This window comes from Tsukamurella serpentis (assembly GCF_054780975.1).
The window spans coordinates 1,079,690-1,136,641 of sequence record NZ_BAAGVH010000002.1 but is presented as its reverse complement, the minus strand read 5'-3'; the positions used below and the strand labels follow the sequence as shown (position 1 = coordinate 1,136,641).

Annotated in this window: 52 protein-coding genes and 1 tRNA gene (2 of these 53 only partly in view); 32 read left to right on the top strand and 21 right to left on the bottom strand. The window is 69.2% G+C overall.

Annotation, left to right across the window (positions count from 1 at the left end; translation table 11 throughout):
- Positions 1-597: the 3' portion of a pseudouridine synthase gene (locus tag ACYVHG_RS07860; protein WP_461166841.1), read on the top strand. 306 nt of this gene lie to the left of the window's left edge; 597 of the gene's 903 nt are visible here — the last part of the coding sequence; its start codon lies off the left edge, out of view; it ends in the stop codon at positions 595-597.
- A 9-nt stretch (positions 598-606) separates the two neighbouring features.
- Here the strand turns inward: ACYVHG_RS07860 and ACYVHG_RS07855 are convergent, their stop codons facing one another.
- Complete coding sequence (locus ACYVHG_RS07855; RefSeq protein ID WP_461166840.1) at positions 607-1,437, bottom strand: N-acetylmuramoyl-L-alanine amidase; 831 nt, start codon at positions 1,435-1,437, stop codon at positions 607-609.
- Positions 1,438-1,529: 92 nt separating this feature from the next.
- On the opposite strand from ACYVHG_RS07855, the gene ACYVHG_RS07850 reads away from it, so the two are divergent.
- From ACYVHG_RS07850 to ACYVHG_RS07835, 4 genes are read left to right on the top strand one after another with little or no spacing between them, the layout of a single operon-like run.
- The gene (locus ACYVHG_RS07850) at positions 1,530-1,838 is read left to right on the top strand and encodes a YbaB/EbfC family nucleoid-associated protein (protein WP_461166839.1); all 309 of its coding nucleotides are present in this window, start codon (positions 1,530-1,532) and stop codon (positions 1,836-1,838) included.
- Between the two features lie 10 nt (positions 1,839-1,848).
- Positions 1,849-2,496 carry a recombination mediator RecR gene (gene recR, locus ACYVHG_RS07845; protein WP_461166838.1) on the top strand — a complete coding sequence of 216 codons (648 nt, stop codon included), beginning with the start codon at positions 1,849-1,851 and terminating at the stop codon, positions 2,494-2,496.
- Between the two features lie 3 nt (positions 2,497-2,499).
- Positions 2,500-3,048, top strand: coding sequence for a uridine kinase family protein (locus ACYVHG_RS07840; RefSeq protein WP_461166837.1), 549 nt, complete (start codon positions 2,500-2,502; stop codon positions 3,046-3,048).
- A gap of 19 nt (positions 3,049-3,067) precedes the next feature.
- Entirely contained in the window at positions 3,068-3,559 is a 492-nt protein-coding gene (locus ACYVHG_RS07835; protein ID WP_461166836.1) for an SRPBCC family protein, read from the top strand.
- A gap of 71 nt (positions 3,560-3,630) precedes the next feature.
- Here the strand turns inward: ACYVHG_RS07835 and ACYVHG_RS07830 are convergent, their stop codons facing one another.
- Together ACYVHG_RS07830 and ACYVHG_RS07825 are read right to left on the bottom strand one after the other, a co-directional pair.
- A complete protein-coding gene (locus tag ACYVHG_RS07830) occupies positions 3,631-4,338 on the bottom strand; it encodes a type 1 glutamine amidotransferase (RefSeq protein WP_461166949.1) in 708 nt (235 codons plus the stop codon).
- Between the two features lie 26 nt (positions 4,339-4,364).
- A complete protein-coding gene (locus tag ACYVHG_RS07825) occupies positions 4,365-5,612 on the bottom strand; it encodes a MurT ligase domain-containing protein (RefSeq protein WP_461166835.1) in 1,248 nt (415 codons plus the stop codon).
- Positions 5,613-5,650: 38 nt separating this feature from the next.
- Here ACYVHG_RS07825 and ACYVHG_RS07820 point away from each other — a divergent pair, with 38 nt between their 5' ends.
- Positions 5,651-6,394, top strand: coding sequence for a class I SAM-dependent methyltransferase (locus ACYVHG_RS07820; RefSeq protein WP_461166834.1), 744 nt, complete (start codon positions 5,651-5,653; stop codon positions 6,392-6,394).
- Here ACYVHG_RS07820 and ACYVHG_RS07815 read toward each other — a convergent pair.
- Positions 6,281-7,273: an EamA family transporter gene (locus ACYVHG_RS07815; RefSeq protein WP_461166833.1), complete on the bottom strand. Its 993-nt coding sequence runs from the start codon at positions 7,271-7,273 to the stop codon at positions 6,281-6,283. The genes ACYVHG_RS07820 and ACYVHG_RS07815 overlap by 114 nt on opposite strands.
- A gap of 72 nt (positions 7,274-7,345) precedes the next feature.
- Here ACYVHG_RS07815 and ACYVHG_RS07810 point away from each other — a divergent pair, with 72 nt between their 5' ends.
- The 4 genes from ACYVHG_RS07810 (at position 7,346) to ACYVHG_RS07795 (ending at position 12,111) form a co-directional block, all read left to right on the top strand.
- A complete protein-coding gene (locus ACYVHG_RS07810) occupies positions 7,346-8,239 on the top strand; it encodes a LysR family transcriptional regulator (protein WP_461166832.1) in 894 nt (297 codons plus the stop codon).
- Positions 8,240-8,328: 89 nt separating this feature from the next.
- Positions 8,329-10,029, top strand: coding sequence for an FAD-binding dehydrogenase (locus ACYVHG_RS07805; protein WP_461166831.1), 1,701 nt, complete (start codon positions 8,329-8,331; stop codon positions 10,027-10,029).
- 10 nt (positions 10,030-10,039) lie between these two features.
- Complete coding sequence (locus ACYVHG_RS07800; protein WP_461166830.1) at positions 10,040-10,846, top strand: SDR family oxidoreductase; 807 nt, start codon at positions 10,040-10,042, stop codon at positions 10,844-10,846.
- A 98-nt stretch (positions 10,847-10,944) separates the two neighbouring features.
- Positions 10,945-12,111 carry a globin domain-containing protein gene (locus ACYVHG_RS07795; RefSeq protein ID WP_461166829.1) on the top strand — a complete coding sequence of 389 codons (1,167 nt, stop codon included), beginning with the start codon at positions 10,945-10,947 and terminating at the stop codon, positions 12,109-12,111.
- Positions 12,112-12,186: 75 nt separating this feature from the next.
- Here the strand turns inward: ACYVHG_RS07795 and leuA are convergent, their stop codons facing one another.
- A complete protein-coding gene (leuA, locus tag ACYVHG_RS07790; RefSeq protein ID WP_461166828.1) occupies positions 12,187-14,055 on the bottom strand; it encodes a 2-isopropylmalate synthase in 1,869 nt (622 codons plus the stop codon).
- Positions 14,056-14,321: 266 nt separating this feature from the next.
- Here leuA and ACYVHG_RS07785 point away from each other — a divergent pair, with 266 nt between their 5' ends.
- From ACYVHG_RS07785 to ACYVHG_RS07775, 3 genes are all read left to right on the top strand, one after another.
- Entirely contained in the window at positions 14,322-25,640 is an 11,319-nt protein-coding gene (locus ACYVHG_RS07785) for an amino acid adenylation domain-containing protein (RefSeq protein WP_461166827.1), read from the top strand.
- Positions 25,637-26,476 carry an ABC transporter permease gene (locus ACYVHG_RS07780; protein WP_461166826.1) on the top strand — a complete coding sequence of 280 codons (840 nt, stop codon included), beginning with the start codon at positions 25,637-25,639 and terminating at the stop codon, positions 26,474-26,476. Before ACYVHG_RS07785 ends, ACYVHG_RS07780 begins: the two co-directional genes overlap by 4 nt.
- A 134-nt stretch (positions 26,477-26,610) precedes the next feature.
- Positions 26,611-26,814, top strand: coding sequence for an MbtH family protein (locus tag ACYVHG_RS07775; RefSeq protein ID WP_461166825.1), 204 nt, complete (start codon positions 26,611-26,613; stop codon positions 26,812-26,814).
- A gap of 42 nt (positions 26,815-26,856) precedes the next feature.
- On the opposite strand, the gene ACYVHG_RS07770 is transcribed toward ACYVHG_RS07775, so the two are convergent.
- Together ACYVHG_RS07770 and ACYVHG_RS07765 are read right to left on the bottom strand one after the other, a co-directional pair.
- A complete protein-coding gene (locus ACYVHG_RS07770; RefSeq protein ID WP_461166824.1) occupies positions 26,857-28,074 on the bottom strand; it encodes a hypothetical protein in 1,218 nt (405 codons plus the stop codon).
- A gap of 47 nt (positions 28,075-28,121) precedes the next feature.
- Positions 28,122-28,853, bottom strand: coding sequence for a hypothetical protein (locus ACYVHG_RS07765; protein WP_461166823.1), 732 nt, complete (start codon positions 28,851-28,853; stop codon positions 28,122-28,124).
- 191 nt (positions 28,854-29,044) lie between these two features.
- Between ACYVHG_RS07765 and ACYVHG_RS07760 the strand changes: the two genes are divergently transcribed.
- Both ACYVHG_RS07760 and ACYVHG_RS07755 read left to right on the top strand, forming a co-directional pair.
- Positions 29,045-30,310 carry an aspartate kinase gene (locus tag ACYVHG_RS07760; RefSeq protein WP_461166822.1) on the top strand — a complete coding sequence of 422 codons (1,266 nt, stop codon included), beginning with the start codon at positions 29,045-29,047 and terminating at the stop codon, positions 30,308-30,310.
- A gap of 3 nt (positions 30,311-30,313) precedes the next feature.
- Positions 30,314-31,348 carry an aspartate-semialdehyde dehydrogenase gene (locus tag ACYVHG_RS07755; RefSeq protein ID WP_461166821.1) on the top strand — a complete coding sequence of 345 codons (1,035 nt, stop codon included), beginning with the start codon at positions 30,314-30,316 and terminating at the stop codon, positions 31,346-31,348.
- Positions 31,349-31,405: 57 nt separating this feature from the next.
- On the opposite strand, the gene ACYVHG_RS07750 is transcribed toward ACYVHG_RS07755, so the two are convergent.
- From ACYVHG_RS07750 to ACYVHG_RS07725, 6 genes are all read right to left on the bottom strand, one after another.
- Positions 31,406-32,932, bottom strand: a complete 1,527-nt coding sequence (locus ACYVHG_RS07750; protein ID WP_461166820.1) for an ArnT family glycosyltransferase — start codon at positions 32,930-32,932, stop codon at positions 31,406-31,408.
- The gene (locus ACYVHG_RS07745) at positions 32,929-33,582 is read right to left on the bottom strand and encodes a TetR/AcrR family transcriptional regulator (protein WP_461166819.1); all 654 of its coding nucleotides are present in this window, start codon (positions 33,580-33,582) and stop codon (positions 32,929-32,931) included. Before ACYVHG_RS07745 ends, ACYVHG_RS07750 begins: the two co-directional genes overlap by 4 nt.
- A gap of 138 nt (positions 33,583-33,720) precedes the next feature.
- A complete protein-coding gene (locus tag ACYVHG_RS07740; protein WP_461166818.1) occupies positions 33,721-34,212 on the bottom strand; it encodes a ferritin in 492 nt (163 codons plus the stop codon).
- A 63-nt stretch (positions 34,213-34,275) separates the two neighbouring features.
- On the bottom strand, positions 34,276-35,745 hold the full coding sequence (locus ACYVHG_RS07735) for a PepSY-associated TM helix domain-containing protein (protein ID WP_461166817.1): 1,470 nt from the start codon (positions 35,743-35,745) through the stop codon (positions 34,276-34,278).
- A gap of 112 nt (positions 35,746-35,857) precedes the next feature.
- Entirely contained in the window at positions 35,858-36,448 is a 591-nt protein-coding gene (locus tag ACYVHG_RS07730) for a phosphoribosylanthranilate isomerase (protein ID WP_461166816.1), read from the bottom strand.
- Positions 36,449-36,462: 14 nt separating this feature from the next.
- The gene (locus tag ACYVHG_RS07725; RefSeq protein ID WP_461166815.1) at positions 36,463-38,247 is read right to left on the bottom strand and encodes a penicillin-binding transpeptidase domain-containing protein; all 1,785 of its coding nucleotides are present in this window, start codon (positions 38,245-38,247) and stop codon (positions 36,463-36,465) included.
- A gap of 128 nt (positions 38,248-38,375) precedes the next feature.
- Between ACYVHG_RS07725 and ACYVHG_RS07720 the strand changes: the two genes are divergently transcribed.
- The 4 genes from ACYVHG_RS07720 to ACYVHG_RS07705 all read left to right on the top strand — a co-directional run bounded on the left by ACYVHG_RS07720 (position 38,376) and on the right by ACYVHG_RS07705 (position 40,105).
- Positions 38,376-38,804 carry a Fur family transcriptional regulator gene (locus ACYVHG_RS07720; protein WP_461166814.1) on the top strand — a complete coding sequence of 143 codons (429 nt, stop codon included), beginning with the start codon at positions 38,376-38,378 and terminating at the stop codon, positions 38,802-38,804.
- A gap of 134 nt (positions 38,805-38,938) precedes the next feature.
- Entirely contained in the window at positions 38,939-39,364 is a 426-nt protein-coding gene (locus ACYVHG_RS07715; protein WP_461166813.1) for an organic hydroperoxide resistance protein, read from the top strand.
- A 49-nt stretch (positions 39,365-39,413) separates the two neighbouring features.
- Positions 39,414-39,746, top strand: coding sequence for a fluoride efflux transporter FluC (locus tag ACYVHG_RS07710; RefSeq protein WP_461166812.1), 333 nt, complete (start codon positions 39,414-39,416; stop codon positions 39,744-39,746).
- Complete coding sequence (locus ACYVHG_RS07705) at positions 39,743-40,105, top strand: fluoride efflux transporter FluC (RefSeq protein ID WP_461166811.1); 363 nt, start codon at positions 39,743-39,745, stop codon at positions 40,103-40,105. The genes ACYVHG_RS07710 and ACYVHG_RS07705 overlap by 4 nt, the downstream gene beginning before the upstream one ends.
- 13 nt (positions 40,106-40,118) lie before the next feature.
- Here the strand turns inward: ACYVHG_RS07705 and ACYVHG_RS07700 are convergent, their stop codons facing one another.
- A complete protein-coding gene (locus ACYVHG_RS07700) occupies positions 40,119-40,655 on the bottom strand; it encodes a hypothetical protein (protein WP_461166810.1) in 537 nt (178 codons plus the stop codon).
- A 3-nt stretch (positions 40,656-40,658) separates the two neighbouring features.
- Positions 40,659-41,123, bottom strand: a complete 465-nt coding sequence (locus ACYVHG_RS07695) for a GatB/YqeY domain-containing protein (RefSeq protein WP_461166809.1) — start codon at positions 41,121-41,123, stop codon at positions 40,659-40,661.
- 53 nt (positions 41,124-41,176) lie between these two features.
- Here ACYVHG_RS07695 and ACYVHG_RS07690 point away from each other — a divergent pair, with 53 nt between their 5' ends.
- From ACYVHG_RS07690 to ACYVHG_RS07670, 5 genes are all read left to right on the top strand, one after another.
- Entirely contained in the window at positions 41,177-42,127 is a 951-nt protein-coding gene (locus ACYVHG_RS07690; protein WP_461166808.1) for a metallophosphoesterase, read from the top strand.
- A gap of 73 nt (positions 42,128-42,200) precedes the next feature.
- Positions 42,201-42,274 (top strand) — tRNA-Pro (locus tag ACYVHG_RS07685).
- Between the two features lie 144 nt (positions 42,275-42,418).
- The gene (locus ACYVHG_RS07680; RefSeq protein ID WP_461166807.1) at positions 42,419-42,862 is read left to right on the top strand and encodes an SRPBCC family protein; all 444 of its coding nucleotides are present in this window, start codon (positions 42,419-42,421) and stop codon (positions 42,860-42,862) included.
- Between the two features lie 167 nt (positions 42,863-43,029).
- On the top strand, positions 43,030-43,599 hold the full coding sequence (locus ACYVHG_RS07675; protein WP_461166806.1) for a uracil-DNA glycosylase: 570 nt from the start codon (positions 43,030-43,032) through the stop codon (positions 43,597-43,599).
- A gap of 49 nt (positions 43,600-43,648) precedes the next feature.
- Positions 43,649-44,281 (top strand): hypothetical protein, encoded by a 633-nt coding sequence (locus ACYVHG_RS07670; RefSeq protein ID WP_461166805.1) that lies wholly within the window; start codon positions 43,649-43,651, stop codon positions 44,279-44,281.
- A 24-nt stretch (positions 44,282-44,305) separates the two neighbouring features.
- Here the strand turns inward: ACYVHG_RS07670 and ACYVHG_RS07665 are convergent, their stop codons facing one another.
- Positions 44,306-44,797 (bottom strand): hypothetical protein, encoded by a 492-nt coding sequence (locus tag ACYVHG_RS07665; RefSeq protein WP_461166804.1) that lies wholly within the window; start codon positions 44,795-44,797, stop codon positions 44,306-44,308.
- 143 nt (positions 44,798-44,940) lie between these two features.
- Between ACYVHG_RS07665 and ACYVHG_RS07660 the strand changes: the two genes are divergently transcribed.
- Together ACYVHG_RS07660 and ACYVHG_RS07655 are read left to right on the top strand one after the other, a co-directional pair.
- The gene (locus ACYVHG_RS07660) at positions 44,941-45,717 is read left to right on the top strand and encodes a class I SAM-dependent methyltransferase (RefSeq protein WP_461166803.1); all 777 of its coding nucleotides are present in this window, start codon (positions 44,941-44,943) and stop codon (positions 45,715-45,717) included.
- Positions 45,718-45,732: 15 nt separating this feature from the next.
- Entirely contained in the window at positions 45,733-46,008 is a 276-nt protein-coding gene (locus tag ACYVHG_RS07655) for a hypothetical protein (protein ID WP_461166802.1), read from the top strand.
- Here the strand turns inward: ACYVHG_RS07655 and ACYVHG_RS07650 are convergent.
- Positions 45,995-48,238: a heavy metal translocating P-type ATPase gene (locus ACYVHG_RS07650; protein WP_461166801.1), complete on the bottom strand. Its 2,244-nt coding sequence runs from the start codon at positions 48,236-48,238 to the stop codon at positions 45,995-45,997. The genes ACYVHG_RS07655 and ACYVHG_RS07650 overlap by 14 nt on opposite strands.
- Positions 48,239-48,341: 103 nt before the next feature.
- Complete coding sequence (locus ACYVHG_RS07645; RefSeq protein ID WP_461166800.1) at positions 48,342-48,950, bottom strand: class I SAM-dependent methyltransferase; 609 nt, start codon at positions 48,948-48,950, stop codon at positions 48,342-48,344.
- Positions 48,951-49,065: 115 nt separating this feature from the next.
- Here ACYVHG_RS07645 and ACYVHG_RS07640 point away from each other — a divergent pair, with 115 nt between their 5' ends.
- Positions 49,066-49,854 carry an acyl-CoA thioesterase domain-containing protein gene (locus ACYVHG_RS07640; RefSeq protein WP_461166799.1) on the top strand — a complete coding sequence of 263 codons (789 nt, stop codon included), beginning with the start codon at positions 49,066-49,068 and terminating at the stop codon, positions 49,852-49,854.
- A gap of 161 nt (positions 49,855-50,015) precedes the next feature.
- Positions 50,016-50,249: a hypothetical protein gene (locus ACYVHG_RS07635; RefSeq protein ID WP_461166798.1), complete on the top strand. Its 234-nt coding sequence runs from the start codon at positions 50,016-50,018 to the stop codon at positions 50,247-50,249.
- Between the two features lie 70 nt (positions 50,250-50,319).
- Here ACYVHG_RS07635 and ACYVHG_RS07630 read toward each other — a convergent pair whose 3' ends face one another.
- Complete coding sequence (locus tag ACYVHG_RS07630) at positions 50,320-52,812, bottom strand: transglycosylase domain-containing protein (RefSeq protein ID WP_461166797.1); 2,493 nt, start codon at positions 52,810-52,812, stop codon at positions 50,320-50,322.
- A 250-nt stretch (positions 52,813-53,062) separates the two neighbouring features.
- On the opposite strand from ACYVHG_RS07630, the gene ACYVHG_RS07625 reads away from it, so the two are divergent.
- Positions 53,063-53,377 carry a WhiB family transcriptional regulator gene (locus tag ACYVHG_RS07625; RefSeq protein ID WP_168545043.1) on the top strand — a complete coding sequence of 105 codons (315 nt, stop codon included), beginning with the start codon at positions 53,063-53,065 and terminating at the stop codon, positions 53,375-53,377.
- Positions 53,378-53,386: 9 nt separating this feature from the next.
- On the opposite strand, the gene ACYVHG_RS07620 is transcribed toward ACYVHG_RS07625, so the two are convergent.
- Both ACYVHG_RS07620 and ACYVHG_RS07615 read right to left on the bottom strand, forming a co-directional pair.
- The gene (locus ACYVHG_RS07620) at positions 53,387-54,487 is read right to left on the bottom strand and encodes an ArsA family ATPase (protein WP_461166796.1); all 1,101 of its coding nucleotides are present in this window, start codon (positions 54,485-54,487) and stop codon (positions 53,387-53,389) included.
- On the bottom strand, positions 54,484-55,524 hold the full coding sequence (locus tag ACYVHG_RS07615) for an ArsA family ATPase (RefSeq protein WP_461166795.1): 1,041 nt from the start codon (positions 55,522-55,524) through the stop codon (positions 54,484-54,486). The genes ACYVHG_RS07620 and ACYVHG_RS07615 overlap by 4 nt, the downstream gene beginning before the upstream one ends.
- Before the next feature lie 140 nt (positions 55,525-55,664).
- Here ACYVHG_RS07615 and ACYVHG_RS07610 point away from each other — a divergent pair, with 140 nt between their 5' ends.
- The 3 genes in view from ACYVHG_RS07610 to ACYVHG_RS07600 are tightly spaced (each overlapping or abutting the next) and all read left to right on the top strand, a layout consistent with a single transcriptional unit that may run on beyond the window.
- Positions 55,665-55,829, top strand: coding sequence for a DUF4177 domain-containing protein (locus ACYVHG_RS07610; RefSeq protein ID WP_461166794.1), 165 nt, complete (start codon positions 55,665-55,667; stop codon positions 55,827-55,829).
- Complete coding sequence (locus ACYVHG_RS07605) at positions 55,826-56,293, top strand: RidA family protein (RefSeq protein ID WP_461166793.1); 468 nt, start codon at positions 55,826-55,828, stop codon at positions 56,291-56,293. Before ACYVHG_RS07610 ends, ACYVHG_RS07605 begins: the two co-directional genes overlap by 4 nt.
- A protein-coding gene (locus ACYVHG_RS07600) for an MBL fold metallo-hydrolase (protein ID WP_461166792.1) crosses the window boundary here: on the top strand, positions 56,290-56,952 show its 5' portion. 183 nt of this gene lie beyond the right edge of the window; the window shows 663 of its 846 coding nt (coding positions 1-663); the start codon lies at positions 56,290-56,292; its stop codon lies beyond the right edge, outside the window. Before ACYVHG_RS07605 ends, ACYVHG_RS07600 begins: the two co-directional genes overlap by 4 nt.

The following is a 56,952-nucleotide window of genomic DNA, read 5'->3' as shown; positions in this document are numbered from 1 at the left end:
TTCTTGGCCACGATGCCGCGCGGTGCGCGGGTGGTGCAGAGTGCGCTGGTGCGGTTGCGCCGGGAACTGGGGGAGCCGCGGCTCTCGCCCGCACACCGGCTGGACCGGCTCACGGCCGGCGTACTGCTGCTGACCCGCGATCCTGCCGCGCGCGGGCACTACCAGCAGTTGTTCGCGACCGGTGCGGCCCGGAAGGAGTACTGCGCCCTGGCTCCGTTACGGGAGGATCTGGTGTTGCCCGCGGTGGTGGAGTCGCGGATCGAGAAGACGCCCGGAATCATGCGCGCCTACGAGGTGCCCGGTCCGGTGAACGCTCGCTCGCACGTCGAACTGGAGGCGGAGTCGACCGGCCCGGACGGCGTCACCGTGGGCCGGTACCGGCTGCGACCGGAGACCGGCAAGACGCACCAATTGCGGCTGCACATGGCGCGGCTCGGTGTGCCGATCCTCGGTGACCCGCTCTACCCGGAGCAGCGCGAGGTGGTCGACGGCGACTTCTCCGATCCGCTACGTCTGCTGGCCCGCAGTCTCGCCTTCAGCGACCCCTTCGACGGTGCCGAGCGGGTGTTCGTCAGCGGCCGCGATCTGGTGGTGTAGGGGTACGCGCTACCGGGTCGGGGTGGCGGTCGTCGTCAGGTAGGTGGCTATCCCGGCGGCGATGGCCTCCGCCATCTTCTGCTGCCCGGCCGCCGACTCCAGCACCGTCGCCTCGGTGGCATCGCGCAGGTTACCGGCTTCGACCAGCGCTGAGGGCACGGTCGCCAGGTTCAATCCCGCCAGGTCGGAGCGCCCGAAGATGCCGCCGGACCCGATGTAGGTGGCCGGGGTGAAGCCGCCCGCGACCAGGGCGTCGCGCAGTGCGGCCGCGTACGCCGGGCTCGCGGTCTGCTGCGAGGGGTTCAGCGGCGGAGCCGAGTGATTCACGTGAAACCCGCGGTTACCGGGGGCGGAACCGTCGGCGTGGATGCTCACCGCGGCGTCCGCGCCCCACTTGTTCGCGGCCTCGGCACGCGCGTCGATGCACGAGGCGACGGAGGTGTCGTCGCCCCGGGAGAGCATCACCTGGGCGCCCGCGGCGGTGAGCACCTGGTAGAGCTTGTAGGCGATGCCGTAGTTCACGGTGTGTTCGGGTACGCCGTTGACGCTGGTGGTGCCGGTGGTCTGGCACGGTTTGGTGCCGCCCCGGCCGTTCGGGACCTGCTTGTTGATGGTGGCGTCGTTGCTGCCGTTGTGGCCGGGATCGACGAAGACCTTCCGTCCGGTGAGCGAGCCCGCCGCCAGGGGCGCCGCGTTGTTGACGAGGGCCGGCTCGGTGGGCGATAGGCTGGGCAGTGCAGTCGAGTCCTGTCGCTGTCCGGCGTCACCGATGGTGCAGCCGGCGAGAACCAGTGTGGGGACCACGACGGCGGCCAGAAGGGCGAAACGACGGTTATTCACAGCCGTATCGTACCGCCACAACGGCCGCAGTGGTATCACAAGTAACACGAATCGGACATGAGCGGGTCATCTGACCGGCGGAGGGAGACGGCATGCAGCCCGGAGGCTCGATGGAAGACCTGATGGCACAGGTCGGCGCGATGCAGCAGCAGTTGATGGTGGCGCAGCAGGAGCTCGCGGTGACCACCGTCGAGGGCCAGGCCGGCGGTGGCCTGGTCACGGTGACCGGCACCGGCGACGGCCAGGTGAAGTCCGTGGTCATCGACCCCAAGGTGGTCGACCCGGAGGATGTGGAGACCCTGCAGGACCTGGTTCTGGGGGCGCTCTCGGATCTCGCCGAGAACACCGCCGCGATCGCGCAGCAGAAGATGGGGCCGCTGGCCGGCGGCCTGCCGTTCTGACGGGCGGCGCGTGTACGAAGGACCCGTTCAGGAACTGATCGACGAGCTGGCGAAGCTCCCCGGGGTGGGACCGCGCGGCGCCCAGCGCATCGCGTTCCACCTGCTCGGGGTGCAACCCACCGACATCGATCGGCTCACCAACGCCCTCACCCGGGTGCGCAACGACGTGCGCTACTGCGAGGTGTGCGGCAACGTCGCCGCCGAGGTCCGGTGCCGGATCTGCTCGGATCCACGGCGCGACACCTCCAAGATCTGCGTGGTCGAGGAGGCCAAGGACGTGCAGGCGGTGGAGCGCACGCGCGAGTACCGCGGCCTGTACCACGTGCTCGGCGGCGCGCTCAATCCGATCAAGTCGATCGGCCCGGACAAGCTGCGGATCCGCGAGCTGCTGGTTCGGCTGGGAACCGCCGTCGACGGGGTCGACGTGGACGAGGTCATCCTCGCCACCGACCCGAACACCGAAGGTGAGGCCACCGCAGCCTTCCTGGTGCGGATGCTCAAGGATTTCCCGGGCCTGACGGTGACCCGCCCGGCAGCAGGTCTGCCGATGGGCGCCGAGCTGGAGTTCGCCGACGAGCTGACGCTCGGGCGTGCCATGAGTGGGCGCCGGTCACTGTCCGAGCCGCCGCGCGTGCTCGAAGAACTGCCCCCGAGCTGATCGGTGGACGCAGCACAGGTGTTGGCACACCTCGGTGGGCCGGACGGGATCATCGCCGTCGACGGGCCTTCGGGCTCGGGGAAGTCGACCTACGCGCATCGTCTGGTCGACGATCTGCGCGCCGACGGTGTCCGCGTGGCGCTGGTCCGCACCGATCACTACGCCACCTGGGAGGACCCGGTGTCGTGGTGGCCGCGGCTGGTCTCCGAGGTGATCGACCCGCTGGTGCGTGGCCGCGATGCCCATTACCGGCCGCTGGTCTGGCGTGCGGGCGTGCCCTCGCCGGGGGAGCAGCTGCGGTTGCCCCGGGCCCAGCTGATCGTGGTCGAAGGGGTCTCCAGCGCCAGACGCTCCTTCGCCGACCGTCTTTCGCTGGCGCTGTGGATCGACGGCGGCACCGCTGCCCAGCGGTTGGAGCGCGCCGTCGCTCGCGACGGGGAGGAATCGCGCGCCGATCTGGTCCGTTGGCAGGAGTTCGAGCGCGGCTGGTTCGCCGTCGACGGCACCCGCGAGCGCTGTATCCCCGTCGACGACTGGAGTCGTGGCGCGTGATCGGGCCTATCATCCGATCATGCGCCTACGCGACAATCCGACCGTCGAGGTCACCCGGACGCTGAACTGCTCCCCGGCGCGGGCGTGGGATCTCGTCACGGACATCACGCTCCCGACCGGGGTGGACGGTGAGCTCCGGCGGGTCGAATGGCTCGACGGCGCAACCGGCGTGGTCGAGGGCGCTCGGTTCCGGGGGTACAACCGGAACGAGCAGTTGGGGGAGTGGACCACCGACTCCGTCGTCGTCGAGGTCGAGGACGGTCGCCGCTGGGTGTGGGCGGTCGGGCCGCGGGACTCGGAGCCGTGGGCGACCTGGGGTTTCGAAGTCGATCCCTCCCGGCAGGGCGCGGTCGTGCGGCAGTGGGCCCGGTTCGGCGACGGTGCGTCGCCGTTCGCCGCCGCCGTCGCCACGCAGCCGGAGCAGGAAGGGCGCATCGTCGCCTATCGCCTCGGCGTGTGGAGGGCGGGGATGGAGGCGAACCTGGCCGAGCTCGCGCGTCGTACTTCCTGAACGTCGGCCCTGCGCCAGGTGCATGGGCGCGGGGGATTGGTTGTGTCCTCCTGGCCCCGGTGGCCTTCGCGCTACTTCCGGAGGCGTTCGCGGCGCAGCAGATCCACATCCGGCAGATCCAGCGGCGCCAGAGTGGCACCTGTGGCGCGTGCGAGCAGATGGTCGGCCAGTTCCGGGTTGCGGGCGAGCGCCGGACCGTGCATGTAGGTGCCGATCGCGCTGCCCTGCACCACCCCGTCGACGGCTTCACCGGCACCGTTGCCGGTTCCGCGCACCACCCGCTGCAGCGGTGCTGCGGCCGGCCCTAGAGCGGAACCGCCGCGGTGGTTCTCGAACCCGGTGAGCGGCTGCGTGAGCCCGTCGATCAGTGGGCGGCCCTCGATCTCACCGATCGACCGCGTGGCCTGAGGCGTGGTGGTCAGGTCGAACAGCGAGATGCCGTCCACCCGTTCCCCCTCGGAGGTCTCGTACCAGTGCCCGAGCACCTGTATCGCGGCGCAGATCGCCAGCACCGGTGCTCCACCGGCCGCCGCCTGCTGCATACCCGGGTACCGGGTCAGGTGTCGGGTTGCCAGTCGCTGCGCGTAGTCCTCCGCGCCGCCGAGGGTGTAGATGTCGCACGAGGCCGGCACCGGATCGGCCAGCGTGATCGGGAGCACCTCCGCCTCGATCCCACGCAGCCGTGCCCGCTGCCGCAACACCAGCGCATTGCCGCCGTCGCCGTAGGTGCCCATCACATCGGGCAGCACCAGGCCGATCACCAGCGTCGAATCGGTGATCCGCGTCTCGGATCCGGAGAAGTCGATCATGCGCGGCCTCCGCGGGTCTCGAGTGCGGTGTTCAGGTCACGGAAGGCCGTGTAGTTGGCGAGCACCTCCACCCGCCCGGGCGGGCAGGACGCGATCGCGGCGAGCGGGTCCACCACCAGCGAATGCTCCGCACCGGCGTAGGTCAGCCGCACCGCCAGATCCGCGCCGCGTTCACCCGACGCCACCACCTCGGCGTTGTCGAACCGCTCGAACTGCACGTCCCACAGCCAGGACAGGTCCTCGCCGTCGGGAACCTGCCCGTTCACCGCGATCACCAGCCCTTCTGCGGAACCGTCGATCATGGACATGGCCTCCTGCCAGCCGGCCGGATTCTTGGCCAGCAGCATCCGCACGGTGTGCGGGCCGACGGTGACCTCCTTGTACCGACCGGCGACCTCCCCGACGGTGCCCACGGCCTGCACCGCGGCGTGCGGGTCGGCGCCCATGGCGACCGCGGCCGCCACCGCCTGTGCGGCGTTGCCGCGGTTCGCCCGGCCGGGCAACCGCAGCACCAGCGGTGCGACGAATCCGTCCGGACCGTAGATGTTCGTCTCGTCGACCCACCAGTGCGGCTGCGGCCGGGAGAATTCGGTTCCGGTCGAGTACCAGTGCTCGCCGTCGCGGACGATCGGCTCGCCCGAGCGGGGGCAGGAGACCGAGTCGCTGGTCCAGCCCGCGCCGGCGGCGACCCACACCACGTCCTCGGCGTCGTAGGCGACCGAGGTCACCAGCACGTCATCGCAGTTCGCCACGACGGTCAGGTTCGGATGCCCGTGCACACCGGCCCGCAGCTTCCGTTCGATCGCGTTGATCTCGCCCACCCGGTCCAACTGGTCACGGGAGAGGTTCAGTAGGACCAGTGCCTCCGCGCCGGTGGCGTCGAGCACGTGCGGAACGTGCAGCTCGTCGACCTCCAGCGCCGCCAGGGATGCGTTCCGGTGCGCGGTGAGCGCGGCGACGATGCCGGCGTCCATGTTCGCGCCGTCGGCCTGGGTGGCCACCTCCCGGCCCGTGGTCGCGAGCGCTGCGGCCGTCATCCGGGTGGTGGTGGACTTGCCGTTCGTGCCGGTGATCACGACGGTGCGTTTACCGTCGGCCAGCCGGGCCATCAGATCCGGCTCGATCTTCAGTGCGACCAGGCCGCCGATCATCGAGCCCTTCCCACGACCTGCGCGCTGCGACGCCCAGGCTGCGGATCGGGCGGCGAGCAGCGCCGCGCGGGCGCGGAGGGGGAGTCCGGGCATGGGCACCAGAATAGGGCACCCGGCACTACCCTGGATTCATGCCCGAATTGCACCAGGACCGGCGGCGAGCGCTGTCGTTCGGTGAGATCGCCGACGACTACGACCGGCTACGGCCCCGCTACAGCGACGTGACCCTCGATGCGATCACCATCGGGACCAGCGCGGCGGACATCGGAGCCGGCACCGGAATCCTGTCCCGGCAGCTCACCGACCGGGGGTTGCGGGTGCTCGCGGTGGAACCCGACGCCGCGATGGCCGAGCTCACCCGGCGCGGCGGAGTCGATTGTGAGGTCGCGACCTTCGAGGAATGGGACTCGCGCGACCGCACCTTCGACCTGATCACGTTCGGCCAGTCCTTCCATTGGGTCGACGCGCAGGCCGCACTCGGGCGCCTGGCCGGCCTGTTGAACCCCGGCGGCCGGGTGGTCCTGCTGTGGAACAAGCTGCGCCCGAGCCGGCCCTCGAACGACGCGCTGCGGGCGGCGAGCCCGGACTACGTCGACGTCGACGCGGTCAGTTCCGATCCCACCCATGCCGATTTCGCGCTGACGGAGCTGCGGGAACGGTTCGAGCGGGCCGGGTTCACCGTGCCCCAGCGCGAGGACGCCTGGACCGAGACTCAACCGGCGGATCGCTGGCTGGATCTGATCTTCACCTACTCGGCGCACTCAACCCTTCCCGCCGAGCGCCGCGCCGGCCTGCGCGCCGCGCTCGCCGAGGTCATCGGCGGCGGTGACGTCGAGCTCGCGGCCTCCACCATCGCGCTCATCGCGAGCCGGTAGGGCCGGGCTCCGCAACACTCCCAGCAGGCAGCCGGCGATCACCGTCGCTGCTCCGGCCAGCGCCAGGGCACTCGGACGCTCACCGAGCACCAGCGCGCTCGCCGCGATCCCCACCACCGGCACCAGCAGCGTCGCCGGAGCCACCGTCGACGCCGGGTACCGGGCCATCAGCGCACCCCACAGCCCGTATCCGACGATGGTGCTCAGGATCGCGATGTACGCCACGCCGAGCAGTGCCATACGCCCCGCGTTGCCGTCGAGACTGTGCACGAGCGCGCGCCATCCGGTGGTCGGTCCCTCGATCACGGCGCTGAGAGCCAGCAGCGGCAGCGGCGGGATCACCGACATCCACAGGGTGAAACGGAAGGGCTCCGACGGTGCCGCGAGCCGCTGCCCGATATTGCCGAAGGCCCAGCTCAGGCCGCCCATCAGGGTGAGGATCACACCGAGGACGCCGACTCCGGACGCAGCGTCGGCGCGGTCGGCGATGATCAAACCCATCCCGGCGAGCGCGATCGCGATCCCGGTGACCTGCCGGACCGCGAGCTTCTCGTGGAGCAGGATCGCACCGAGCAGCACGGTGAACGGCGCGGACGACTGCAGCACCAGTGAGGCCAGCCCGGTGGGCATCCCGATGTGCATCGCGGTGAACAACAGGCCGAACTGGAAGGTCCCCGAGCCCACCCCGTAGAGCACCAGCCACTTCGCCGGGCCCTTCGGCGGCCGCAGGAACAACACCACCGGAAGGGCCAGCACGAGGAATCGCAGCGCGCCCAGGAACAGCGGTGGGAAGTAGTCGAGGCCGTAGCGGATCGCGAGGAAGTTCAACCCCCACAGCACGACCACGAGGAGGGCGACCAGACGGTGACGTGGGCTCATGCGGTCCACTGTGCTGCCCGAGGAACAGAAGAACAATCGAATACTTCTTGATTGAAGATGTAGCCTTCCTACATGGACGTGCATCGTCTACGGATCCTGCGAGAGCTCGCCGACCGCGGCACCGTCGCAGCGACCGCCCGCGCGATGGACATGACCCCGTCGGCGGTGTCCCAGCAGCTCAAGGTGCTGGCCCGGGAAGCCGGTGTGGATCTGCTCGAACCCGATGGCCGCCGGGTGAGGATCACCGATGCCGGTGCGGCGCTGGTGGTGCGCGCGGAGTCGGTGCTCGGCGAATTGGACCGCGCGCACGCGGAGATGGACCACTACCGTCGCACACCCACCGGCACAGTGCGCCTGACGATGTTCCCCTCCGCCGCCGAGCTGCTGCTGCCGGGAGTGCTTCGCCGCGCCGCCGAGGCCGGAGTGCGCGTGGTGGCCGCCGACGTCGACCTGCCCGGCACCGAACTCGCCGCGATGATGGCCGACGCCGATGTGGTGGTCACCCACCGTGACGAGCGGGCCGCACCGCTGGGTGGTCCGCGGATCGCCTCCCGGGTGCTGATGCGGGAGCCGATCGATCTGGTGGTCCCGGTCGGGCATCCGCTCGCCGCCGGTGGCCGGGTGGAGGCGTCCCAGCTCGCCGATCTGGACTGGATCAGCGTGCGCGACGGCTTCCCGGTGGACGACGTGCTCCGCTCGCTGGCCACGCTCACCGGGGTGCAGCCGCGGGTGGTGCAGCGAATCAACGACTTCCACACCATCGAGGCTTTGGTCGCCGCCGGACACGGGGTGGCTCTGATCGCCCGGCACGCGGTCACCAACGCGGGGGTGCACGGATTGGAGATCGCCGGGGTGCGCGCAGCACGCATCCTGGAGGTCGCCACCCGGCCGGGCGCGCACCAGCGCCCGGGTGTGGCCGCCGTTCTCCGGGCGCTCGACGAGGAGGTCGCCGCGGTCGCGCAGTAGCGGACGCGGCGGCTGAGGTGACGCCCCGAGCGGAAAGCGACAAATGAGACAATGACACCGAGTGCTGGAGGTCTGGAAAGGTGAACGCGATGGTCGAGCGGAGTTCGACGGTGCCAGGAGATTTCACCCCCGACGCGATCGTGGTGGGCGCCGGGCTGGCTGGCCTGGTGGCCGCCTACGAGCTCTCCCGGGTGGGTCGCCGCGTGCTGATCCTGGACCAGGAGAACCGGAACAATCTCGGCGGCCAGGCATTCTGGAGCCTCGGCGGTCTGTTCTTCGTGGATTCTCCCGAACAGCGACGCCTCGGCATCAAGGACTCGTACGAGCTGGCCCTGCAGGACTGGATGGGTTCGGCGGCCTTCGACCGTGAGGAGGACCACTGGCCGCGCACATGGGCACGGGCGTACGTCGAGTTCGCAACCCACCGCAAGCGGGAGTACCTGCGCCGCCTCGGGCTGCGGGTGACGCCGGTGGTCGGCTGGGCGGAACGCGGTGGTGGCTCTGCGGACGGGCACGGCAATTCTGTGCCTCGCTTCCACCTCACCTGGGGAACCGGGCCGGAGGTGGTACGCGTCTTCCGCGAGCCGGTCGAGCGCGCCGAGCAGCAGGGACTGGTCCGCTTCGCCTTCCGTCACCGGGTGGACGAGCTGCTGCGCGACGCGGACGGCGGCGTGATCGGCGTGCGGGGCGCGAAGCTCGAACCCACCGACCTCGAACGCGGCGTCGCCAGCAGCCGCGCGATCGTGGGTGACTTCGAGTACCGTGCCCCCGCGGTTCTGGTCACCTCGGGCGGCATCGGCCACGACTTCGATCTCATGCGCAAGTACTGGCCGACCGAACGTCTGGGGCCGTTCCCGGACCACATGATCGCCGGTGTGCCCGCGTACGTGGACGGCCGGATGCTCGGCATCTCGGAGCGAGCCGGCGCGAACGTCGTGGGCCGCGACCGGGTGTGGGCCTACACGGAGGGCGTCCACAACTGGAATCCGATCTGGCCCGACCACGCCATCCGGATCATCCCAGGCCCGTCATCGATGTGGTTCGACGCCAACGGTCATCGTTTCCCCGCGCCGAACTTCCCGGGATTCGATACGAACTCCACGATGAAGGCGATCCTCGACACCGGGTACGACTACTCGTGGTTCGTGCTCACCGAGACGATCATCGAGAAGGAGTTCGCACTCTCGGGATCGGAGCAGAACCCGGACATCACCGAGAAGGACTACCGGCTGGCACTCGGCCGGGTGACCTCGAGCGGTGCCCCGGGCCCCGTCGAGGCTTTCAAACAGCGCGGCGAGGACTTCGTGGTGGCCGACACCCTCGAAGAACTGGTCGCCGGAATGAACCGGATCGGGCGCGGCGGCACGATCGAACTCGATCACCTGCGCCGGCAGATCCTGGCCCGGGATCGTGAGGTGGCCAACGGATTCGGCAAGGACGCGCAGCTGCAGGCGATGCACAACGCCCGCTCGTACCGGGGAGACAGGATCGTCCGCGTCGCGAAACCGCACCGCATCCTCGATCCCGAGCACGGACCGCTGATCGCAGTCCGGTTGAACATCCTCTCCCGCAAGACGCTCGGTGGACTCGAGACGGATCTGTCGGCGCGCGTGCTGTCCGCCGACGGTGATCCGGTGCCCGGCCTGTACGCGGCCGGCGAGGTCGCGGGTTTCGGCGGCGGGGGTGTGCACGGGTACAACGCGCTGGAGGGAACCTTCCTGGGTGGGTGCATCTTCTCCGGAATGAAAGCAGGCCGCGCCGCCGCGAGCGCGACCGATCGACGGATCTAGGAGATCGAACATGAGTGGACGTACGGCCCTGGTGACCGGGGCCTCGTCGGGAATCGGCTACGAGACGGCGAAGCTGCTGGCGCAGAAGGGGTACCGGGTTCTGGGTACCAGTCGGAATCCGGACACCGTACCCGCCGAGAAGCGGATCGCCGGTGTCGAGTACCTGGCGCTGGACCTCTCCAGCAGGGAGTCGATCGAGCGCTGCGCCGCCGCTGCGGGCGGTGTCGACATCGTGGTCAACAACGCCGGTGAGAGCCAGTCCGGCGCACTGGAGGAACTGCCCGCCGACGCCATCGACAGGCTGTTCCAGACCAACGTCTTCGGCGCCGTCCAGCTCACGCAGAAGCTGCTCCCGCAGATGCGGCGCGACGGTTACGGGCGGGTGGTGATGGTCGGCTCCATGCTCGCCAGTTTCCCGCTCGCCTACCGCGGTTCGTATGTGGCGGCGAAGGCCGCACTGAAGGGTTTCGCGGCAGCTGCGCGGCAGGAGCTCTCACCCTTCGGGGTGTGGGTGTGCACCGTCGAGCCCGGTTCGATCGCAACCGGGATCGGGGAGCGACGAACCAAGTACGTGGCCGACGATTCGGTGTACCGCAGTGACTTCGAGACCATGATCGAACGCCTCGACGCCAACGAGCGAGCCGGTATCAGCCCGGCTGGGGTGGCGGAGGTCATCGTCAGGGCGATCGAAGCGGATAGGCCCCGTGAGTTCTACGCCGTGGGCAGCAATGCCCCGGTCGTGTTCCTGCTCAAGCGGCTGCTGCCGGTGGAGGCGATCTCGGCGATCGTCGCCAGGCGTCACGGACTGAGGCGATAGGCGTCCCGGGCCGTCGGGACATCGGTCCCTGGTGGAAACAGGAATCTACTACATATCGTCGTAGGTAGCCCATTCCTTCAGCCGAGGACCGATGCCCCATGCTCACCGATGCCCAGCGCACCGTCATCGCCGACACCCTGCCCGCCGTGGGAGGCGCGATCAACGAGATCACCCCGATCTTCTACCGGAGGATGTTCGACGCCCATCCCGAGCTCGAACGCGACCTGTTCAATCGCGGTAATCAAGCGGTGGGCGCGCAGCAGCGCTCGCTGGCCGCGTCGATCGCGATGTACGCCACCTCCGTCGTCGACGACGAGGTCTCGGCCCGATCGATGCTCGAGCGTGTCGCGCACAAGCACGCCTCCCTCGGTGTGGCCCCCGATCAGTACCCGATCGTCTACGAGAACCTGTTCGCGGCCATCGCGCAGGTGCTCGGCGCCGCGGTCACTCCGGAGGTCGCCGACGCCTGGACGGCACTGTACTGGCAGTTCGCCGACGAGCTGATCGCCCTGGAGAAGGGGCTCTACGAGGCCGCGGAGATCACCCCGGAGACGGTGTGGCGCACCGTGGTCGTCGCCGAACGCCAGCAGCAGAGCCCGCACACCGTGGCCCTCGTCCTCGCCGACCCGTCCGGTGCTCCGCTGCCGGATTTCAAGCCGGGACAGTACATCTCGGTTGCGGTGGTGCTCCCCGACGGTGCCCGCCAGATCCGCCAGTACAGTCTGTCCGGCGCTGGGAAGGGGCGCTGGCGGATCGGCGTCCGGCGCGACGGAGAGGTCTCGTCGCACCTGCACGAGTACGCCTTCGAGGGCACGCACCTGCAGGTCTCACCGCCCTTCGGTGACATCGTGCTCGACAGCGACCCGGCCACTCCACTGGTGCTCGTCTCCGCGGGAATCGGCATCACCCCGGTGCTCGGGATGCTGTACCACCTCGCCGAGGAGGGGGCCGGCCGTGACGTGGTCGTGCTGCACGCCGATCGCACCCGTGCGACGCACGCGCACCGTGCGGAGCTCGCCGACATCGTCGCCCGGATTCCCGGAGCAGTGCAGCACACCTGGTACGACGAACTCCCGCAGGGGTATCCGCTGTCAGACGGTGAGTCCCCGGGTCGCATCGACGTGAACGAGGTGCGTCTGCCGGATCAGCCGAACGTCTACCTGTGCGGTCCGCTGCCGTTCATGTCCGCAGCCGCAGACCAGTTCGAGCGCGCGGGCATCCCGCGGGAGCGCGTGTGGTTCGAGGCGTTCACCCCGTCGGTGTAGAACGGCTGCAACAGAAGTCCCCGCCCGCCTCGTGAGATCCACGGGCGGGCGGGGACTTCAGCTGAGTCCTGCGGGCTACGGCGCCCAGGTCCGCGTGGAGGCCTCGCCGACGGCCTCCTCGGCCGACCGCATGCTTCCGTGCGCCCGGTTGACCGCCGAGACCACGGCGCGCAGGGAGGCTGTGGTGATCGACGGTGCGATACCCACGCCCCAGACGGTGCGGTCCTCGTCGCCGACGCGCACGATGGCCTCGACGTAGGCGGCGGCCTGCGCGTCGTCGCCCGCGGACAGGGCGTGCTCGCTGTAGTCCAGTACGCGCACCTCGAACCCGACCGTGCCGATGGCGTCGACGAAGGCCGCCAGCGGGCCGTTGCCCTCGCCGGAGATCTCCTGCTCCTTGCCGTCGACCTTGACCACCGCGTCGATGCGGTCAACGCCACCGTCGACCTCGGACGCGGTGACCTTCTGGCGCATCCGCTCCAGCGGGCGGATCGGATCGATGTACTCGCCCGAGAAGACGTCCCACATCTGTTTCGGCGTCACTTCACCGCCCTCGCCGTCGGTGATCTTCTGCACCGACTGGCTGAACTCGATCTGCAGGCGCCGCGGCAGTTGCAGGCCGTGATCCGACTTCATGATGTAGGCGACGCCACCCTTGCCGGACTGGCTGTTCACCCGGATCACGGCCTCGTAGTTGCGGCCCACGTCCTTCGGGTCGATCGGCAGGTAGGGCACCTGCCAGACGATGTCGTCCACGTCCTTATCGGCCTCATCGGCGTCGATCTTCATCTGATCGAGCCCCTTGTTGATCGCGTCCTGGTGGCTGCCGGAGAACGCGGTGTACACCAGGTCGCCGCCGTACGGGTGGCGCTCGGGTACCGGCAACTGGTTGCAGTACTCGACCGTGCGCCGGATCTCGTCGATATCGGCGAAGTTGATCTGCGGATCGACACCGCGGCTGTACAGGTTCAGGCCCAGGGTCACCAGGCAGACGTTTCCGGTGCGCTCGCCGTTACCGAACAGGCAGCCCTCGATCCGGTCGGCGCCGGCCAGGTACCCGAGCTCGGCGGCGGCCACGCCCTCGCCGCGGTCGTTGTGCGGGTGCAGGGACAGGATGACGCTGTCCCGGCGGGCCAGGTTCCGGTGCATCCACTCGATCGAATCGGCGTACACGTTGGGCGTGGCCATTTCGACGGTGGCCGGCAGGTTCAGGATGATCGGGTTCTCGGGCGTCGGCGCGATGATCTCGGTGACCGCATCGCACACCTCCTTCGCGAAGGTGAGCTCGGTGCCGGTGTACGACTCCGGTGAGTACTCGTAGCGCCACTGCGTGTCCGGGTACTTCTTCTGCTCCTCGAGCACCTTGTGCGCGGCGTCGGTCGCGATCTTCTTGATCGCCGCCTTATCGGCGCGGAACACCACCCGGCGCTGCAGCACCGAGGTGGAGTTGTAGAAGTGCACGATCACGCTCTTAGCGCCCTGACAGGCCTCGAACGTGCGCTCGATCAACTCGTCGCGGCACTGCACCAGCACCTGAATGGTGACGTCGTCCGGGATGGCGCCGTCCTCGATGATCTCGCGCACGAAATCGAAGTCGGTCTGGCTGGCCGACGGGAAGCCGACCTCGATCTCCTTGTAGCCCATGCGCACCAGCAGGTCGAACATGCGGCGCTTGCGGGCGGGGCTCATCGGGTCGATCAGGGCCTGGTTGCCGTCACGAAGGTCCACGGCGCACCACAGCGGGGCGGTGGTGGCGACCTTGTCCGGCCAGGTGCGGTCGGGGAGGTCGATGCGCTCGACCTCGTCGGCGAACGACCGGTAGCGGTGTGCGGGCATGGCGCTTCCGCGCTGCGCGTTCCACGTCGGCTGCCCCGGGTTGCGGGGACCTGCGGGAGCGATGATCTTCGATACGCCGGAGGTATAGGAATCGGCTGCAGGGCTCATGATGTAGAGGCTACTTTCTCGGGACGCCCCAGTGGCTGGCAGGGACGAGATCGGCCGTCGGGAGGCCGGGAGTTTCTCGACCGGCGCTGCCGCGTGTGCACGGCTCAACCCGCGACGGGGAGCCGGTCTGGATCAGGCCCCGCCGCGGCAACCGAGAAGAAGGGCGCGCCGCTGCACGGGTCGAATGTAGCGCACCTTGCCGGGAACAGGGAAGCGGACCGCTCCGGTGTTGCGATCTCAACGGGCGATTCCGTACAATCTTGCGATTGCAACGGTTGTTCGGTTGCGGCGGCGATCCGGAGGAGACCTTGGTGGAGCAGGTGCAGCTCACGCACTCATTGACGGGCGCGCAGTACGGAATGTGGCTCAGTCAGCAGGTGGCCCCCGACGTCGCCTACACCGTCGCTCAGTACGTCGACATCCGTGGGCCGTTCGACGTGGAGGTGCTGCGTGCGGCTACCCGCCAGGCCGCCGATGAGTTCGTCTCCCCGTACCTGCGCATCGACGTCGATGAGTCCGGCACCCCGATGCAGCGCGTCGACGCGACCATCGACCCCTCCGCCGAGGTGGTCGACCTGGGTCTGGCGGACCTCCCCGAGGACGAGCGGATCGCCGTGGCCGTCGAGTGGATGCGGGCCGAGTACTCCAGCCCACTGGATCTCGCGACCGACGATCTGATCGTCAACCGGCTCATCCCGGTGTCCGACGACCGCTGGCTCTGGTACGCCCGCGCGCATCACGTGATCATCGACGGCTACGGCGCTTCGATCCTGCAGCGTCGGGTCGCCGAGCTCTACACCGCTCGTATCACCGGTACCGAAGCGCCGGCGCTCAAGCCGAAACCGCTGGCCCCCGAGGGCTTCGTGGCCGCAGAACAGAAGTACACGGCCTCGGCCCGTGCCGACGGTGACGCCGAGTACTGGGCCGAGGTGGTCCGGGCGCTGCCCGAAGCCTCCGGCCTGGCCCGGACGGTGGCCGGACCGTCGCCGCTCAACCTGCGCCGCAACGGCGTTCCCAGTGCGGCCGCCGGAGCCCGGCTGGAGGCCGCGGCGGAGCGGCTGGGGACCAACCGCACCGGCCTGGTGATCGCCGCCTTCGGTGCCTACGTCGCCGCCGTCTCCGGGCGCGAGCGCATCTCGCTGGCGGTGCCGGTCGCCGCGCGCACCACCGCTGCGCTGCGCGGATCAACCGGTATGACCGCCAACGTGCTGCCCATCCCGGTGCACGCGGGGCTCGGCGCCACCGTCTCGGACGTGATCGACGGAACCGGCCTGGACCTGCGTAACGGGCTGCGACACCAGCTGTACCCGGCCGCACGGATGGCCGCGCCGGTACTGCGTGAGGGTGTGGTGGGCTCCACCTTCGGTGACGCCATCAACATCATGATGTTCTCGTCGTCGATCACCCTCGGGGAGGCCGCCGGCACGCTGAACCTGCTCACCTCCGGCCCCGCCGAAGACATCGCGGTCACCGTCTACGAGTCCGAACAGGGTGCACTGCGGATCGACATGGAGGCCAACCCGGCCACCCACACGGCCACCGGCCTGGACGGGCACTACGAGCGGTTCATGGAGTACCTGGAGAGGTTCGCCGCCGTCTCCGGTGACACTCTGCTCTCCGCGCTCACGGTGGCCACCGCCGCCGAACACGCGCAGTGGCTGCGCTTCGCCGGCGCCCACGACGACGCCCCCCAGGCCGAGGCGCCGTCGGTCCCGATGCCCGCGCTGCTGCGCGCTGCGGCCGCCGCGCACCCCGATCGGGTGGCCGTGGCCGACGGTGACCGCAGCATCACCTACGGTGAGCTGGACCGGTACAGCGACCGCCTGGCCAGGTATCTGATCACACTCGGCGCCGCCCCGGAACGCCAGGTGGCGCTGCGCATCCCGCGCTCGCTGGAATCGGTGATCGCGGTCTGGGCGGCCACCAAGACCGGAGCCGCGTTCGTACCGATCGATCCGAAGCTGCCGGACGAGCGCGCCGCGCATATCACCGAGGCCGCGGACCCGGTGGCCACCTTGACGCCCGCTGATCTGGCACGGGTGTGGGGGCCGGGCGCGCACCAGACGGGCAGTGAACTGCAGTGGCCTGAAATCGATCTCGACCACCCGGCGTACCTGATCTTCACCTCGGGATCCACCGGCCGGCCCAAGGGTGTGAGCGTGACCCATCGCGGGCTCTCCGGTCTCGCGGCGGAACTGGTCAGCTCGCACGGCCTGACCGGTGAATCACGGGTGATGCACTTCGTCTCACCGGGATTCGACGCCTCCGTGCTGGAGCTGCTCATGGCGGTGAAGACCGCGGCCACCCTGGTCGTGGTGCCGCCGGACGTGTACGGCGGCGAGGAACTCTGCGAGGTGCTCGCCGACTCGGGAGTGACCGGTGGATTCATCACGCCCGCCGCGCTGGCCACTCTCGATGCCGAGCGGCTGCCGGCCCTGACCGGCCTGGGTGTCGGTGGAGACACGGTGCCGCGGGCGCTGCTCGAGACCTGGGCCGGCGGCCGCACCCTGGTCAACGTCTACGGTCCCACGGAGACCACGATCGCCGTCACTCTCGGCCGGATGCGTCCCGGCGGGCCGGTCCGACTCGGTGGCCCGATCCCCGGCACCCGGCTCTACGTGCTCGATCCGCATCTGCGGCCGGCGCCCGCCGGGGTACCCGGTGAGCTGTACGTCTCCGGGCCGGGTGTGGCGCGCGGCTATCACGGCGATCCGCGCCGGACCTCCGAGCGGTTCGTCGCCGATCCGTTCACCGCGGACGGCACCCGGATGTACCGCACCGGTGATCTCGTGCGCTGGGACCAAGGCGGTGCACTGGAGTTCCTGGGCCGGATCGACTCACAGGTCAAACTGCGCGGTTTCCGTATCGAGCTGGGTGAGATCGATTCCGCCGTGATGCGAGTCGCCGGCACCGAGCGCGCGATCACCGTGGTGAGCGGTGACGACAGCGCCACCGCCGAACTGGTGACCTATGTGACCGGAACCGCCACGGCGGAGGAGATCTCCACCGCCGTGGCAGCGGAACTGCCCGCCTACATGGTCCCGGCGCACATCGTCACGCTGGACGGCTTCCCGCTCACCGTGAACGGCAAGGTCGATCACACCCGGCTACCGCAGCCCGAGCGCACCTCGGTCTCTGTGGGGTCCGGGCGTGGACCGCAGACCGAGACCGAGGAACTGGTCGCGGAGGCCTTCGCGGAGGTGATCCCTGGTGTCCGGCTCGATCGCCTCGATGTGTCCACCAGTCTGTTCGACCTGGGTGGTAACTCACTGTCCGCCACCCGGATCGCGGCGAGGATCGGGTCGGCGACCGGCACTCGGGTCAGCGTGGCGAAGGTCTTCGCCCACCCCACGGTCGCGGGGCTGGCCGCAGCCCTCGGTGGAGCTGCCCCCTCGGTACCCGGAGCCGCACCGGCCCCCGGTCTCGCCGCTGCCGGTGCTGCTGACCCCGGCGCCGCCGGCTCCGATACCGTCGAGACCACCGTCCGGCAGGACCCGGGCCTCCCGTCGCCACCGGACCCCGAGGAAGCGGCGGAGCTGCTTCCGGCGCAGCACCAGATGTGGGTACGCAACCGTGTCAGTCCGGACGGCTCGTACCACATTCCGGTTGCTCTGCACCTGCGTGGAGAGGTGGACGCCTCCGCCATGCGGCTGGCGCTCGGCGATGTGGTCGCGCGTCACACTCCGCTGCGCACCGTCTATCGCAACGGTCCCACAGCCGGAGAACCCGAGGTGCAGGTGCTGCCCGCCGGTCCGAACCTGGTCCCGTTCACCGAGCGCACCGTCGCCCTGGACGAGTTGACGGCGGCTGCCACCGAGTACGCCGCGGAACCCTTCGATCTCGCCGCCGACGTCCCGATCCGGGCCCGGCTCTACCAGGTGGCGGCGCGGCACCAGGTGCTGGTGCTGGTGATCCATCACATCGCCGCCGACGGCTGGTCGATGATTCCGCTGGCAGGCGACTTCGCGACCGCGTACGCGGCCCGGGCCCAGGGGCGGCCGCCGAGCTTCCCGCCGTTGCCCCGCACGTACACCGAGCACGCCCGCTCCTACAAGCACCGCCTGACCGGTGCTCCGCGGCAGGCGCTGGACGGGTTCTGGTCCGAGACTCTGGCCGATCCGCCGGCGGAATCCGTTCCCCCGTCCGCGGTTCCACGTTCCGGTGGAGTGGTCTCGGCGGCCGAGTCGATCGAGACCAGGGTCTCGCCCGAGGTGTGGGCAGGAGTCGCCGAACTCGCGCGCGGGTACACCACCACCCCGTTCATCGTGGTGCATGCGGCCCTCGCAGCGGCTGTTTCGCGGCTGTCCGGGCAGAGCGATCTCGTGGTGGGCACGGCGGTCGCCGGCCGGGGCGAGGCCGAACTCGACGGTCTTGTCGGCATGTTCGTCAATTCGATTCCGCTGCGCACCCGGACCACCGACGAGCAGTCCTTCGCCGATCACCTCACCGAGGTCAGCCGCGGCGACCTCGACGCCCTCGATCACTCGGATCTGCCCTTCGAATCGGTACTGGAACTGGTGGACCCGCCGCGTGCCGCCGGACGGCACCCGATCTTCCAGGTGATGCTGAACCAGCGACCGTTCGACACCCAGCAGTTCCCGATGGCCGGGATCGACGTCGAGGTGGTGCCCGTCGACGTGCCCATCGCGCGATTCGACATCGAGGTCACGATCGGCGGCGATGGTTCGATCGAATTGCGCTACGCCAGCGAGCTGTACCGCGGCGAGCAGGCCGAGTCGATCCTCGACGCCCTGGTCTCGGTACTCACCGCAGTCGGCGTGGATCCGCTCACCCGGATCGGGGACCTGCCGATCATGTCCGCGGAGCGGCTGGCCGAGCTCACCCCGGTGCGCGGAGAGCGGGCCGATTTCCGGGCACCGCTCGGACGGCTCATGCGCGAAGCCGCGCGGACCTACGGTGGACGGCCCGCCGTCATCGACGGTGAGCGGGTCCTGACCTACCGCGAGTTGTACTCCGAGGCCCGCAAGGTGGCCGCCGCGGTGATCGCCGCGGGCTCGCGGCCCGGTGAGGCGGTCCTGACCGACCTGCCGCGGTCGGCCGAGTCGATCACCGCCTTCTGGGGAATCACCCTGGCCGGGGCCGCGGTCGCGCCGGTGGATCCCGCGTACCCGCGGGATCGCCGTGACTACATCGCAGACGACATCGGGGCCCGGGTCGGGGTCACCGCGACCGGAACCGGCGCGGCCGGCATCTCCTGGGTGGCGATGGACGGGCTCGACGGTGACGGCTACGACCCGCAGATCGTGCCCGGCCTCGACGACGCCGCGTACGTCATCTACACCTCGGGATCGACCGGCCGGCCCAAGGGAACCGTCGTCACGCACCGCGGTCTCGGCAACTTCGCCGAGGAGTTGCACGAACGTCTGCACACCGGTGCCGACACCCGGGTGATGGCCTTCGCCTCCACCGCCTTCGACGCCACCGTCCTCGAACACCTGCTCGCGATCCGGGTGGGTGCACCGCTGGTGGTGGTGCCCCCGGGTACCACCGGCGGCCGGGAACTGGAGCGGATCATCGCCGATCACGGTGTGACGCACGGCTTCCTGACGCCATCCACGCTTGCCACGATGAGCCCGGACGCCGTTCCCGGATGGCGGCACCTGCTGGTCGGCGGCGAGGCCCTCGGGCCTGGCCTGGCAGCTCGGTGGCGGCACGGGCGGAGCCTGCACAACGGGTACGGTCCCACCGAGACCACCATCATGACGGCCATCTCGGACGCGCTCACCGATGACGGACGGGTGTCCATCGGCGGACCGGTCCGTGGTCAGGGGCTCCTGGTTCTCGACGAGGCGTTGCGCCCGGTGCCGGTGGGTATGCCCGGTGAGCTGTACGTGCTCGGACCGCAATTGGCCAGGGGGTACCACCGCCGGCCGCAGCTGACCGCCGAACGGTTCGTCGCGAGCCCGTACGGCGATCCCGGGGAGCGCATGTACCGCACCGGCGACATCGTCCGCTGGACCCGTAACCCCGCCGGCCGTCCAGTGGTGGAGTTCATCGGCCGCAACGACTTCCAGGTGAAGATCCGCGGCATCCGGATCGAACTCGGAGAGATCGACGCCACCATCGGTGCCATGCCAGGGATCGAGTTCGCCACCACCCAGGTGCGCCCCGGCCCCGATGGGGCGCCCGCCCTGGTCGCCTTCGTCAAGGGCGACGTCGACCCGGCTGCGGTCCGCGCGTACGTGCGCCCCCGGTTGCCCGGATTCATGGTCCCGGCCGCGGTGATGATCCTGGACACGGTGCCGATGGGCAGTACCGGCAAACTCGATGCCGCGGAGTTGCCCGAGCCGCGTTTCGGCGGCACCGGTGACGCGGGTGCCGCGCCCACCACCCCTGCCGAGAACAAGGTCGTCCAGGCCTTCCGCAAGGTGCTCGGCAACGACCGGATCGGCGTCGACGACGACTTCTTCGACCTCGGTGGGAACTCGCTCTCGGCGAACGAACTGGTGGGCCTGATCGGCAAGGGGATCGACGCCCGCGCCGTCTTCGATCTGCGCACCCCCGCCGCGATCGCCACCGCTCTGATCGGTGACCCGGACCGCATCGTCGGAGACTCCGCACTCGAGGCGCAGGGCCTGGGACGGGTTCAGCGCGGCGACCGGATGCCGCTGTCGTCAGCGCAGGAGCGGATGTGGTTGCAGAACAAGATCGACCCGGGACCGACGTACAACATCGGGGCGGCCTTCCTGGCCGGCGGCCCGATCGACAAGCGTGTACTCGACGCCGCCCTCCGCGACGTGCTCGGCCGGCACGAGAGCCTGCGCACCCGGTACCCGTCCTCCGTCGAGGGGCCGTACCAGCAGATCCTGGACGCGGACTCGGCGCCGGTCAGAGGATTCGCGTCCGAGTCGGGGACCGCCACGTCCACCGCCGAGGGGCAGCGGACCGCGATCGCCGAGTTCGTGGCGCGCCCCTTCGAGCTCGACACCGACCTACCGCTGCGTGTGATGACGGCGCCGGCCGGTACCGGAGCGGTGCTCGCGATCGCGGTGCACCACATCGCCGCCGACGGCGCCTCCGTGGTCCCGCTGACCCGTGATCTGATGACCGCCTACCTCGCCCGCACCACCGGCACCGAACCGCAATGGGCGGAGTTGCCCCTGCAGTACGCCGATTACGCGGTCTGGCAACGCGGCCAGGCCGAGAAGGACGCCGGGGCCGTCCAGTACTTCGCGGACCGGCTGGCCGGATCGCCCGAGGAGAGCTCCTTCCCGGCGGACGGCCCGCGCCCGACGATCGGTTCCACTGACGCCGCCGAGGTCGCGGTGGTCATGCCCGCGGCGAACCGGACCGCTCTGGCGGACTTCGCCGCGAAGCGCGGCGTCTCGGTGTTCATGGTGCTGCACGCCGCGCTCGCGACCCTGCTGCACCGCGCCAACGGGTCCGGCGACGTGGTGGTGGGCACCCCGGTGATCGGCCGCACCGACCGCCGGCTGCGGGACGTGGTCGGCATGTTCGTCAACACCGTCGCCCTGCGGACCGCGGTGAACGGCACCGAGAGCTTCAACGCCGTGGTCGACCGGATCCGCAGCTGCGATCTCGACGATCTGGTGCACGCCACCGCCCCGTTCGAGCGGGTCATCGAGACGTTGGCGCCGCCCCGCAGCCGGGACCGCACCCCCGTCTTCCAGGTGATGCTCAGCCACCAGAACCTGGGCGATCCGCTCAGCGTGCTCAGCGCGGGTGGCGGCGGTGCGCTCAAACTCGAAGCGCTGCCGCTGGCCGCCGCGAGCACCACCTTCGATGCCGTCTTCGAGGTCCGCGAGGTGGAGGACGGGCTGCGGTTCAACCTGCGCTACCGGACCGACCTCTACCGCCCCGTTACCGCCGAGGGGATCGTCAAACGACTCGTGCGCCTGGTGGAGGCCGGGGTAGCCGCCCCCGAGACCCCGGTGGCCGACCTGCCGGTGCTCTCCGCCGACGAGGAGCGGATGTTCGAGCGGACCGCGGCCACCGTCGAGCCGCACGGCATGGCCGAGATCCTGGCCCGTGCGGTGCTCCAGCGCCCGGCCGGACCGGCCCTGCGCGACGGTGACCTGCACCTGACCTACGCCGAGCTCGACTCCCTCGTCTCCGCCCTGGCGAACCGATTGGCCGGACTGGGCGTGGACCGGGGAACCAGAGTGGCCGTGGCGATCCCACGATCCGCGGCGTCGGTGGTGGCGTTCTGGGCCGTCGCGAGAGTCGGCGCGGTCTACATCCCGGTGGACCCGAACTACCCGGCCGAACGCATCCAGTACATCGTCGACGATTCCCGGCCCGCGCTGGGCCTGTGCGCCGGTGGCGGTGCCGAGTCGGATCTGCCGTCGGGGGTGTCCTGGGTGCCGGTGGAACTGAGCACCTCGCGGGTGCACCATCCGTCCGCCGAGATCCCGGTGATCGGCGCAGACGATCCCGCGTACGTGATCTACACCTCCGGGTCGACAGGTGCGCCCAAGGGCGTCGTGGTGCCGCACCGCGGTCTCGCGGCCATGGCCGACACGCTGGTCCGGCAGCACGCCGTCGGCGCCGGGGCGCGGGTACTGCACTTCGCCTCCCCGAGTTTCGACGCCTCGATCCTCGAACTGCTGCTGGCGACCTGGTCACGGGCCGAACTGGTGGTGGCGCCGGTGACCCTGTACGGCGGATCCCCGCTCGGGGACTTCCTGGCCGAGAACGCCGTGACCCACGCCTTCATCACGCCGGCCGCTCTGGCGACCATCCCCGACCGCGACCTGCCGCTGCTGGAGGCGCTGAGCGTCGGCGGTGACGTGCTGCAGTCCGAGCTGGCCCGGCGCTGGTCCAGGGGCCGGATCCTGATCAACGCATACGGCCCCACTGAGGTGACCATCGCCGCGACGATGGGCACCGTCGACCCGGACGACGTGGGTATCGGCAGTGCCGTCGCCGATGCTCAACTGATGATCTGTGACGAGCGGCTGAACCTGGTGGCGCCCGGCACCGTCGGAGAGCTGTATGTAGCGGGACCCGGTGTGGCACAGGGGTACCTGGACCGCCCCGATCTGACCGCATCCCGGTTCGTGGCCAATCCCTACAACCGGGGCGAGGGCTACAAGCGGATGTACCGCACCGGTGATCTGGTGCGCTGGCGCGAGTCCGGTACCGGTGAACCCGAACTCGATTTCGTGGGTCGCATCGACGATCAGGTCAAGGTTCGGGGGTTCCGGGTGGAACCCGGCGAGGTGGTCTCGGCGATCGAGAGCCATCCCGGAGTGCGTCAGTGCGTGGTAGTGGTGGACCGGGGCGACGGCTCGCTCGCCGCACAGGCCGCCGCCCGGCTGGTCGCCTACTACGTGGCCGAACGGCCCGTCACGACGGACGAACTGCGCACCCATGTGGGAGACCGGTTGCCGCGGCACATGGTTCCCGCGGTGTTCCAGCAGATCGACCGGGTCCCGCTCACCCCGCACGGGAAGACCGACTTCGCCGCGCTCGGGCCCGCCGGTCCCGGAACGCAGCCGCAGTCCGGTGCGGTCGTCGGGGTGAGTGCGGTCGCGCCGCCGGACGTCGAGGGCGCCGTCGCTGAGATCCTCGCCGATGTCCTCGGGCGGGCGGGCCTGGGTAAGGACGACGACTTCTTCGCCGTCGGCGGCACCTCCCTGCAGGCCGCGATCGCCGTCGACCGGCTCCGCGAGCGGTTCGGCGCCGAGGACGCCACCATCCGGTGGTTCTTCGAGGACGCGAAGGTCTCCGCGATCGCGGCCCGGATCTCCGGCGCCCCGGCGAAGGTGGTGACCACCGCGGTCATCACCGGTGCGAGCACCGAATCATCGACTGCCATCACCGATCCCATTCTTCAACTGCGGGCGGGTGCTCCCGGGGTGGACCCGCTGTACTGCATCCACCCGGCCGTCGGCCTGGCCTGGAACTACCTCGGACTGGCCGGGGAACTCGACCCGAGCATCCCGATCATCGGGTTGCAGGCGCCGGGCATCTCTTACCCGATGCCACCGGCGGATTCGGTGAAGGAACTCGCGCGCAGCTATGTGCGTTCCATCCGCACCGCCCGGCCCACCGGCCCGTACAACCTGCTCGGGTGGAGCCTGGGTGGGCTGATCGCGCATGAGATGGCCGTCGAACTGCGGGAACTGGGGGAGAAGGTCAACCTCGCCCTGATGGACGCCTACCCGCTCGACGACTACCGCGGACCACGTGAGGAGATGTCGCTCGCGGCGCTGCTCAGCGAGTTCGTCGGTCTCGACATCGATCAGGACCAGGAACTCGGCCTCGACGACGCGCTGGACCTGCTGGTCGCCGCAGGTGGTCCCGCGCGCGAGCTCTCCCGCGGTCAGATGGAACGCCTCGTGGCGAACTACCGGCACAACACCGCCCTGGGGTACGCGCACCGCCCCCGCGAGTTCGACGGTGACATGCTGGTCTTCCGAGCCACACAGCAGCCCGTCGGCGGTCTCATCCCGCAGTTGTGGCGCCCGTACGTCACCGGTCTGGTGCAGGTCCACGACATCGAGGCCACACACAACCGGCTCGGTGCCACCCCGGCGATCGACGAGATCGCCCGGACCATGAACGTCCTTCTCACTGGTAACGGTGCGGCGGCGATCAGCACCGCGGCGGAACCGGCCGGCCGGGTGGAACCGCTGGTCAGCGTGCGCGGACTGAGCCGCGAGTACGGCCGCGGCAAGAAGGCGGTACGGGCGCTGAGCGGAATCGACCTCGATATCGCCCCCGGTACGGTGCACGCACTCCTGGGCCCGAACGGTGCCGGGAAGACGACCACCGTCAAGATCATCGCCACCCTGTTGCGGCCGTCCGCGGGCAGTGTCCGGATCGACGGTGTCGACGCCCTGGCGAATCCGCGCCGAGCGCGGTCGATCATCGGTCTCTCCGGGCAGTTCTCCGCGGTCGATGAGAACCTCACCGGCCGGGAGAATCTCGAAATGTTCGCCCGGCTCTACGGATTCAGCAGATCATCGGCGCGAGCGCGGGCCGCGGAACTGCTCACCCGGTTCCGTCTCACCGAGGCCGCCGACCGCGGCGCCGGCACCTACTCCGGTGGTATGCGGCGCCGACTCGACCTGGCCGGTGCGATCATCGCCCGCCCGCGCCTGGTCGTGCTCGACGAGCCCACCACGGGCCTGGACCCCCGCAGCCGTAAGGACGTCTGGGAGGTGATCGCCGGTCTCAGCAGAGACGAGGGCATCGCGGTCCTGCTCACCACGCAGTACCTCGACGAGGCGGAGATCCTGGCTGATCTGGTCACGATCATCGACCAGGGACGGATCATCCGCTCCGGCACCGTGCCCGAGCTCAAGGCCGCCGCTGCGGCGGACCTGATCCAGATCGGACTACGGGAGAGCGATCGCGTCACCGCGTGGCCGATCCTGGCACGGCACGCCATCGACGGTACCGCCGTCCGGGAGGCCTCGGGCCTGAGCGCGATACGAGTGGCGGACGGCCGGCGCGAGCTGGTCGCGGTCCTCGACGACCTCCGGGAGGCCGGGATCTCGCCCGAGTCGGCGATGATCCGCGAGGCCACTCTCGACGATGTCTTCTTCGCCCTGACCGGGGAAGAGGCGACCAAGGACGAGGAGACCGGCCGATGACCGCCATCACCTTCCCGAAGGAACGAGAGTCGACACTGCGCGGCTTCGCCGGCGATTGCGCCGTGATGACTCGCCGGAACCTCACCACGCTGGTGCGGATCCCGCAGCTGCTGCTCGCCGCCACCGTGCAGCCGATCATGTTCGTGGTGCTGTTCAGCTACGTCTTCGGATCGACCCTGGGCGGGGAAGCCGGTGGCGCACAGTACCGGGAGTTCCTGCTCGCCGGGATCCTGGTGCAGACGGTCGCCTTCGCCTCCGCGACCACCGCGATCGGTGTCGCCTCGGACATGAAGAACGGCATCATCGACAGGTTCTGCTCACTGCCGATGTCGCGACTGTCGATCATGGTGGGCCGCACCATCTCCGATCTGCTGGTGAATCTGATCAGCATCGCCGTGATGCTGGTGGTGGGCCTGCTCATCGGGTGGCGGATGCGCGGTAGTTGGGTCGACGCGGTCGGCTCGCTCGCAGTGCTGCTGCTGTTCGGGTTCGCGATGAGCTGGCTCGGTGCGTTCATCGGCCTCCTGGTGTCGACGCCGGAATCCGCGCAGGCCGCGCTGATGATCGTGATGTTCCCGATCGCGTTCATCTCGTCGGCGTTCATCGCCTCGGGCGATCTGCCCGCTCCGCTGCGGGCCCTGGCCTCGTGGAACCCGGTGACCTCGATGGCGCGGTCGCTGCGCGAGGCCTTCGGCAACCCCCTCACTCCGAAACCACAGATGAACGAGCCGATCAACTGGGCCTCCGAGCATGCGACCGGGTACTCCGCGATCGCGTCCCTGCTGATCATCGCGGTCATCGTCCCGCTCGCCGCAAGGGCGTACCTGCGCCACTAGCTCCCGTCCCACCCACCCACGAGTAGCTCCCGTCCCACCCACCCACGAGTAGCTCCCGTCCCACCCACCCGCGAGCCGAGCACCAGTCACACGCCCGACTACCGGACACCGCTCCGGACCAAGGAGAGATGAAGATGAACAACCCTTTCGACAACGAGACCGGCGAGTTCGTCGTGCTGATCAACGACGAGGGCCAGCATTCGCTGTGGCCCACCTTCCGTGAGGTTCCCCGCGGCTGGACCGTCACCTTCGGTGAGGGTGGCAGCTCCCGGTCGGAGTGCCTGAGCTACATCGAGACCGCCTGGACCGACATCCGTCCGCTGAGCCTGCGTGCCTAGTCGCGACGTCCCGGGGGCGTCGTCACGGCTGCGACGCGGCGCTCACATGGCGTGCGGATACACGCTCACCATGTGCGCGCCGTACCAACAGGTGACCGTCACGACACCCACGCAGGTCCACACCTGAACCCGCTTCGACCTTTTCGCCAAGGCGATCGCGATCGGGATCAGCAGGACGAACGCGGGGAGTAACAGGCGCGGGCGCGACATCATCAGTCCGCCCGAGCCGAGCAGAGAGATCACCACGAGCGAGCCGTACAGCGTGATCGGCCACGGCATCCGCGAGCGGAGCGCCAGCACGATCAGCACGATGGTCGCCGAGAGCAGCGCGACCACGGACAGGTCTGCGATGTCCGAACCGTTGACCAGCGTGTAGTTCACGAACTGCCAGGTCTGGTAGCCCAGGTCGAAGGTGGTTCCCCAGCCCTCGGTCTGGATCCGGAACCACCCGGTGAGACTCCCCGTCTGCTGCGCGACGATCAGCAGGTACGTCACCCAACCCAGGGGCGCCAGCACCACGCACAGCACTGCGCGGACCCGCTCGCCACCGTCGGAGGTGATGATCGCGAGGATCGCGGCCAGCGAGACCACCCCGATCAGTACCACCGAGGTGGGCCGGCAGAAGCCCGCCAACAGCGTGCACACTCCGGCCAGCAGCCACCGTCGTTCCAGCACACCGACCAGCGCCCACCCGGCCAGCGCGCAGTACAGCGCCTCCGTATAGGCCATGCTGAGCACGATCGCCATCGGTGCAGCGGCGAACAGCACGGTGGTGAGCAGTCCGGCGCGCTCGGCCAGCCGGTTGGGGATCTGCGGCATGTACTGAACGCACAGCCGGCCCAGCCGGTACGCGGCCACCGCGGCGATGCACCCGACGACCACATTGACCAACAGAGCCGCTCGGTAGGCGTCCAGCCCCGGCAACTGCGCGACCGCACGGACCAGCATCGGGAAACCGGGGAAGAAGGCGTACGCGGTGTCGGCGGTGTGCTCGCCGCGCGCGTCGACGAACCGCCACGGCATCGCGTCGTAGCCGTAGGTGGCCAGACCCGTCATCCACTTGCCGTCCCAGGCCGTCAGCAGGTCGGCGAGGTTCTGATTCCGCAGCTGCGCGAACCGCGCCAGCACGGCGAGTCCGATACCGCGGATCGCGAGGTAGACGACGATCGGCAACCAGATCGAACGGGTGCGGTCCAGCAGGTCCGACCGTGCTGCGGCTCCGGTTACGGCGTGATCGGGGGCGGTCGGCACGCGTTGCATCGTACCGGCGCCCGAGGCGGTGTGGATACTGCCGGTGCGCACCCCGGTCACCGGGCGCGCTTGATCCCGCACTGCACCGAGTTGGTGCCTTCACGACGGCTGATCTCCCGGCCGTCCACCGAGATCGAGCAGTTCAACGGTCCGGTGCCGACCACGCGCACGGTCAGGGTTTCACCGACCACCGCCGGACCCTGCCACTCCCAGGGCAGAGTCGACGCCGGCGGCACCGTCGTCCCCGAAACGCCGGACACGATCACCACTCCGGCGCCGCCGGCGCTGAGCTTGAGCGGCACGGTGGACCCGGTGGACGGCGCACCGCCCGACCGGGTGGGGGTGAGGAAACCGTCGGTCTCGGTGCCCGGCACCCCCGGCGCCGGAGTCGGAGTGGGTGCCGAGCCGGACTTCGATGCGGGAGCAGTGCCGCCCGATCCGGTCCCGGGGGAGGTGGTCGCCGAGAAGGTGACCGGGGAGGCGTCTGTGGTGGAGTCGTCGTCGCGCAGCACCAGCCCGGCGACGACCGCCGCTGCGACCGCCAGAACCGCGACCACCGCGACGACGGCGATGATCACACCCTTGCCGCCGCCCTTGTTCGGCGGTTGTGGGGGCCCGGGCGGGAAGCCGGGCGGCGGGTAGCCGAACTGCTGGGTGGGCTGCGGGTGGCCCGGCCGGCCGAACTGCTGGCCGCCGGGCTGGTAGCCGGGCTGAGGCTGGGGGGTGCCGCCCCGGTGGTACTGCCCACCCGGGTACGGGCGAGGGTTCTGGCCGCCGTACGGGTTCATCGGTTCTCCTCGGTCGCCGTGATCGAGTCGATTATCCGTGAACCGGCTGAACGCGTGGTTGTAGACCTCTTGGACGCCGCCGGCCGGGCACGGCCGCAGGCGGGCGGGGCGGGAGCGCGGGAAGCCGCGCCGGTACGATGACTACTGCAAGCAGCCCGAATGCAAGCCCGAATGCAGGAGGTAGTCCCCAAGTGGCACTCGTCGTCCAGAAGTACGGGGGCAGTTCCGTCGGCTCCGCCGAGCGCATCCGCAGGGTCGCGGAACGGATCGTCGAGACCAAGCGCGCGGGTAACGACGTCGTCGTCGTCGTCTCGGCCATGGGTGACACCACCGACGAGCTGCTCGACCTGGCGAATCAGGTGTGTCCGGCGCCGCCCGCACGGGAGATGGACATGCTGCTCACCTCCGGTGAGCGCATCTCGAACGCGCTGGTCGCCATGGCGATCCACTCGCTCGGTGCGCATGCGCAGTCGTTCACCGGTTCGCAGGCGGGTGTGATCACCACCAGCAAGCACGGCGCTGCCAAGATCATCGACGTCACCCCCGGCCGGGTCCGCGCCGCCATCGACGACGGCAAGATCGTGTTGGTCGCCGGGTTCCAGGGCGTCTCGCAGGACACCAAGGACGTGACCACGCTCGGCCGGGGCGGCTCCGACACCACCGCGGTCGCCCTCGCCGCGGCCCTGGAGGCCGATGTCTGCGAGATCTACACCGACGTCGATGGCATCTACACCGCTGACCCCCGGATCGTTCCCAACGCTAAGCATCTGGACAAGGTCTCCTTCGAGGAGATGCTCGAAATGGCGGCCTGCGGGGCCAAGGTCCTGATGCTGCGGTGCGTGGAATACGCGCGCCGGTACAACGTTCCTGTTCACGTGCGCTCGTCGTACTCGACCAAGCCCGGCACCATCGTTTCCGGCTCTATGGAGGAGATCCCCGTGGAAGAGGCAATTCTCACCGGCGTGGCCCACGACCGCAGCGAGGCCAAGATCACCGTCGTCGGCCTGGAGGACAAGCCCGGCTACGCGGCGCGGGTCTTCCGCGCCATCGCCGATGCGGAGATCAACATCGACATGGTGCTGCAGAATGTGTCCAAGGTGGACACCGGGCGCACCGACATCACCTTCACCCTGCCGCGTGAGCTGGGCCCGCTAGGTGTCGAGAAGCTGGAGGCCCTGCGTAAGGAGATCGGCTTCGACTCCGTCGTCTACGACGATCACGTGGGCAAGGTCTCGCTGGTCGGCGCGGGCATGAAGAGCCACCCGGGGGTCACCGCCACGTTCTGCGAGGCGCTGTCGAAGGCCGGTATCAACATCGAACTGATCTCGACCTCCGAGATCCGCATCTCGGTGCTCATCCGCGACAACGAGCTCGACGAGGCCGTCAAGGTGCTGCACGACGCCTTCGACCTCGGCTCCGAGGAAGAGGCCACCGTCTACGCCGGAACGGGGCGGTAACACATGGCAGACAACGGAATCCGGGTAGGAGTCGTCGGCGCCACCGGGCAGGTGGGCGCGGTGATGCGGCAGCTGCTGCTGGACCGTGACTTCCCGGCCTCGCAGGTTCGCTTCTTCGCCTCGTCGCGCTCGGCGGGTAAGACGTTGCCCTTCGGCGACCGTGAGATCGTGGTCGAGGACGCCGAGACCGCCGATCCGGCAGGGCTCGACGTCGCGCTGTTCAGCGCGGGCGCCACGATGTCCCGAGTGCAGGCACCCCGGTTCGCCGCCGCCGGCGTCACCGTGATCGACAACTCCAGCGCCTGGCGCAAGGATCCGGACGTGCCCCTGGTGGTCTCGGAGGTGAACCCGGAGCAGGTCCGAGACCTGAAGAAGGGCATCATCGCCAACCCCAACTGCACCACCATGGCCGCGATGCCGGTGCTCAAGGTGCTGCACGACGAGGCCGGCCTGCAGCGGCTGATCGTCTCCTCCTATCAGGCGGTCTCCGGCTCCGGCCTGGCCGGTGTGGACGAGCTGCTCTCGCAGGTCCGCGCTGTGGCCGCGGACGCGGAGAAGCTGGTGCACGACGGTTCCGCCGTGGACTTCCCGACGCCGAACAAGTACGTCGCGCCGATCGCCTTCAACGTGCTGCCGATGGCCGGTGCGCTCGTCGACGATGGTACGGGTGAGACCGACGAGGATCAGAAGCTGCGCAACGAGTCCCGCAAGATCCTGGGGCTGCCCGACTTGCTGGTGAGCGGTACCTGCGTGCGCGTGCCGGTGCTCACCGGCCACTCGCTGTCGATCAACGCCGAGTTCGCCTCACCGCTGTCGGTCGAGCGCGCTCAGGAGCTGTTGGCGGCCGCGCCGGGCGTCAAGCTGGCCGACGTGCCGACCCCGCTGGACGCGGCCGGTTCCGACGACTCCCTGGTCGGCCGTATCCGGCAGGACCCGGGCGTCCCCGACGGTCGCGGCCTCGCGCTGTTCATCAGCGGTGACAACCTGCGCAAGGGCGCCGCACTGAACACCGTCCAGATCGCGGAGTTGCTGGTCTGACACGTCCCCCTGGGGATCGGATCGGGGCTGCGCCGAGCACGGGCGCAGCCCCGATCCTCATATCCGGCGCAGCCGGGGCCACATCCGGGACCAGGGCTCTCGGGCCTGGCAGAGCCGGACGTCCACACCGGTGGAGGCGGTCGGCATGCCGATCCGGTGGTGCACCGTGCGTAGCACCCGCGACGAGGCGCACATCTCGCCGGGTTGCTCGGACTCGGAGGCGACCACCCACAGGACCGTGGTGGCGGCGTCGTCGGGCCGGCCGAAATAGCCGTACCCGCGGTTGGGACTGAACACCGGTGGCAGGTCCCGGCCGTAGTAGTCGAGCGCCGCCGCCTGCCAGTACGAGCTGGCGACGATCGCCTGTGGCCGTTCGGCATCGGGCAGGGCGGCGATCGCCTGCTCCACTTCCCGGGTCAGTTCCGGCCAGCCGAACTGGCCGTAGACCGAGATGCGCATTCCGGCCTCCATCACGGACTTCGGCTCGTCCATCTCGGCCGCCGGCGTGAACGGCAGGCTCACCACGATCGACGCGGCCGCGAGCACGGACAGCGCGGCGGTGACGATCCGTTTCGGGATCGGCCGAGGCAGCTGTTCGAAGGCCACCGCGCCGGCGGCGGCCACGACCGGGATCATCCCGCCCGGATAGTACGGCCGGCCGGCCGTGACCACGAAGACGGCGACCAGGAGCACGAAGGCGGGCGCGAGGAACCGGTACGGACGCAGGTGCTCCGACCGCATCAGCGCGTAGAGGCCGTACCCCAGCAGCAGCGCGCCGAGAAGCCCGGCCGTGAGCAGCATGATCGGCACGAACAACAGCCGCCCGCCCGCGTACTGGCTCTCCTGTGCGACCTGTCCGGTGAGCTGGAGGTAGGGCCAACCGCGCCGGGCCTGCCAGAGCAGGGCGGGGAGCATCGTCAACACCGTGACGGCGCCGCCGAGCCACAGGGCCGGACGTCGCACCAGATCCCGCGGGCCCCAGATCAGTGAGGCTGCGACGATACACACCCAGAACACCGGGATCAGCCACTTCACCTGCATGTCGAGCGCGGTCACCAGGCCTGCCAGGAACAGCAGGCGGTCGTGCCGGGTGCGCACCCATCGCACCAGCAACCAACTGACCGCGACCCACAGCGGCGTATCGATCGCGTTCGTCGCCAGGAGCGAGGACTGCAGCAGCAGGAAGGTCGACGTGGCGTAGGCGAAGGCGGTCAGTGCCTGCGCGAAGCGGCCACCGCCGAGTTCTCGGGCGATCAACGCCGACAACACGATCCCGGCCAGCGTGATGAGGATCGACGGCAATCGGAACAGGATCAGGTGCTCGCCCGGCATCGCCTCGCCGAGCAGGGCCAGCAGCGGCAGAACGGGTCCCTGATCGGCGTAACCGACCGAGAGCCGGTGGCCGGCCGAGATGAAGTACAACTCGTCGCCGAACAGGTGGTACCTGCTGGCGCCGAACGCAGCCGCGATCGCTCCGAGCACCAGGATCGGCAGGATCAACGGCCACGCGATCGGGTGTGCGGCGGTGTCGCCGAGTCGGAGCGCGGGCACGGAGGCCATCGGCTGGGGGCGGTTACGGCTCATCGGACACCTCCGTCTGGAACATCTCCGTGCGGCGGGCGCTGCACCGCACGGAGGTAGACATCGAGCATCTGTTGCGCATAGGGGCCGAGCCGCAGGCCGGGATCACGCGCCGCGCGAGTCGCGGCACCGTCGATCGAGTCGCGGATCTGCTGCGCCATGATCCAGGCATCGAACTCCCCGAACTCGCCACTCGCGTGCCCCTCGCGCAGGAGCTGCGCGAGCGGCTCGACCGCGGCGGCATCGCCGTCCTCGGGGCCGAAGGCCGGCCGGTCGTGATCGTCGCGGAGGCCGAAGACCACCTCGATCATCGCGGTGATGTGTTGCCGGTTCTCGTCCAGGAACTCCAGGTTGGTCTCGATGTACGTGCGAATCCGGTCGAGCGCCGTCGGCGCGGCCTCGATGCGCGGGATCATCGTCGCCGCGCCGTTCTGGTACAGCGAGATGACCACGTGACGCAGCAGATCGTCCTTGCCGTCGAAGTGGTACGAGATCACGCCTTTGGAGACACCGGCCTGCTCGGCGATCCGGGCGAGGGAGGCGGCGCCGAACCCCGACTCGGCGAGTACGACGACTGCGGCGTCGATGATCTGCCGGCGACGAGCCTCCTTGATGAAGGAACGTTGACCATTCGGGACAGAAGTTGACCGCATGGTCAAAAATTATCATCGCTGGTCAGAATCGGTAATGCCGATCGCCGGAGAACGAAGAACGGGGGCCCTCCCGAAGGAGGACCCCCGTTCGACGGGGCCGCAGTGAAGGTACGAACCGGTGGCTGACCGGTGAAGTGCTTACGCGGAGGAGCGGGCGGACAGTTCCTCGTCGAGACGCAGCAGGCCCGGACCGTCACCGTCGATCAGCTTGAGGCGACCGACGATCTCGCTGACCGTGGCCTCCTCCTCGACCTGCTCGTTGACGAACCACTGGATCAGGCCCTTGGAATCGATGTCCTCATCCGCGGCGCGGTAGAGGTTGCGGATCGACTCCGAGACGCGCTGCTCGTGCTGCAATGCGACCTCGAAGACGTCGAGAACGGTGTCCACATCGACCTTCGGCGCGGCGGACGCGCCGATGCGGGGGTGGTTACCGCGATCGGAGAGGTGGTTGATCCACTTGTTGGCGTGGGTGATCTCCTCGTCGGCCTGCTTGCGCAGCCAGCCCGAGATGCCCGGCAGGTCGCGGATCTCCATCTCGATCGCCAGCTGGCGGTACACCAGCGAGGCCTCGAACTCGAGGGTGATCTGGTCGTTGAACTTCTCTTCAAGTGCGTCCGTGAGCTTCATGCGGACGACTTTAGAACCGTTCTAGGAATATGGCAACGCAGGTAAGGCGTACCTCTCCGCAGGTCAAGTGGTCTTTTTTAGGTTAGGCGCACCCTTTTTTGCAACGCCAATCGCGAGGTCGATCGCCACGAACACCAGCAGTGAAACGCCGAACACCGGAAGGAACCAACCGATGAACGCGATCGCCAGAACCGCCGGAATCGCGTGCGACGGTTCGACCTTCCGCAGCCCGCCACGGGCCGGCGGGGTGGGTAGTCCGCCGCGTCGCGGCCGCCGCTGCCACCACATCAGATAACCGCGCACGATCACCGTCACCAGCAGCGTCGCGAAGGCGACCAGAGCGATCTGGTTCAGCAGGCCGAACTGCCAGCCCATGTGGGTGTTGATCAGCAGTTCCGTCGCCTTGGCCAGCAGTGGCCACGAGGCGAACGCCAGCACCGTCACCACCTGACCGGTGCCGGGGTCGACGGTGGCCGAATCGATCCCCATCCGCCAGGGCCGGCGGGTCTGAGCGACCGTGATCGCCGTGTCCGGATCGGCGGGCACCGAGACCTCCACGGCGCCGTCGACGCCGCGGGCAGCGGCGGCCGCGACGGCGCGGTCGAGCACCGCGATGTTGCGGCCGCGGGTCTGCGCGGCCACCTCCGGCGAGGGTTCTGCCTCCTCCGCCGCCAGATGATCGGAGTGCGCCCCGGCGCTCGTGCCGGCCGCCGCCGGGGTGAGTGAGGTGGACAGCTTCGGTTTCACCCAGCCCATCTCGGCGCGCAGCTCAGCGATGTTCTCGCCGGCGTACTTCGACCAGGTCAGCCCGGTGGCGGAGAAGAACAGCAGGCCCAGCAGCAGCCAGGTCCCGATCACCGCGTGCCGGCCCATGCGGCCTCCGCGCCCGGTGGCTCTGCGGTCGTAGGCGAGCATCCGGCGGGGATCGGACCGGCGATGCCGCCACCACAGGTAGAGGCCACCGAGCGCGACCACCCACAGCCAGGACGCAGCGAGCTCACTGTAGAACCGGCCGATCGCGCCGAGGTGCAGATCCACGTGCAGCCGGTCGATCCAGAACCGGATCGGCAGCGCCTCGATCGAGCCGTACACCGGGAGCGCACCCTGAACCTGCGCCGTCGCCGGATCGACGTACACCGCGAGCCGGCGCTCCTCGCCGGCCAGCGCCGGATCGGCCAGCAGCACCCGGGTGGCCCGATCGGCACCGTCGCCCGTGCGGACCGCGCTGACCGGAAGCCCGGGATGCGCGGCCTGCGCCGCGGCGACCTGCTCGGCGAGCGGCAGCGCCGGACCCTGCGACTTGGCCACGATCTGATCGGCGTAGACGAACCGCTCCAGAGTGGGGGCGGCCGCATACAGGCCACCACTGACCGCGGCGATCACCAGGAACGGCGCGATCAGCAGGCCGGCGTAGAAGTGCAGCCGCATGATCGCCGCACGCCAGCCCGCCCGAGAGGCGCCGGCGGCCGCGCGAGACGGGTCCGGTGACTGAGAACTCTCCGAGTTCTGGGTTGCCGGTTCGGTCACGGACATGGTTCACCTCGATGCTGCGGCGTTACTGAAGGCGTGGGCGCTCCGGGCCGGGCTGGACCCGCGCGAAATCCTACTCCGCGTCCACCGGGAATTCGACGATCGAATGCGCAGGTCAGGACTTGGCAGTGGCGACGAACTCGCGGATCAGTCCGGGATCCTTCACTCCCGGAGCCGATTCCACTCCGCTGGAGACGTCCACCCCGGACGGCCCGAAGGCGGCGATCAGATCCGCCACGTTGTCCGGGCGCAGGCCGCCGGCGAGCAGCCACGAGGTCGACGGGGGCACGGGCAGGTCGGCCGGGTCGAAAGTGGCACCCGAGCCGGGCACCGTGGCATCGATGAGCAGGCGTTCGGCACCGTCGTGACCGGATCGAGTGAACCGGGTCGCGGAGATCGCCCGGATGGTGGCGAATCCCGCCTCGGCGGCACGGGCGAAGTGCTCGGCCGGCTCGTCGCCGTGCAACTGGATCGTTCGCACCCGTGATGCGCGGGCCAGGCGCAGCACCTCGTCGATCGGCTGGCCACGGAAAACGCCCACCGTCTCCATGCTGTCCGGCACCGCCGAGATCAGTCCAGCGGCGGCCTGCGCGTCGATCAGCCGGACGCTGCCCGGTGCGAAGACGAAACCGATCGCATCGGCACCCGCGGCGACCGCGGCTTCGACGCTCTCGCGGGTGCGCAGCCCGCAGACCTTGACGAACATCCGTCGATCGTAGGTCAGGGGAGATCCCCGCCTGCGCCGCGCAGGAAGGCGCCGCTCACCCCGACCGCCGGCGCCGAGCTCTCGCCGGAGACCACCAGCGTGGCGAAGGCCAGGTCCCCCACGATCCCGGCGAACCAGCCGTGCGCGTGCGTGTTGTCGCCGAACTCGGCGGTGCCGGTCTTGCCGCCGAGGTCGCCGATTCCGCGCAGCGCCGTCGCGGTGCCACTGGCGACCGTCTCGCGCATCGCCGCCCGCAGCGCATCGGCGACACCCTGGTCGATCTGTTTCCCGGGCTCACCGGCCGGGGCGGGTTCACCGTCGAACAGGGACGGCCGGACCGCGGTGCGCGCCGCGAGCGAGGCCTCGACCACGGCGAGTCCGAACGGGGACGCGGTGACCCGGCCCTGCCCGATCGATTCCTCGACCCGCTCGGCGTCGGTCCGGGCAGCCGGAACCGAGCCGGTGACCGTGGTGATCCCGGGGATCGCGTAGTCGACGCCGAGCCCGAACCGCTTGGCGGTCTCGGTGAGCGCGTTCTCGCCGAGCCGAGTGCCCAGGCCCGCCATCGTGGTGTTGCAGGACTTGGCGAAGGCGGTGTGCAGGGGGACGTTGCCGAGCGCGAAATCGTTCTCGTTGGGAATGGTGCGGTCACCGAACCGGGCCCGGCCGGGGCACGCGAGTTCGGCGTCCGGGGTGGTGATCCTCGCCTCCAACGCCGCCGCGGTGGTGATGGTCTTGAAGGTCGATCCGGGCGGGTACAGACCGGTCAGGGCGACGGGGCCCTGCTTGTCGGCGGCCGTGTTCTGCGCCACCGCCGCGATGCCGCCGGTGGACGGACGGATCGCGACCAGCATGGTGGGCCGCTTCTCCCGGGCGACCGCCGCGTTCGCAGCCCGCTGTAGGGCAGCGTCCAGGGTGGTGCGGATCGGCGGGATCTCGGCGGCGGGGAAGGACTCGACCAGCCGGATCGGCTTGCTCTCCCGGTCGACGACGGTGACCGACGCCCCGGCCGCGGCATCGACGTCCCGGCGCCACCGGTCCTCGAGCCCGGAGGTCACCGGCGAGCGCAGCGCCGGCGACGTGGTGAGCAGGCGGCCCTCGTCACGGGTACTCACCCCGTCGATGGAGGTCAGCGGCCCGACCTTCTTCGCATCGGCTGCCCGTAGCGAGATCACTGCGGTGGGTGCGTCCTTGCCCTCGACGGTCGAGCGCAAGCCGGCGGCGGTCACGGTCGGATCTGCGGCGGTGAGCCGGGCGGCGAGGGCGTCGGCCGAGGCGGCCCTATCCGGAGCCAGGGAGACGACGGTGACCGTCTGCCAGGTCATCAGCGGGGTGTTCCTCCGATCGACGACCCGGGTGGAGTACGGCTTCTCGTCGGCGTACAGCAGGCGGGATCCGGTGGTGGCGTCCGGATGGATCAGCCCGGGTTCCCAGGTGACCTTGCCGCCGCCGGCCGCGACCTTGGTGCTGTACCGCACCCCCCGCTCGCGGGGCAGCGCCCAGGACCAGGTCAGTGCGCTGTCCTCACCGTCCTTGCCGACGGTGACCTTCGGCTTGGCCTCGCCCATCCCGTCGAAGGTGGCCTGGAGTGCCTCGGCCGCGGTCGGCGGGTCGGATGTGAGGTTCGCGGCGTGCTCGGCGTCGCGGTTGGAGACTGCCGTGGCGAACTTGGTGACCACGTCGTCCTCGGAGCAGGCGACGAGTGAGGTGGCGAGGGTGCCGATCACCAGGATCGGTGCGACGCCCCGTGCCGAACGTGCGGCGCCAATCGGCACGAAGCGAGGTCGGATGGTTCGCATGGTGTCCAGTGAACCTGCTCTCGCGGATACTCACCAAAGTTCGCCGACTTCCTCGGCGGAATCCGGACCTGCGGAAACTTCGTCACACTCCCTGGAGTCGTTCCAGAATCGGGCGTACTCTATTTCCCATGACCGAGGTCGCGACCGCCGAGGAGCGCCTGCGCGGCGTGGGACTGCGGATCACCGCACCGCGCGTCGCGACGCTGGGCTACCTCGACCATCACCCGCACGCCACCGCTGACGATGTGGCCGAGTTCCTGCGGGGCCGGCTCGGCACCGTCGCCACCCAGACCGTGTACGACGTGCTCCGGGTGTGTGCGGAGAAGGGCCTGCTGCGGCGGATCGAACCGGCCGGGTCGGCGGTGCGTTACGAGGCCCGAGTTGCCGACAACCATCACCACCTGGTCTGCCGGGCGTGTGCCCGGATCGTGGACATCGACTGCGCCGTGGGCGCGGCCCCGTGTTTGACCGCCGACGACGACCACGGCTTCGTCATCGACGAGGCGGAAGTGATCTATTGGGGCTACTGCCCGGACTGCGCCTCCCGTCCCGACTGATCCCGCTGCCGGACCCCGCTGCCGGATCCCGCTGTGGATCGGCGCGACGCCCTGGGACCGGTCGGTGATGCGGGCTACCCTCGGAAGAGGATCCGTCCGGACCCGGGCGGACGCAGTGCGAAGGAAGGCCGGAAATGAGCTTGGACGTCGTTTACACCATCTCGTCGACCGCCACCGGTGGCGGTCGCGACGGGCACGTGAAGTCGGCCACGGGCCGCATCGATCTCGAGACCCGTCCGCCGAAGGAGATGGGCGGCAACGGCGAGGGCACCAATCCGGAGGAACTGTTCTCCGCCGGCTACGCCGCGTGCTTCCTGGGTGCGGTGCGGGCGATCGGCCGGGGCGAGAAGATCGACGTCCCGGACGACACCTCCGTCGAGGTCACCGTTGGATTCGGTAAGACCGAGACCGGCTTCGGTATCAACGCCGCGATCACCGCCACGCTGCCCGGTCTGGACCAGGCGACCGCTGAGGCACTGGTCGCCAAGGCGCACCAGCTGTGCCCGTACTCGAACGCGACCCGCGGCAACATCGACGTCGATCTGACCACCACCGTCTGATCCGCGGCTGAACACCTCACTGCGGCCCGCCGCCCTCGGCCTCGTCTTCGTGGGCGGCGCTGCCGGAACCTACGTCCGAGCCGAGGTCGGACACTGGTTGCCGCACACGCCGTTCCCCTGGGCGAGTTTCGCGGTGAACATGATCGGCGCGCTGTTGCTCGGCGGTGTGATCGAGGCGTTGGCGCAGCGGCCCGACGACGAGCGGCACCGCCGCATCCGGCTGCTGCTGGGAACCGGATTCTGCGGCGGACTGACCACCTACAGTGCGTTCGCGCTGGAACTGCACGGCGCGAGCCCCGCCCTGGGCGCCCTGTACGCCGGTGCGACGGTGCTGCTGGGCCTGGTCGCGGCTCTCGCCGGAGCGGCGGTGGTTCGACGATGACCACACTGCTCGTCTGCCTGGGCGGTGGGCTGGGAGCGGTGCTGCGCCTGCTGGTGGACAGCGCTCTGCGGGCGCGGCTGTCGGTGTGGTCGACGGCGGTGGTGAACACCACCGGTTCGCTGCTGCTCGGCGTGCTCGCTGGCCTCGCCGCGGAGTCGGGTGTGGTCGGCGCGGCCACATTCGCGGTGCTCGGTACCGGGCTGTGCGGTGGCTACACCACCTTCAGTACCGCCACCGTCGAGACCTGGACACTGCTGCGGGACAAGCGGTACCGCGAGGGGATCGGCTACGGTTCGGCCACCCTCGGAGCCGCCGTGGTGGCCGTGTGGGCCGGATACGCCGCTGGCGCGTCGCTGTGAGGTCCGCCGTGACTCACCGCCCGCTGCGGGCCAGTGCGTACCCGTACACCGACCGGGTCAGCGCCAGCGAGCACAGCATCAGCAGCATCACGATCACCGCTCCCCACATGGGCAGTCCGCCCAACGGCGCTCCGTTGTGATCGACGCCGAAGCGGCTCACCGGATCGGTGTAGGTGGGGGAGTTACCGAGCAGAGCCGATGCCGCCGCGATCAGGAATCCGGCGAACACCGCCAACCCGTAGAGGATCGTGGCCCAGCGCCGCCCGAACAGCGCGACCAGGCCGGTGAGTGCCATCGCCGCGCACACCACCAGCCCGGCGATCGCGAGCACGAGGATGGCGATGGTGCGCACGCCCAGCGGTGACGCCGGGAAGTTCCCCGGGTAGCCGGCGGTGCCCAGCAGGGCGGAGGCCTGGATGATCGCGGTCACGTAGAGGGCGATCGCACCGGCTCCGGCGGCCAGGGAGATCAGTACCCATAGCCACACCGCGCCCCCGCGACGCCGCGAGCTGGCCGGGCGGGCGGTGCCGGAACCGGATTCGCGCAGCACGCGCTACGCCAGCCGGGTCTTGACGGCGGCCGAGAGGCGCTTTCCGTCGACCGCTCCGGCCGCCTTCGCGGTGGCGACCTTCATCACCTGGCCCATCTGGCGCACCGTCGGCGCCTCCCCGAGCTCGGCGGTGACCTCGGCGACCGAGGCGTCGACCAGGGCGCCCAGTTCGTCGTCGCTGAGCTGTTGCGGCAGGTAGCGGGACATGATCTCGGCCTCCGCGCGCTCCTTGGCGGCCAGCTCGTCACGACCGTTCGCGGTGAAGATCTCAGCCGCCTCGCCGCGCTTCTTGACCTCGCGGGCGACCACCTTGAGGAACTCCTCGTCGGTGAGCGCGTGCGCCGTTCCGGTGGTCTCCTCGTTCTGGATCGCCGAGAGCAACATGCGCAGGGTGCCGGTGACCTGGGTGTCCTTGGCCTTCATGGCGGTCTTGAGATCGTCGCGGATCGCGGCCTTCACGTCTGACATGTCATCCAAGTTACGCGGTGTGCGCAGCGGCGGCAGCTGAGTATCCTGGGGGAATGGCAGTTCATCCTCTTGTCCGTGCTGGAGCGGGATTGGCGGGCGCGGGTGTCGCGTCGATCGCCTACGCCACCGTCTTCGAGCGCAACGCCTTCACGCTGCGCGAGCACACGCTGCCGATCCTCCCGCCGGGTACGCCCACGCTGCGCATCCTGCACATCTCGGACCTGCACATGACACCCGGCCAGCGGCTCAAGCAGGCCTGGGTGAACGAACTGGCTGCGCTGGAGCCGGATCTGGTGGTCAACACCGGTGACAACCTCGCGCACGCGAAGGCGGTTCCGTCGGTGGTGCAGACGCTCAACCCCCTTCTGGGCCGGCCGGGTCTGTTCGTGTTCGGCTCGAACGACTACTTCGGTCCCACCCCGAAGAACCCGGCGAAGTACTTCGACAAGGATCACGAGCGCAAGCACGGCGATCCGTTGCCGTGGCAGGATCTGCGCGCCGCGTTCACCGAACGGGGGTGGCTCGACGCGACGCACAGCCGCCGCCGTCTGGAGGCCGGCGGGGTCACCATCGCGGTGGCCGGGGTGGACGATCCGCACATCGACCGGGACCGGTACGAGACCATCGCGGGGCGGGCCGACGAGGCCGTCGACCTGAGGCTCGCGCTCACGCACTCACCCGAGCCGCGGGTGTTGGACCGGTTCGCCGCCGACGGATACGACCTCGCTCTGGCGGGCCATACTCACGGAGGGCAACTGTGCCTGCCCGGCTACGGCGCGTTGATCACCAACTGCGGCCTGGACCGCTCGCGGGTCAAGGGCGCCTCGGCGTGGGGTGCGCATATGAAGTTGCACGTCAGCGCAGGGCTCGGGACCTCGCCGTGGGCGCCTTTCCGCACCTTCTGCCGGCCGGAGGCGTCGCTGCTGACGCTGGTGGGTGCGCCGGTGCGTGACCGCGAGGTGGAGATCGGGCCCGTGGTCGCCCCGGAGGCGGTACGCACCTAGCGCGCCTGGGCACTCTGGCCTGCGGATTTCCTGCCCGACGGTGCCTGTAGTAACCTTATCGAGGTTGTCACCACGGGGTGTGGCGCAGCTTGGTAGCGCGCTTCGTTCGGGACGAAGAGGTCGTGGGTTCGAATCCCGCCACCCCGACTCGTTGGTTGAGACGACAGCAGGGCCCCTGATCAGTGGAAACACTGGCCAGGGGCCTTACTTGTTTCTGTGAAGCTTGGGAGAGAGCGCGGTCCCGGTGACCGAATAGGATCGAGCAATGAGCTTCGGCGGCATACTCGAGGCGTGGACCAAGATCCCGAGCTGAATCCCGCGGTCATCGAATTGGACCAGTTCTATCGGCACCCGCCTGAGAGGGTGTGGCGGGCGCTGACGGAGCCCGCGGTTCTGGAGCAGTGGCTCCTGCAGTCCGTCGGCTACTCCGCAGAGGTCGGGACGAACTTCATGTTCGTCGTTCCCACGGATCGGCCCGCTGAGATCGCCGGCGAAGTGCTCGAATGTGAACCGGTATCCCGGCTCACCTGGAACTGGCGGGATATGCGTTCGGGTGCTCCCAGACAGTGGCCGGTGACCTGGTCGCTGCATCGCCATGCCCGCGGGACGCGACTGGTTCTGGTGCAGAGCGGTTTCGATATCGATGATCGCAGGCAGAAGATGGCCCGTAGCGGGATGAGCAGGAATTGGCGGACAACACTTGCCAGACTCGGAGATGTGCTCGACAGGTTCTAGTCCAGCCGTGAGTGCGTCGGTTCTCTGTGTCGGCAGAGCGCAGTCTTCGCCGAATCCGCAGTGGATGAAACGCGGTTGTTGTCGGTCCTCGGTCGTAGGGTGCTCACATGACAGAGCGAGTTCGGAATGAGGACTTTCCTGCGTTTCTCGCGGCCCAGCGGCGTCGGTTGTTCGATCCGCACATCGCGCCGTTCAACCGCATGGTCGATGAGCTGAGCAGTGACGACGAGTGGATGCCGTACGTGGCACCGCTCTACGGTGGGACACAGGCGCGCGTTCTGAGTCTGTTCCGTGATCCCGGACCGGCGACCCAGGTGGGGACCGGAAGCGGAATGCTGTGCATCGAGAACCGTGACGAGTCGGCGAAGCTGCATCGCAGCCTGGTTCAGGAGTCGGGGATCGATCTCTCCGAGCTCATGACGTGGAACGCCTACCCCTGGTACATCAATCGCGCACCGAAGGCCCCTGAGATCGCTCGTGCGCTCCCGGTTCTCCATCGTGTGATCGATCTTTGTCCGGATCTTCGGGTGGTCGTCCTGCACGGTGGTAGTGCGCATCAGGCGTGGCGCGCGTACCGGAGCCGGTTCTCGATCGCAGCCCGCCGCCTGCACGTGATCGAGACGTATCACACCAGCAGGCAGGCGTTCTGGCACAAGGACGAGGCGATTCGAGCGTCGCGAATGCAGAACCTCCGGGACGGTTATGCGGAAGCCGCCGAGTGGATGCACCGTGATTGACACCGGGAGGGTGACGGAAACCTCGCCTGACCTCGCAGCAGCATTCGCCTTGCTCTCCGACTTCCTCAGCTCGCACAGCTTGACCGCTCAGCTCGCGCACGTCGAGTCGGCGCTGGTCGAGACGACCGCGGAGGAAGCAGCCGACGTCGCCGCCGAACATGGACTGTCCACCGAGTTGCTCGCCGCGGCGTTGGCGGTGCGATCCACGGTGGGGCGTCTGAACGACGTCGTTCACGCAGCAACGATCTCACTTGTATTGCCGCAGATTCTCGACGTCGGGGAGCGGGTGACCAATCGGCCGTCGCTCGGCGCAGGCAACGACAAGAGCCGTCCGTTCGACCTGGAGACCGACCGGCGGATAGCGGAGTTCAAGGTCGCTCAGTGGAAAGGAGCGGACACCATGCGGAAGCGCGGTGTGCTCGCCGACCTCGTGCACCTCGCCCTGGACGAGACCGGGCGGACGGCGCAACTCTACGTCGTAGGCGATCTGCCTCTGCGATTCCTCCGAACCTCGGCATCCACGGTGTCGTGGGCGCTGGGGCGATCCTCTCCTCATACTCGGGCAAGGTTCTCCGAGAGGTTCGATCCCGCCGGAACCATGTCGGTCGCGGAGTTCACTGCCGGCCCCGCCTCGCACATCGAATTGATCGACCTGCGGGAACTGGTGCCGGGGCTGGGGTGAGCCCGTCGAAGGTACGACTTCCGGCTACCGCGCCGGGTTCCCCGAGCCGCCGATATCGGTGATCTGCCAGGCACGCTTCTTGTCGAGCGTGATCTCGTACTGCGTGAGCACTTCACGGCCCTGGGGTGCCTGCACAGTGGTGCTGCGCACCGCCACGAAGCAGGTGACGTTCCAGATGTCGTTGCCCGCGGGCTTGACCTCCGCGCCTTGCAGGCGCGCGGTGGAGACCCATTTGAGGGGCTGCAGAAGCTCGGCCACGGAGGGGTAGCTGGAGTCGAGCTTGGCCCGGAGTTCCGGGGTCACTCCGCGGGTGAGCCGGCCACGCCACGACTGTGTGTCGCGGTAGTCCATCGTCGCCGCGCCGACCGAGTACTCCTCGCACGCGATCCGACGGGCAGTGGCCTCGTCGCCCGGGGCGGGCGCGGCCTGGGCGAGAGCGGGTGCGACGGTGGCGATGACCGCCGTCGTCGAGGCGACCGCTACCGCGCGAACCACGGGGGACAGCTTCGAGTACATGGACTGTTCACCTTTCGGTAGTGATGAATTACTGACGTACATTACCTCTGGTTAGCGGGGTGCGGGCGGGCAGGAGCTGTGACCTTCGTTGCATTGTCTGCCAGAATTCGAGTGCGTTCCGGTAACCCATCGGAGGAGGCGTGATGCGCGAGCGGCATGACGACGGCAGCGCAGGTGACGTGGACTACGGTCTGGTCGGTGGTTCGTACTCGCAATTCCGGCGACCCGATCCGCGGATCGCCGAGGCGATCACCTCCGCACTCGGCGACGCGCGAACCGTCCTGAACGTTGGCGCAGGAGCGGGTTCGTACGAGCCCGCCGATCGTGAGGTCACCGCGGTAGAGCCGTCACGAGCCATGCGTGAACAGCGCGCTCCGCACCTGGCGCCCGCGATCGATGGCGTTGCCGAAGACCTGCCGTTCCCGAATGGGCACTTCGACGCTTCGATGACCACGTTCAGTGTCCATCAGTGGAGTGATGCGCGAGCGGGTCTGATGGAACTGCGGCGTGTGACGCGCGGCCCCGTGGTCGTGCTCACCGCGGACCCGAATCTGGTCGACCGATTCTGGCTGTCCGGGTACGCACCGGCGGTGATCGCGGCCGAGCAGCGGCGGTATCCGCCGATGGACCTGCTCTGTGAGGCTTTGGGTGGTGCCTCGGTGACCGGTGTACCGATCCCGCTCGATTGCGTGGACGGATTCAACGAGGCCTACTACGGCAGGCCCGAGATGCTCCTGTCCGCGCCGGCGCGAACGTCGTGTTCGGCGTGGAGCTTCGTCGACGCTCGGACTTCCGAGGGGTACGTGGCAGCGCTCGCGGACGACCTCGCGGCAGGGCGCTGGGACGAACGCCACGGGTACCTCCGCCGCCGACCCACGTTCGACGGTTCGCTGGTTCTCGTGGTCTCCCCGGCTGCGTGAACGCATACTGGACCGATGGACGCAGCAGCGGTGGTGATGGTCGGCTATGCGGTTGCGGTCGCCGTCGTCCCGATCGTCCTCGCAGTGATCGTGCGTCGGCGACAGAAGCGTGGGGCGTGGCCCGGTGGCTTCACACCGGCCTTCCGCAAGTGGACGCTCGGTGAGGAAGACGAGTGGCGCAACGTGCCCGCCGCCGGTCACGACGTAGGCATCAGCCACCACCGCACGTTACCGGCGCTGCGCGACCCCGACCCCGACCAGCGGGAGGAACCGCCGCCTAGCGAACGGTGACGCTGCGGAACCGTCGAAGCCGCAGGCTGTTGCCCACCACGAACACACTCGACAGCGCCATCGCCGCCCCGGCGAGCATCGGATTGAGCATCCCCGCTGCGGCCAGCGGAATCGCCGCGGTGTTGTAGGCGAAGGCCCAGAACAGGTTCGTCTTGATCGTCCGCAAAGTGCTGCGCGAGAGCCTGATCGCATCCACCGCGCTGCGCAGGTCGCCGCGCACCAGGGTGATGTCGGAGGCCTCGATCGCGGCGTCGGTGCCGGTCCCCATCGCCAACCCCAGGTCCGCCTGCGCGAGCGCCGGAGCGTCGTTCACCCCGTCGCCGATCATCGCGACGATCCGCCCGCGCGCCTGCAATCGCTGGACCACGGCGGCCTTGTCCTGAGGCAACACTTCCGAGATCACCTCGTCGATGCCGAGATCGTCGCCGATCCTCCGGGCGACGGCGGCGTTGTCACCGGTCAGCAGGATCGGTGTCAGGCCCAGTCCGCGCAACCCGCGCACCGCGGCGGCGCTCGTCGGACGAAGCGCATCGGCCACCACGAGAACACCCCTCGCGGCGCCGTCCCAGGCCACCGCGACCACCGTCATCCCCTCGGCTTCGGCTCGTGCCTTCCGCTGCGCCACATCGTCGCTGAGCGTCACCGCCCAGTCAGCGAGCAGCGAGTCGCGGCCCACGATCACCGCCCGGCCGTCGACGACGCCCTGCACGCCCCTGCCCTCGACGTTCGTGAACCCCTCGACCGCGGGCAGTGCACCCCGGCGTCGCGCGGCGGTCGCAATGGCCCGCGCGATCGGATGCTCCGAGGCGTTCTCCAGCGCTCCGGCCAGACGCAGCAACTCCTGCTCGTCGACACCGTCTTCGGTGATCGCCTCGATCAGCGTCATCGTCCCGGTGGTGACGGTGCCCGTCTTGTCCAGTACGACGGTGTCCACCCGCCGGCTCGATTCGAGCACCTGCGGCCCCTTGACCAGCACACCCATCTGCGCGCCACGCCCCGTCCCGACCAGCAGCGCCGTCGGTGTCGCCAATCCGAGCGCGCACGGGCAGGCGATCACCAGCACCGCGACCGCAGCGGCGAAGGCCGATGCCGCCGAATGCCCGGTGACGAACCAGCCGACCAGGGTGAGCACCGAGACCACCAGCACGATCGGCACGAACACCCCGGATACCCGATCCGCCAGGCGCTGCACCTGCGCCTTCCCGGTCTGCGCCTGCTCCACGAGCTGCGCCATCTGCGCCAGCTGGGTATCGGCGCCCACACGGGTGGCCCGGACCACCAGGCGCCCCCCGGAGTTCACCGTCGCCCCGGTCACCGCATCGCCGGCCGCCACTTCCACCGGCACCGATTCACCGGTCAGCATCGACGCGTCGATCGCGGACGCGCCCTCGGTCACCACACCGTCGGTCGCGACCTTCTCGCCGGGACGCACCACGAATTCGTCGTCCACCGCGAGTTGCCCGACGGGGACCTGCACCTCGATCCCGTCACGCAGCACTGCGACGTCCTTCGCTCCCAGTTCCAGCAGGGCGCGCAACGCCGCCCCGGCCCGCCGCTTCGACCGCCTCTCGAAGTACCGACCCGCCAGGATGAACACCGTGACACCGGCCCCGACCTCGAGATAGATGTTCGAGGCGCCGTCGGACGGGCTGATGGTCAGCTCGAAGCCGTGCCGCATCCCGGGCATCCCGGCGGTGCCCAGGATCAGGGCGTACAGCGACCACAGGAACGCCGCGAGCGTGCCCATCGAGATGAGCGTGTCCATGGTCGCGGTGGCGTGGCGCAGGTTCGTCCACGCCGCCCGGTGGAACGGAAACGCGCCCCACACGATGACGGGGGTGGCGAGTGCCAGGGAGACCCACTGCCAGTAAGTGAACTGCGCCGCGGGGATCATCGCCAACGCGATCACGGGCAGGGTCAGAGCTGCAGAGACGAGCAGGCGCCGGCGCGGCGAAGCCAGGCCGTGCGCATCGTCGGCGTCGGCGGTGTGGTCGCGATCGCCGGGCAGTGCGGCCGCGTAGCCGGCGCTGCGAACCTCCGCGATCAGTCGATCGGGGTCGTACCCGGCGGGAACGTGGACCGATGCCTTCTCGGTGGCGTAGTTGACGGTGGCCGTCACCCCGCCGAGGTCGTTGAGTTTGCGTTCGATGCGGTTGGCACACGAAGCGCAGGTCATCCCCTCGATCGACAGTTCGATATCGGTGCCACCGGAATGTGTGGTGATGCTCATGTCGTCCTCGATCCGCTCCAATACCCCTAGGGGGTATCTACCAATCGGGACTATACCCCTATGGGGTACCGATGGAAAGGGAAGAAGGCCGGGAGGCGGACGGCTACCGGATCGAGTGTCCTAAGACCACCGGCGAGGTGGGAAAGGGCACCCACGACGGCGCCAGCATCCGCCGTTCGATCGCGGTGACCTGGAATCCCGCCCCGGTGATCGTCGATTCGGCGTCGCGATGGGAGTGGCAGTTCCCGAACAGTCGCGGCCAGAGGGTGTGGTCCGCGACCTTCTGCACCCCCTCCAGCATCCCGCCGGCAGCGGCGACGTGCTCGAGGAAGCGGAGTTCCCCGCCCGGGCGGAGCAACTCGCGGACCTGCCGGACGGCGCTCTCCGGGTCCGGCAGCGAGCACAGCACCAGGCTGAAGACCACCGCGTCGAAGGGCTCGGCGCCGTGGAACTGATCCAGACGTTCCGGCCGCACCTCGATCCGGCCGTCCGCCGCCCGCACTGCCCGGCGGCGCAGTGCAGGCGCAGGCTCCAGCGCCACCACCTCGGTCACCTCGCGCGGGTACAGCGGGAAGTTCGTGCCGGTACCCGCCCCCACTTCCAATACCCGCCCACGCAATCCGGCGAGATTGCGGCCGCGCAGTTCGCGCAGCAGCGGCGGCTCGTGGCGTACCACTTGTGGCCAGATCTTCTCGAACAACGAATCGCCCATATCTCCTTCGTACTCCATGAGGCGTCGCACTGCCGCCCCGTGGAGCCGGAGTGGCCCGCGAGCCGGGCCGCGCCCCGCCCGGTGACCCCGCATCGGGCTCTGGTAGATCGATAGGGTGCCCAATGAAGAAGTACCCGCCCAGTTCGCCCGCAGCGGCGACGGCTTCGATTCGTTGCCCGCCGCCGAAGGTCGCTGGGCTCCGGGAACGCTCTCCGGGCCGGCGGTGGCCGGACTCCTCGCCCAGGTGATCGACACCGAGTTCGGCGAGGGGCTGGTCGCCGCGCGCTGGCACTGCGATCTGTTCCGCATGGTGCGATCAGGCCACTTGGAGGTCCGCACCCGGCTGATCCGCTCCGGCCGCCGTATCCGCCTGGCCGAGGCCGAGATCGTGCAGGACGATCGCCCCGTCGTCCGCGCCGCCGCGACCTTCTACCATCGCGCCCCGCAGCCCGACGGTGTCGTCTGGTCCGATCCGCATGTGCCACTGCCGCCCACCGAACCGAGTCGGCTGGCCATGGCCGGCGGTGACGGCGAGTACATCTCCTCCGACACGCCGGAACTCTGGGCGACGGCCGAGCGCAAGCGGATCTGGACCCGGGGCTGGCGTGTCCTCGACGGCGAGCCGACCACCCCGTTCGCCCGGGCGGCGATGGTCTCCGACTGCACGAACCTGGTCACCGGGATGGGCACCGGCGGCGTGCAGACCATCAACGGCGACGTGTCCCTGGCGGTCGCCCGCGCACCGATCGGTGACGAGATCGGCTTGGAGGCGGACCAGTTCGTGGTGATCGACGGCGTCAGCATCTCCTCGGCCAGCATGTTCGACAGGAGCGGGCGATTCGGGGTGTGCACCGTGACCGGTGTCGCCACCGGAGAGGCGGTGCACGGACCCACCTCGTCCTGATCGGCGCTGCGGTGGTCCCGGACCGGTCGTGCGGCCCCGGTGTCAGGGCAAACGTCAGGTAACGGACACACGACAGTCATCTGCAATTGGCCCAGCCGGTCGCGGATCCGGCATACGGTGCACTCGAACGCCCGCCCGGGGCGTGCAGAGAGGGACACATCATGGGTCTCGCAGGCACAGTACGCAGCGAACTCGACGATCTCACCGCCCAACTCGACAGCATCGCCGCCTCCATCGGTCGCACCGGCGACGACCTCCAGATCGATGCCCGCAGCCTGCACGAGACGGGCTCGTGCGACGCGGTCAACTCCATCGCCCGCCGGCTCGACGATCAGGGCATGCAACTACGCCGGCTCCAGACCCGCATGAACAAGGTGATCGCCGCTCTCTCGTGAGAGTCGATCAGGTGATCAGCCACTGAGCGCGGCGATCACAGCAAGGCCGCGGTGACCCGGGCCGGGCGCATCAGTTCCGCGGTGGCGGAGCGCCACCGGGAATGGTGAACTGGCCGAAACCGGGGATCGTGATGGTGGTGCCGCCCGGCCCCGTCTGCACCCCCGGTGCCGACGGTGCCGGTGACGGAGCCGGAGCGATCCCGTTCGACAGGTTCAGGGTGATCGTGGACCCGGGCTGAGTGAAACCGGTCGGCGAGGTGGAGACGACGGTGCCGTTCGGCGCCGCGTTGTTGACGTACGTCGTGGTGGTCTTGAAACCCGCGGCCTCGACCCGTGCCCGCGCCGCCGCCTCGTTCAGGCCGATCACATTGGGGATCTTCCCGGGCCCGAACCCGTCCCGGTACTTCGGATCGATCGGCGGCAGGGTGACCGGACCGTAGATCGTGGCGATCGGTTTGAGCGCGTTGTACCAGGCCGTGGCCGGCTCGGTGCCGCCGTAGACGTTGCCCTCCCCACACGGACGCAGCGGTCCGCTGCAGATGGGCCCGGGGGAGTTGCCGTCGTTGTAGACGTAGCTGGCACCGGCGTACTGGTTGGTGTACGCCAGGAACGCCGACGACCGGAAGGTCTCGGTGGTACCCGTCTTACCGGCCAGCGGCAGCGTCCACCCCACGCGCGAGGCTGCAGCGGCCGAGGTCCCGGCCCCGCGATCGTCCTGGCTCAGGGCATTGGCAAGGGTGTTCGCCAAGCCCTTGTCGATCACCTGCTCGCACTTCTCGGACTTGAACGGGACCGGGATGGTCTCGGGCTTGCCGTCCGGGCCCACGGACTGAATCCCGTCGCTGTTGCGCTTGGGCTGGGTGATCGATTGGATCGGGTTCGGCGGACACCAGACGCCGCCCGAGGCCAGCGTCGCCGCGACATTGGTCAGTTCCAGGGCGCTCACGGCGGTCGGGCCGAGGGTGAACGAGGCCAGGTTCTGCTTCTTGAACATCTCGGCGAGGCTGTCGTTCCCGGAACCGGAACTGCCCGGCTGGGTGTACGAGCGCATGCCCAGCCGGACCGCCATATCGACGACCGGGGTCACTCCGACCTGCTCGATGAGTTTGACGAACGGGGTGTTCGGGGAGGTCGCCAACGCCTGCGTCAGGGACATGGACGACGGATACGGGGCCGCGTTCTTCACGCAGTAGGCGTTCGTCGGGCAGCCTGCGTAGCCGCCGTGACCCATGCCCTGCACCTGCACCGTGGCCGGGACGCTGACGTTGGTGTCCAGGCCGAGCCCCTTCTCCATGGCCGCGGCGACCGTGAAGATCTTGAAGGTCGAGCCGGCACCGTCGCCGACCTGCGCGAAGGGTTCGGGCTGGACCGTCTGCCGTTTGGCCACGTCCAGGCCGTACACCCGGGAGGAGTTCATGGCGACGATGTCGTGCGATTCGGCACCCGGCCGGATCACGTTCATCACCTGCGCGACGTTCGACAGGGTGGGGCTGGCGGTGCCGTTGAGCGCCGCCTGCACCGAGTCCTGCACGCGCGGATCGAGAGTGGTGCGGATGGTGTAGCCGCCGCGGATCACCATGTCCTTCGGCAGCCCCGCCTCGGCGAGGTACTTGAGGACGTAATCGCAGAAGTAGCCGCGATTGGCGACCGCGGAGATGCATCCACCGGGCAGGGTGTTCGGCCGGGGCAGAACGCCGAGCGGACTCCGCTTCGCGGCGTCGTACTGGGCGCGCTTGTCCGGGAAGTTCTGCATCAGCGTGTCGAGCACGGTGTTGCGGCGCTCGGTGACGCCCTTCGGGTTGGTGTACGGGTTGAGCGACGAGCTCGACTGCACCATCCCGGCGAGCATCGCCGACTCCTGGATGTTCAGCTGCGAGGCGCGCTTGCCGAAGTAGGTCTGCGCGGCCACCTCGATGCCGTAGGCACCGTTACCGAAAGGAACGATATTGAGGTAGCGCGCCAGGATCTGCTCTTTGGCGATCACCTTGGCCCGGGCATCATCGACGCCCTGGTCCTTCTTGGCGCGTTCGATCAAGGTGCGCTCGAGGGTCAGCGCCATCCGCACCTCGCGCAGTTTGCGCGCGGGCGTGGTGGCGACGGCGGCCCGACGGTCGGCGTCGGACTCGGCGAGCACCAGCAGCTGATAGTTCTTGATGTACTGCTGGTCGAGGGTCGACGCGCCCTGCTGCACCTCACCGGCGGACTGGTTCTTGAGGAAGGCGCGCACGGTGCCCTGGTAGTCGACGCCGTCGTGCTCCATGAACCGCTTGTCCTCGATCGAGATGATCGCGCGCACCATGTCCTGCGAGATCTGATCGAACGGGACCTGCACTCGGCGCTGGTCGTAGAGGTAGGCCATCGGCGCGCCGGTCGAGTCGGTCACCGTTGTGACCTCCGGGACCTGCCCTTCGAGCAACTCGGAGCTGATGTTGTCGACGGTGTCCGCTGCGCGGTTGGAGATCAGCCCGACACCCCCGATGTAGGGGAACAGCACACCCGCGAGCAGCAGACCGGCCAGCAGGATGCAGCCGACCAATTTCGCGATCACTCCGGGTTTCGACACGGTCACCAGGATACGTGCCGATCCGTCCGATTCCCGGGTGCCGACGCGCCGACCAGCGGATCGGTACGGGCGTGCTGAATTTCTAGGACCACCGTTCCTGATTTCCTCGATGCCCGACTTGTGTCGGCCATGTGATTCAGGTAACACTATTGCAGACGATGTGGTGAGCACCTCGATCGCCCCCTCCATCGGACGGTGGACACAGGGGGCGAGGGGGAGGAAAGGCCGCTCCGGCGAAAGGGGAAGTCACATGACAAGTGCACGCGTTCTGGTCGACGATGAGGACCGCCTGGTCTGGGTGTCCAAGGCCAAGTGCCGCGACGTCGATCCCGACGAGCTGTTCGTCCGCGGTGCCGCCCAGCGCAAGGTGGCCACCATCTGTCGGCACTGCCCGGTTCAGCTCGAGTGCGGTGCCGATGCGCTCGACAGCCGCGTCGAGTTCGGCGTGTGGGGCGGGATGACCGAACGTCAGCGCCGTGCACTGCTCCGCCAGCATCCTGAGGTCACCAGCTGGCGCGCCTTCTTCGAGGCGCAGCGCGAGCGCAAGCGCGTCGTCGCCGGCTGATCGCGCGGGCTAGTCGCGGACGATCTGCTCCGCGACCGCCTGCAGCGCCGCGATGCTCGCCACTTCGAAGGGCAACGAGGGGACGCCGACGATCGGCACCCGGGGGTGGTGCCCGACGAACCGGCCGAGAACCTGCACCTCGTGCGCGGCGATGCCGCTGCGCCAGGCGTGCACCCGCAGCACCGCCGCCGCGGTGGGGGAGACGCCACTGGACTCGATCCGGTCGGCGGTGTCCTCTGCGGCCTCCGTCCCGACCCGGGCCAGGCTCGGGTGAGTGCGGTTGACGATCACTCCGGCCAATGGCATCGATTCTCCGGCGAGCCGGCTCACGAAATAGCCGGCTTCGCGCAGCGTGTCCTCCTCGGGGGAGGCGACCACCACGAAGCGGGTGCTGGGACGGCTCAGCAGGGCGTACGTCCGATCGGCGCGTTCCTGGAACCCGCCGATCAAGGTGTCCATCTGGGAAACGAAACCGGAGGCGTCCGAGAGCATCTGACTGCCGACGATGGTCGAGACCAGCTTCAGTGCCAGACCCATCCCACCGGACACCATCCGGCCGAATCCGCGTGTGGGACCGGATATCAGGCGCATCAAACGGGAATCGAGCATGGACCCGAACCGCTTGGGTGCGTCCAGGAAATCGAGCGCATTGCGGGACGGCGGCGTATCCACCACCACCAGGTCCCACCTCTCGTCCGCAGTGAGCTGACCGAGCTTCTCCATCGCCATGTACTCCTGCGTGCCGGAGAACGACGATGCCACCGTCTGATAGAACGGATTCTCTAGGATCTCCTGTGCCCGAGCGGGATCCGCATTCGACGTCACCATCTCGTCGAAGGTGCTCTTCATGTCCAGCATCATCGCGTGCAGTGAGCCGGCGCCGGAGACCGTCACCGATTGCGGCTCGTTCGTCAGATCCGCGACCCCGAGGGCCTGGGCCAGGCGCCTCGCCGGATCGATGGTCAGCACCACCACGCGGCGACCGTGCTCGGCCGCCCACAGCGCCATCGCCGCGGCCGTCGTGGTCTTGCCGACGCCGCCACTGCCGCAGCAGACCACCACTCCCACAGTGGGATCCAGTAGCTGTGGCCCCATGTCCAGGTCGATCATCGCACCCCTGCCTCAGCCAGATCCTCCGACAACTCGAAGACCCCACCCAGATTCACACCGCCGGCGAGCAGGGGGAGCTCCAACCGTCCGGCCGCGTCGATCGCGGCCAGATCGTCTCTCGCCTCGTGCTGCCCGCGGATCGTGCGGGCGAACTGAATGGTCTCGGTCAGCAGGCCGGCCAGATCGTCCTCGGGGAGGGGGAGCCCGGCTCCTTCCAGTGCGGTCCGCACCGCCGGGCCGTCCAGCGCACCGTCGGCCGCAGACGTCGTCTGCTCAGCGGAGAGCAGGTGCGGCAGTGCACGGTTGACGATCACCGCACCCACCGCGAGGTTCAGCTCGCGCAGTTCCCGCACCGCCTCGGCGGTCTCCTGGATCGGCAGGGATTCGAGCAGGGTCACCAGGTGCACCACGGTCTCCGGGCTGTGCAGCAGACGCACCACCCGGTCCGCCTGCCCGGCGATCGGTCCGGCCTTGGCGATCTCGCGCATAGCGCGGGTCACGTCCAGGAACTTCCCGATCCGGCCGGTCGGCGGTGCGTCCACCACGATCGCGTCGTAGGCGAAAGCACCGGCGGCGTCACGACGCTGTGTGCACTCCATGATCTTCCCGGTGATCAGGATGTCCTTGAGGCCCGGAGCCAGCGTGGTGGCGAACTCGATCGCCCCGATCGAGCGCAGCGCCCGCGCAGCGAGCCCCATGCCGTAATTCGACCGGAGGTAGTCGAGGAAGGTGGCCTCGACGTCCATCGGCAGGGCGTACACCGCACCGTGGGCCGCGGCGGTGGCGATCTTCGTCTCGGTCGCGGGCAGATTCTCGACCTCGAAGGTGCGGGCGATACCGTCACGCCCCTCGACCTCGATGAGCAGGATCTTCTTCCCGGTCGCGGCGAGCGCCAGGGCCAGTGCGGCGGCGACCGTCGACTTGCCCGTGCCGCCCTTGCCGGAGACGAAATGCAGGCGGGCCTGCTGCAGCCGGTCGGGCCAGGTGGGCCCCGTGTTCCGTGCGGCCTCGCCCGGGTCCGCCTCACTCACCACCACGTTCGGAGCATAGCCATACGTCCTGGGACGACCGGAGCGATAACGAGAACATCGGGTCACAATGCGACTGAGAACACGTTCGGTGAAACCGACCGGGTGCACGTCTGTCGCGTGACCCGTGCGGTGGATAGGGTGAAGTCATGAGCGAGAAGATCACCTGGGAGTACTCGACCATTCCGCTGCTCACGCACGCGACGAAGCAGATCCTCGACACCTGGGGATCGGACGGCTGGGAACTGGTCACCGTGCTCCCCGGTCCCACCGGTGAGCAGCACGTGGCCTACATGAAGCGGCCCCTGTCGTGACCGGCGCCTCGGCTCGGCTCGCCGAACTCGGCATCGTCCTGCCCGAGGTCGTGCCACCGCTCGCCGCGTACGTCCCGGCCACCCAGGTGGGTGATCTGGTGCACACCTCCGGCCAATTGCCCATGGTCGACGGTGCACTGATCGCGCGCGGCAAGGTCAGCGAGAACGCCGAGGGGGTGGTCGATCTCGATACCGCCGTCGTCGCGGCCCGTCAGTGCGCCCTCAACGCGCTGGCCGCGGTGCACGCGCTGGTCGGGATCGACTCGGTCAAGCGGATCGTCAAGGTCACCGGATTCGTCGCCTCCGCTCCCGGCTTCTCCAACCAGGCGACCGTGCTCAACGGCGCCTCGCTGCTGCTCGGCGAGGTCTTCGGCGACGCCGGCCGGCATGTGCGTTCCGCCGTGGGCGTCGCGGAACTACCCCTGGGTGCCCCGGTCGAGGTAGAGCTCACGGTCGAAGTATGACGCCCGCGCACCCGGCGCCGGGGAAGCTGCGGCAGGTCACCGACTACGCGGCGGTGATGCTGTGCGACAACCCGTCGGTGATGACGCTCGACGGCACCAACACCTGGGTGCTGCGGGCGCCGGGACGCGCGGAGGCCGTGGTCATCGACCCCGGCCCCAAGGACGGCGAGCACCTCGAGCGGGTCGCGCAGGCCGCGGGCACCGTCGCCCTGACCCTGGTCAGCCACCGGCACGGCGATCACACCGGTGGGCTCACCAAGTGGGAGAAGCTCACCCGCAGCCCGATCCGGGCACATGCGAAGAAGTTCTGCATCAACACCGCCACGCCGCTGACCGGCGGCGAGGTGATCGATGTGGCGGGGCTGCGGATCACGGTGCTGCACACTCCCGGCCACACCGCCGACTCACTGAGTTTCCTGGTCGACCTGCCGGACTCGGACGTGCCAGGGGCTCTGGTCTCCGGAGACACCCTGCTCGGTCGGGGAACGACCGTGCTCGACGCGAAGGACGGCGGCCTCGCCGACTACCTCGCGTCGTTGGAAGCGCTCTCCGAGGTCGCGGCAGGCCGGGTTCTGCTGCCCGGTCACGGTCCCGATCTGCCGGACGCCGGCCCGGTGGTGCAGGCCTACGCCGAGCACCGTCGGGAGCGACTGCAGCAG

Bases quoted from the DNA above. Each gene is read 5' to 3' on its own strand.
- ACYVHG_RS07850 (WP_461166839.1), top strand. From the start codon at position 1,530: ATGCAGCCCGGAGGCTCGATGGAAGACCTGATGGCACAGGTCGGCGCG.
- ACYVHG_RS07835 (WP_461166836.1), top strand. From the start codon at position 3,068: ATGCGCCTACGCGACAATCCGACCGTCGAGGTCACCCGGACGCTGAAC.
- ACYVHG_RS07825 (WP_461166835.1), bottom strand. From the start codon at position 5,612: ATGCCCGGACTCCCCCTCCGCGCCCGCGCGGCGCTGCTCGCCGCCCGA.
- ACYVHG_RS07820 (WP_461166834.1), top strand. From the start codon at position 5,651: ATGCCCGAATTGCACCAGGACCGGCGGCGAGCGCTGTCGTTCGGTGAG.
- ACYVHG_RS07815 (WP_461166833.1), bottom strand. From the start codon at position 7,273: ATGAGCCCACGTCACCGTCTGGTCGCCCTCCTCGTGGTCGTGCTGTGG.
- ACYVHG_RS07810 (WP_461166832.1), top strand. From the start codon at position 7,346: ATGGACGTGCATCGTCTACGGATCCTGCGAGAGCTCGCCGACCGCGGC.
- ACYVHG_RS07805 (WP_461166831.1), top strand. From the start codon at position 8,329: ATGGTCGAGCGGAGTTCGACGGTGCCAGGAGATTTCACCCCCGACGCG.
- ACYVHG_RS07800 (WP_461166830.1), top strand. From the start codon at position 10,040: ATGAGTGGACGTACGGCCCTGGTGACCGGGGCCTCGTCGGGAATCGGC.
- ACYVHG_RS07795 (WP_461166829.1), top strand. From the start codon at position 10,945: ATGCTCACCGATGCCCAGCGCACCGTCATCGCCGACACCCTGCCCGCC.
- leuA (WP_461166828.1), bottom strand. From the start codon at position 14,055: ATGAGCCCTGCAGCCGATTCCTATACCTCCGGCGTATCGAAGATCATC.
- ACYVHG_RS07780 (WP_461166826.1), top strand. From the start codon at position 25,637: ATGACCGCCATCACCTTCCCGAAGGAACGAGAGTCGACACTGCGCGGC.
- ACYVHG_RS07775 (WP_461166825.1), top strand. From the start codon at position 26,611: ATGAACAACCCTTTCGACAACGAGACCGGCGAGTTCGTCGTGCTGATC.
- ACYVHG_RS07770 (WP_461166824.1), bottom strand. From the start codon at position 28,074: ATGCAACGCGTGCCGACCGCCCCCGATCACGCCGTAACCGGAGCCGCA.
- ACYVHG_RS07765 (WP_461166823.1), bottom strand. From the start codon at position 28,853: ATGAACCCGTACGGCGGCCAGAACCCTCGCCCGTACCCGGGTGGGCAG.
- ACYVHG_RS07755 (WP_461166821.1), top strand. From the start codon at position 30,314: ATGGCAGACAACGGAATCCGGGTAGGAGTCGTCGGCGCCACCGGGCAG.
- ACYVHG_RS07750 (WP_461166820.1), bottom strand. From the start codon at position 32,932: ATGAGCCGTAACCGCCCCCAGCCGATGGCCTCCGTGCCCGCGCTCCGA.
- ACYVHG_RS07745 (WP_461166819.1), bottom strand. From the start codon at position 33,582: ATGCGGTCAACTTCTGTCCCGAATGGTCAACGTTCCTTCATCAAGGAG.
- ACYVHG_RS07740 (WP_461166818.1), bottom strand. From the start codon at position 34,212: ATGAAGCTCACGGACGCACTTGAAGAGAAGTTCAACGACCAGATCACC.
- ACYVHG_RS07735 (WP_461166817.1), bottom strand. From the start codon at position 35,745: ATGTCCGTGACCGAACCGGCAACCCAGAACTCGGAGAGTTCTCAGTCA.
- ACYVHG_RS07730 (WP_461166816.1), bottom strand. From the start codon at position 36,448: ATGTTCGTCAAGGTCTGCGGGCTGCGCACCCGCGAGAGCGTCGAAGCC.
- ACYVHG_RS07725 (WP_461166815.1), bottom strand. From the start codon at position 38,247: ATGCGAACCATCCGACCTCGCTTCGTGCCGATTGGCGCCGCACGTTCG.
- ACYVHG_RS07720 (WP_461166814.1), top strand. From the start codon at position 38,376: ATGACCGAGGTCGCGACCGCCGAGGAGCGCCTGCGCGGCGTGGGACTG.
- ACYVHG_RS07715 (WP_461166813.1), top strand. From the start codon at position 38,939: ATGAGCTTGGACGTCGTTTACACCATCTCGTCGACCGCCACCGGTGGC.
- ACYVHG_RS07705 (WP_461166811.1), top strand. From the start codon at position 39,743: ATGACCACACTGCTCGTCTGCCTGGGCGGTGGGCTGGGAGCGGTGCTG.
- ACYVHG_RS07695 (WP_461166809.1), bottom strand. From the start codon at position 41,123: ATGTCAGACGTGAAGGCCGCGATCCGCGACGATCTCAAGACCGCCATG.
- ACYVHG_RS07690 (WP_461166808.1), top strand. From the start codon at position 41,177: ATGGCAGTTCATCCTCTTGTCCGTGCTGGAGCGGGATTGGCGGGCGCG.
- ACYVHG_RS07665 (WP_461166804.1), bottom strand. From the start codon at position 44,797: ATGTACTCGAAGCTGTCCCCCGTGGTTCGCGCGGTAGCGGTCGCCTCG.
- ACYVHG_RS07660 (WP_461166803.1), top strand. From the start codon at position 44,941: ATGCGCGAGCGGCATGACGACGGCAGCGCAGGTGACGTGGACTACGGT.
- ACYVHG_RS07655 (WP_461166802.1), top strand. From the start codon at position 45,733: ATGGACGCAGCAGCGGTGGTGATGGTCGGCTATGCGGTTGCGGTCGCC.
- ACYVHG_RS07650 (WP_461166801.1), bottom strand. From the start codon at position 48,238: ATGAGCATCACCACACATTCCGGTGGCACCGATATCGAACTGTCGATC.
- ACYVHG_RS07645 (WP_461166800.1), bottom strand. From the start codon at position 48,950: ATGGGCGATTCGTTGTTCGAGAAGATCTGGCCACAAGTGGTACGCCAC.
- ACYVHG_RS07635 (WP_461166798.1), top strand. From the start codon at position 50,016: ATGGGTCTCGCAGGCACAGTACGCAGCGAACTCGACGATCTCACCGCC.
- ACYVHG_RS07625 (WP_168545043.1), top strand. From the start codon at position 53,063: ATGACAAGTGCACGCGTTCTGGTCGACGATGAGGACCGCCTGGTCTGG.
- ACYVHG_RS07620 (WP_461166796.1), bottom strand. From the start codon at position 54,487: ATGATCGACCTGGACATGGGGCCACAGCTACTGGATCCCACTGTGGGA.
- ACYVHG_RS07610 (WP_461166794.1), top strand. From the start codon at position 55,665: ATGAGCGAGAAGATCACCTGGGAGTACTCGACCATTCCGCTGCTCACG.